We start from the raw sequence: 41995 nt of genomic DNA on the forward strand, positions 1-41995 counted from the left end.
GGCTGCGCGGTCTGCGCCAGTTCGTGCAGGTGGTCGTGCAGTTCCGTCACGAAACCGCGCATGTCGGCGGCGATGCGTTTGTCGTCCCAGCCCATGTCCTTGTCGATGCGTTCTTTCTTGACCTTTTGCAGCAGATCGGCGGCGATTTTCTCGCGCACGGAACCTTCATCCTGGCCCACCCAGGCGTGCAGCAGGTCGTGGATTTCGTTCAGCACCAGATGCAGGCCGGCGGGGGCAAAGGGCGGCGTCTGGTGGGTGACGACCACGGCGCGGCCGCGGCGCTTGGTTTGCAGGGCTTCGCCAATGTTATCGACGATGTAGGGGTACACCACCGGCACGTCGCCAATGGCGGCAAACGGGTAATCCGTTACCGGCAGGCCGCGTTCCTTGCCGGGCAGCCATTCCTGCGAGCCGTGCGTGCCGTAGTGCACGATGGCGTCGGCCTTGAACTGCTCGCGCAGCCACAGGTAGTGCGCCATGTAGTAGTGCGAGGGAGCGGCCACCGAGGAATGGTAGAGCGCCTTTTCCTTGTCCTCCCAGCGCTCGCCGCGCGGGGCTTGCGGACTCAGGATGAGCTTGCCGATGCGGTAGCGCGGAATGACGAAATAGGCTTCGCCGCCGTCTTTCACCACCATGGTCGATTTTTCCGGATCGCCCCAGCGTTCTTTCATTTCGGCCTGTGCCACGGCCGGTTGTTTGGCCAGCCAGGCACGGTAGGCCTTGACCGGCAGGCGCTCGGCCAGGCCGTCGCGCAAGAGGCCGGCAAGTTCGCCGTCGCGGTAGTGGGCGGCGAGCAGGCGTTGCAGGTTGGCGATGAGGGTTGGCTCGGTTTCCGGCGTGGTGTCGTAGCCCGCTTCGCGCAAGGTTTTCAGGGTGGCTTCCAGGCTGCGCGGCACATTCAAGTAAGAGGCGGAAAAATTCTTTTCGCCCGCCGGGTAGTTCCAGAACAGTACCGCCACCTTCTTTTCGGCGTTGGGCAGACGTTGCAGGCGGATCAGCTTGAGCGCCTTGTTGACCACGGCGGCGCTTTGCTCGGCGAGTACGGCGACATCGCCATTTTTGCTGACGACGTTACTCATCATCGGGTCGAAGATGCCGGCGTATTCGGCCTGCGCCAGGTAAAACGGCACGTCCATCAAGGGCATGCCCTGGGCGTCGGCGCGCCAGGCGGCTTCATCGCCACGCCGGTAGGCGAGCGCCTGGGTGACCGGGATGCCGAGTTTTTCCAGTTCCTTGCGCCAGCCTTCCGGGTTGAGGATGATCTGCGTGTTGATGAGCGCGTCGGCCACCGGCTTGCCATTGATCGTCAGCATCGGCGCGTGCGGCGTCATCACCCCGGCGTAGTAGGGCAGGGCCAGCCCGCCGCCAGCTTCGATGCGGGTAATCAGGTCGTCGATGAAGGTGGTCTGTTCCGCGCCGATGCTGATCTGGTGAAAGGCAATGGCGACCGTCGGCGGGCGTTTGGCCGGATCGATGCCGCGCCAGCGGAAATACTCGGCGGGCGTGGCGAAGACCTGGTTTGGCGCTTGCGGGTGGTAGATGGCGTCGTCCGGGAAAATGAAGGGGTCGGCGACTTTCGGCACCGGCTCGCCGCGCAGTTCAGCGGCCAGGGTGGCGAAAAAGCCCTCGAAATTGCCCCGTCCGCCATTGACGTAATAAGCGTGCAGGCGCTTGGCGAGCGCTGCGTTGAACCCTTCGGCCTGTGGCCCATCGTCGTTCATCCAGATATGGCGGCCCTTGAAACTGGCAAGCGGTTTTTCCAGCCGGCGCTTAACGGCGTCGCGCATATGGGCGCGCCCGGCGTCGAAGATCACCGCATCGCGTTTATCCAGCAAGCTATCGGCCAGATTCGGCGGAATCCGCTCGGCAAAATGCGCCTCCACCGTCAGACCGTACTTGGCGGCGACTTCCTTCACCATCTTGAACTTGCCGGGCGGAACCGGAGAAACGGCGACGAAAAGGATGTTCTGGGCGCTGGCCGGGGCGGTGCAGAACAAGATGAAAGCGGCGAGAAAGATACGGAATCGAGTCATGGTGATCAAAGCGTGGCTGGCGGTGGGCTGGCGGAAAAAGGCGGTTTAGCGCTTGGGAAAATTTAGGCAGGGGTCTTGGCGTTCGGCCGGGGCGGTGTACCAGACGACATCGAAACGGGTTTTCAAGACATCGAGTGGCGGATTGTCCGGCTTGCCGGTTTCCAGCCAGGCAATAGCCAGGGTTTTGCGCGCTGGCGAGAGCTTTTCCAGCAGCACCGGCACGCCGTAATCGCGCCGGACATGGCCGTTGCCGGCAAACAAAATCACTGGCTGGCCGCTTTGTGCCGTTTGCGCGGCGCGCGTGATGGCAAGCGCCATGGCCGCATCGCGGGCGCGCTGGGCGAGGGTGAGGCCAGGCACCAGGCTTTGCGGTATCTGGCCGCAGTGGTTGTCGAGTAGATCCTGATGCAAATTGCTTTGCGCGCTTTCATTCAGCGGTGCTTCTTGCAGCGCTTGCGCAATGTCTTGCGGCAGCGCTGCGCCACCTTGCTGGACGACGGCGCGCGCTTGCGTGCGTGTGATGTTGCCGCCGTAGAGCGCCAAGCTGAGTTGGCGCGCCGTAGCAAATAACGGCGCGTGTAACGGCCAGCGCCAGTTTTTTGCATCAAAGCCAGCAGCCTCCAGCGCGGTCAGCAAGTCACCGTCGGCCGTGGCACGCTGGCCGCGTTCCAAATGCTCCGCAACAATGATCGGGTCCTGACTGCGCAAAGCCTGTAAAAGCTCAGCCCGGCGGTCGTGATGGTGCGAGTTGTCGTGCAGCTCGCCCAGGAGAATCACGTCGGTTTTTTTCAAGGATTCGAGCAGATCGGCGCGAGAAATTTCTCTTTGCTGGCCCAGGTCGAAAATCTGTTCTTCGGCCAAAAGTGTTAGCGAAGAGAAGGCGAGCCCCGCGGCAAGCAAGGCGTTGTTGAGAAAGCGCTTTCTGTTTTCCACGGGGTTTTCCTGAAAATTTAAAAACATTTGGCTGGCTGCCTGGGAAAATTCCACGGGTGGCTTGCGTTCATCGAGAGTTTTTTGAGAATGCAAAAGGCAGGCACTGGTGTGCCTGCCGGTGGACATCAGAAATCGGCCTGGAATACGACACGCAGGTTACGGCCGGGTTGCGAGTAGTAATCAAGGCCCTGGGTGTTGTCGAGTACGCTCATGTGGCGAATGTCGCTCCACACCCAGTATTTTTTGTCGAACAGGTTATTGATCGACACCGTCACGCGGGTGTCGCGTGTTGGTTTGATCCAGGCGGACAGGTCGGTAATGCCATAGCCGGGGGTGCGGTAGTAGGCGGCGTCGCTGTCGTCGGTGCGCGATTTGCTCTTGGCGGCGCGCAGGCGGCTCTCGGCACCCCAGGTGCCGGTGGCGTAGCTGATACCGAAGCTGGCGCGCAGCGGATCGACACTGTTCAGCGGCTCCTTGGTTTTTTCATCGCTGCCGTGCGCATAAGCAATCGCGCCATCGACCTGCCAGCCCGGTGCGAAATCCCAGCTGCCGCGCACTTCCATGCCGTAGATGCGCACCTTGGAGAGGTTGCGGTACTGCGTGGTGCCCTGGGCGAGGCCGGGGATGCAGTCGGGGTCGCTCGGGCAGTTGAGCGAGACGTCGGTGATGAAGTCCTTGTAGCGGTTGTCGAACACCGCCACCTGGCCGCGTGTTTTCTCGCCCCGGGCACGCAGGCCGAGTTCGAGGCCGATGCTGGTTTCCGGCTTGAGATCGGGGTTGGGCGCGACGCCGTAGCCGATGTTGATGTTGCGCAGCGAGCTGTTGACTTCGCTGTAGCTCGGCGCGCGGAAACCGCTGGCGATCTGGCCGTAGGTGGCCAGAGACGGGTTGAACTTCCATTGCCAGCCGAGTTTGGGCGAAATGCGATCGTGTGTCTGAGCCGAGGCTTGGCGTCCGTTGGCATTGAGGGATTTGGCGGCCAAGGCGTCGACATCCGGTTTCAGGCGGGTCCAGTCGTAGCGGATGCCGGGCGTCAAGCTCAGGCGCTCATTGAGCAGCGTGATTTCATCTTGCAGGAAAATGCCGAAGGTGTCGGTCTTGCCGTTCGGGAAGTAGCGTAGCGGGTACAGCTCACCGTTGAGATTCTTGCTGACGGTGCCGGCGGGCGGCGGGGCCATGGTGTTGACGCCGACTGGCGGGGGCCTCATGGGGAGGCCGGTGAATACGGCGGGGTTGATGCCGGCCAGGGTGTTGGTCAGAGTCGTTGTCGTGTCGCTCTTGGTTGTCACTTCCTGGCGCATCAAGTCGGCACCGTAGGTGAGCAGGTGCGAAACGCCGGCCAGCGTGAAGGCCGATTCAAATTGCAGATTGAGCGCGGTCTGCGTCTGTTCCATCTCGAATTTTTGCGTCACGTCGCAATTGGCATTGGCCCAGCCGCGCGGGTCGAAGGGCATGAGGGCTGGCATGTACACCGGGCTGAACTGACCGGTTCCCCGTGCTGAACAGCCTGTTCCATTGAAGTAGTAGACCGTTCTTTCGCGCTTTTGGAAGTTGTTGTTGTCGGTTTTGGTGCTTTGGTGCGACAGACGCGCTGTCAGGCGGTCGTAAAAGGCCGCGGCCGGTTTGTGTTCCCATTCGAGACTGCCGCGCAGGCGCGAGGTTTCATCGTCGCCCTTCTGTGATCTGACCCGGTTGTAATCGGCTTGCGACAGACGCAGGTTGTCCGATTCTGTTTCCTGCAAACGGCCATCGAGGGTGGCCGTCAGACGGTGGCCGGCGGCCGGTTTGAGAATCAGCTTGGCGATGCCGCCGCGGTCGTCGATGTCCAGCGCGTTCGGTTTGCTGCGGTTTCCGGTGATGCGATTGCCCGGAAGAGGGGGATTTCTAGCGTCCGTGGTATCAAGGCTGCCATTGCTGTTGCCCTTGTTTTTGAATTCATCGCTGCGGCTTTGCGAATAGCCCAGCAGCAGTTCCCAGGCTTCGCCTCGGGCGGCACCGATCACCGTGCCGGTGAAGCCATTGTTGGCCCCCGTCCAGCCTCCTTTGAGGCGTACGCCGCTGCGGGCATCGCCGCGCAGGATGTCGGCGGGGTTCAAGGTCAGATAACCGACGACACCGCCGAGCGCGTCCGAACCGTAGAGGCTGGAAGCCGGGCCGCGTACGATTTCGACTTGGCGCAGAAAATCCGGCATGACGCCGAGCGGGTTGTTAACCTGGAAATTGGTCGGGCCGTAGGTGTAGGGGTCGGACATGCGCACGCCGTCGACGGTCTGTACGATGCGCTTGTCTTCGATGCCGCGAATGTTGACCGAGGCCGCGCCGTGCCGGCGCGTATCGCGGTTCATCACGATGTCCGGATCGTCGCGGAAAAGGTCTGTTTCGTCCGCGATGGGGCGGCGATCCATTTTCTCGCGCGTCACGGCGGTTACGGTGACCGGGAGATTATCCACGGCGGCTTGATTGCGTGTGGCAGTCACCACGGTTTCAGCCAGGCTGGCGTCGGTGGTCTGGGCGAAAGCTTGAGTGAAGGCGCTAAGTAGAGCCAGGGGAACGGCGCGTAGGCCGAACCGGAACGGGGGGGGCATTGAATCTTCTCCAGTCAGTGTGAGCGGGTGTGTGCGCTGCTGGCTGGCTGGCGATTTTTATTGGCTAGCTGGCTAAATGCGAATCGTTATTGTTACCTATTCTGTTCAATTTGTAAATAGATGTGCACGCTGTCGGGTGTCGTGCATGGCAAAGAGGGGATTGAAAATACGGATTCGTGTGGGGGTTTTCTGAAATTGCGGGCGACAAAAAACCCCGCCGGAGCGGGGTTTTTTATCGAAAACTGACGGCTTACTTATTGGTGCCGATCAGCTCGATGTCAACGCGGCGATCCGGCTGCAGGCAGTCGATCAGCGCCTTGGTCTTCTTGTTGCCCTTGCAGGTGTCACCCGTGACCGGCTGGGCCTTGCCCTTGCCTTCGGTGTAGACGCGATTGGCTTCGATGCCCTTGGCAACCAGATATTCCTTAACAGCGGCGGCGCGCTTTTCGGACAGTTTCTGGTTGTAGGCAGCGCCACCGATGCGGTCGGTGTGGCCGACGGCGAGGATGACTTCGAGGTTCAGTTGGCCGGCCTTGCTGGCCAGTTCGTCGAGCTTGGCTTTGCCTTCCGGACGCAGCACGGCTTTGTTGAAGTCGAACAGGGCGTCAGCGGCGATGGTGATCTTTTCGCCCGCCGGTTTCGGGCCAGCAGCAGCCGGAGCAGCAGCGGCCGGAGCAGCTTGGCCGCCAGCGCAGACGTTGGCCGGGATCAGGTCTTTGTCGCACTCGCAACCGGCCTTGTCGGCAGCAGCAGCGGCCGGGGTCCAGTAGCCGGTGCGCCAGCACAGGCCGAAACCAGACTTGGCGACGACGTCGCGCTGGTCGATGACATAGACACGCTCTTGAGCGACGGCGGCAAAGCCGACGCTGGCGAGCAGGGCGGCAGCCAGGGTTTTCTTGGCGATGTTCTTCAGCATAATCTCTTCCCTCGTTGAGAAATTGATGGTTGTGACGGTTAGCAGCAGGTGATTATGACGTTTCATGACCCCTTGCGCAAACTTGCGCTCTATTCTGCCACAGGGCTAAGCTGGCTTCCAAGCTTATTGCATGGGGGGCTTGCAGGGTTTTGTTGTAGATACGACACATTCCGTCTATCCAGACGTGCGTCACCTGTTCGCGTCCGGCAACGTAGATCAGGTGTGACAAGGGATCGTAGCAGGGCTGGCATTCCAGGCCGCCCAGGTGCACGGCGACGATGTCGGCGGCTTTGCCGGGGGCGAGCGAGCCGGTAATCTGTTCCAAACCCAGGGCGCGCGCGCCGTTGAGGGTGGCCATGCGCAGAATTTGTGCCGCTGGCAGGAGGCTGGCGTTTTCGCCGTGACCTTTGGCGAGCAGGGCGGCCAGGCGCATTTCCTGAAAGAGGTCGAGCCGGTTGTTGCTCGCCGCGCCGTCAGTTCCCAGGCCGACATTGACGCCGGCGGCGAGGAGGTCGGCGATGCGGGCGATGCCGCTGCCCAATTTGAGATTCGAGGTCGGGCAGTGGGCGATGTTGGCGTTTTGCTCGGCGAGCAGTGCAATTTCTTCGTCGCTTAGGTGCACGGCATGCACGCCGATGAAATCCGGATCGATCAAGCCAAGGCGATGCAGGCGTTCGAGCGGGCGCACGCCGTGTTCGCTGATCGATTGTTCGATTTCTGCCCGTGTTTCGTGAATGTGGCAATGAATGGGCAGGTTTAATTGCTCGGCGAGCGTGGCGATACGCGTAAATGTGCGATCGCTCACGGTGTAGGGCGCATGTGGGGCGAGGGCGAAATTTAGCCGTGGGTTGCTGTTGCTGTCGCGTGCGGCAAGCCCTTGGCGCAGGTAATCGTCGGCGTCGTTGGCGTAGCGGGTGGGGAATTCCAGTGTCGTCATGCCCAGGGTGGCGCGCAGACCAAATTCGCTGGCCGCCTGGGCGGCGGCTTCCGGGAAGAAATACATGTCGTTGAAGCAGGTAATTCCGCCGTGCAGCATTTCGTGGCAGGCAAGGCGCGTGCCGTCGCGTACGAAATCGTGTGCGACGAGCGCCCCTTCGGCGGGCCAGATGTGATTTTGCAGCCAGTCCATCAAGGGCAGGTCATCGGCGATGCCGCGCAGCAGATTCATCGCCGCGTGGCTGTGCAGATTGATCAAACCAGGGATGAGCAGGTGTTCATCGAGCTGGATTTTTTCGCGCGCCTGAAAAGCTTCGCGGGCTTCGCTGATTGGCAAAATGGCAAGAATTTTTCCGGCGTCGACGGCAATGGCATGGTTTTTCAGGACGTCGTCTTGTTCGGCGGTGGCGATCCAGCGGGCTTCAAGTAAAAAATCGATGTTTTGGGGTGTCGGTGTCATGGTGCGGCGAGCGAGGTAAGGGCTTGGCGTGGTAAAATAGCAGATTCTCCAAGTTTCGATGCGGGCGCTGTGTTTTCGCTGGCATCGGACTTGCGCCATAACAGCGCCGCGTATGCGCAACGGATAGCACACCATGGATCAATTCGCCAAAGAAACCCTGCCGATCAGCCTCGAAGAGGAAATGCGGCGCTCCTATCTCGATTACGCGATGAGCGTCATCGTGGGCCGGGCCTTGCCGGACGCGCGCGATGGCCTGAAGCCGGTGCACCGCCGCGTGTTGTACGCCATGCACGAAACCAATAATGTATGGAACCGCCCCTTCGTCAAATGCGCCCGTGTCGTCGGCGAGGTCATGGGTAAGTATCACCCGCACGGCGATTCGGCGATTTACGACACTTTGGTGCGCATGGCGCAGGATTTTTCGCTGCGCTATACCCTGGTCGATGGCCAGGGCAACTTTGGCTCGATCGACGGCGACAACGCCGCCGCCATGCGCTACACCGAATGCCGCCTGGATCGCATCGCCTCCGACCTGACCGCTGACATCGATAAAGAAACCGTCGATTTCGTGCCCAATTACGATGGTAAAGAGTTGGAGCCTTCGGTTTTGCCGGCGCGCATTCCCAACCTGCTGATCAATGGTTCGGCCGGTATCGCGGTGGGCATGGCGACCAACATTCCGCCGCACAACCTGCGCGAAGTCATCGCCGGTTGTCTGGCGCTTTTGGAAAACCCGGCGCTGACGATCGACGATTTGATCGACCTCATTCCCGCCCCGGATTTCCCCACGGCCGGCCTGATTTACGGCGTGATGGGGGTGCGCGAAGGCTATAAAACCGGGCGTGGACGCATCATCATGCGGGCGCGCACCCATTTCGAGGACATCGGCAAGGGCGACCGGCAGGCGCTGATCGTCGATGAAATTCCCTATCAGGTGAACAAAAAAACCCTGATCGAAAAAATTGCTGAGTTGGTCAACGAAAAGAAGATCGAGGGTATTTCCGACATCCGCGACGAGTCCGACAAGTCCGGTATGCGCATCGTCATCGAATTGAAGCGCGGCGAGGTCGGCGAAGTCATCCTCAACAATCTGTATAAGCAAACCCAGCTGCAAGACACTTTTGGCATGAACATGGTGGCGCTGGTCGATGGCCAGCCGCGCCTGCTCAATTTGAAGCAGATGCTGGAATGTTTCCTCTCGCATCGGCGCGAGGTGGTGACGCGGCGCACGGTGTATGAACTGCGCAAAGCGCGCGAGCGCGGCCACATTCTCGAAGGTCTGGCGGTGGCGCTCTCCAACGTCGATGAAATCATCGCGCTCATCAAAGCCGCGCCGACGCCGGCGGATGCCAAGCAGAGCCTGATGGCCCGCCAATGGCGCAGCCCGGTGGTCGAGGAGATGTTGCAACGCGCCGCCTCCGACGCCTCCCGCCCGGAAGGGCTGGCCCCGGAATTCGGCCTTTCGGCGCAGGGTTATCGCCTGTCGGATGCCCAGGCTCAGGCCATTCTCGAACTGCGCCTGCAACGCCTGACCGGCCTGGAGCAGGACAAAATCGTCGGTGAATACAAGGAAGTCATGGACAAGATCGTCGATCTGCTCGACATCCTGGCCAAGCCGGCGCGCATCACCGCCATCATCGCCGATGAACTCGCTGCCGTACGCGAGCAGTACGGCGACGAGCGCAAATCGGAAATCGTGCTGCACACGCAGGAACTGGGCATCGAAGACTTGATCACGCCGCAGGATATGGTGGTGACCTTGTCGCACGGCGGTTATGTCAAGGCGCAGCCGCTCGCCGACTACCGCGCCCAGCGGCGCGGCGGGCGCGGCAAGCAGGCGGCGGCGATCAAGGATGAGGATTTCATTGATCATCTATTTGTCGCCAACACGCACGACTACATTTTGTGTTTCTCCAACCGGGGCCGCTGTTATTGGCTGAAAGTTTATGAAGCGCCGCAGGGCAGCCGGGCGAGCCGGGGTAAGCCCATCGTCAATCTCTTCCCGCTGGAAGAGGGCGAGAAGATCAACGCCGTTTTGCCGGTCAAGGAATTCGCCGACGACAAATACGTGTTCATGGCCACCCGCAGCGGCACGGTCAAGAAAACGCCGTTGTCCGATTTCTCCAACCCGCGCAAGGCCGGCATCATCGCCGTAGACCTGCTCGATGACGATTACCTGATCGGTGTCGAACTGACCACCGGCCAGAGCGACATCGTGTTGGTGTCGGACGCCGGCAAGGCAGTCTGGTTCGACGAGGAAGATGTGCGCCCGATGGGTCGCGGCGCGCGCGGCGTGCGCGGCATGAAGCTGCAGGACGGCCAGACGGTGATTTCGCTGCTGGTCGCCGAGGACGACCAGCAGACGGTGCTGGTTGCCACCGAAAACGGGTTTGGCAAGCGCACCGTGCTCGCCGACTTCCGCCATTCCGGGCGCGGCACGCAAGGCGTCAAGGCGATTGCCGATTCCGAGCGCAATGGCGTGGTGATCGCCGCCAAACTGGTCAATGACGACGACGAGGTGATGCTCATCACCACCGGCGGCGTGCTGATCCGCACCCGCGTTTCCGAGATTCGCGGCATGGGCCGGGCGACGCAGGGTGTAACGTTGATTGCGCTGGATGACGGCGAAAAGCTGGCCGGGCTGGAAAAAGTGGCGGAATCGGTGATCGAAGCCGAAGGGAATGCCGACAATGCGGCCGAAAGCGATGTTGAAAACGCCGCTGAAAATGTTGAAAGCAGCCCGCAAGCCCCCGAGGCGCTGCCACCTTCTGACGCCAGCCCCGAGGAGAACTGACATGGCGCGTCTGCATAATTTCAGCGCCGGGCCGGCTGCCCTGCCGGAAGAGGTCTTGCGCCAGGCGCAGGAAGAATTGCTCGACTGGCGCGGCAGCGGCTGCAGCGTGATGGAGATGAGTCACCGTGGCAAGGAATTCATGGCGATTCTTGCCGAGGCTGAGGCCGACCTACGCGCGCTGATGGGGATTCCCGCGCAATACAAGGTGTTGTTTTTGCAGGGCGGCGCGACGCAGCAGTTCGCGCAGATTCCGCTGAACCTGCTGGCCGGGCGCTCGGCCGATTACATCGTGACCGGCAGCTGGTCGGAAAAAGCCTTCAAGGAAGCGCAGAAAATCGCCCCCTCGCTCGCCCAGGGCAGCAGTGTGCGTCTCGCGGCGACGACGAAAGCCAGCCACTACACCCGCCTGCCGGTGGCCGAGGAAATCAAGCTCGACCCCTTCGCCGCCTACCTGCACGTGTGCACCAACGAAACCATCCACGGCGTCGAAATTCCTGCCGAGCGCATTGCCGATACCGGCGTGCCGCTGGTGGCGGACATGTCCTCGCACATCCTGTCGCGCCCGGTAAACGTCGAGAAATTCGGCCTGATCTACGCTGGCGCGCAGAAAAACATCGGCCCTTCCGGGCTGACGCTGGTCATCATTCATCAGGATTTGCTCGGCATGGCGCCGCTTTGCGCGCCGACCCTGCTCGATTACGCGGTGCAGGCGGAAAACGGCTCCATGCTCAACACGCCGCCGACTTTCGGTATTTATATGGCCGGTCTGGTGTTTCAATGGCTGCAAAAAGAAGGCGGCCTGGCCGGCATCGAAGCGGTGAATCGTGAGAAGGCGGCACTGATTTACGCTGCGATCGATGATTCGCAAGGGTTTTATACCAATCCGGTCGATCCGGATTGCCGTTCGCGCATGAATATTCCCTTCGTGCTGGCGCGTCCTGAGCTCGATGCTGAATTTCTTGCCGAGGCAAAGACTGCCGGCCTGCTGGGTTTGAAAGGCCACAAGTCGGTCGGCGGCATGCGTGCCTCGATTTACAATGCCGTGCCGCTCTTTTCTGTGCGCGTGCTGGCGGATTTCATGAATGATTTTGCCCGCCGCAAGGGCTGAACCTGCCTCGCTGACCATGAGCAACGATATCCAACACGCTTTAGCCGGGGTGCGCGCCGAGATCGATCGCATCGACGGTGAATTACTGCAGCTGCTCAACCAGCGCGCGCGCTGTGCGCAGCAGGTGGGCGAGATCAAGGCAGCCTTCGGCGATGCCGGTTTCATTTATCGCCCGGAGCGCGAAGCGCAGGTTTTACGCCGTTTGCAGGATGAAAACCCCGGGCCTTTGTTGAACGAAAACATCAGCTTTTTTTTCCGCGAAGTGATGTCGGCCTGCTTGTCGCTGGAGCAGCCGCTGTCGATTGCTTTTCTCGGCCCCTGGGGGACTTTTTCCGAGTCGGCGGCGAGCAAGCATTTCGGTCACGCGGCCCGGCTTCTGCCGCAAGCTTCGATCGACGAAGTATTTCAGGAAGTTGAAGCGGGGCGCGCGCATTACGCCGTGGTGCCAGTAGAAAACTCCACTGAAGGCGCCATTGGGCGCACCATGGATTTGCTCTTGGCGACTCCTTTGCAGATTTGTGGCGAGGTGGTGTTACGCATCCACCAGAATCTGTTATCGCAAGAAAGTGCGCTGGAATCCATCAAGAAAGTGTATTCGCACGCGCAGTCGCTCGCCCAGTGCCACACCTGGCTGAACCGCATGTTGCCGGGCGCGCAGCGCATTTCGGTGGCGAGTAACGCGCAGGCCGCGCAACTGGCGGCCAGTGAAGCCGGCGCTGCCGCCATTGCCGGCGAGGCCGCCGCAGCGCGCTATGGTCTGCCGAAACAGGCAGAAAATATCGAGGATGAGCCCAACAACACCACGCGTTTTCTCGTCCTCGGCCGCCAGGATGCCGGGGTTTCCGGGCGCGACAAAACTTCGCTCATCATGTCCACGCCGAACCGTACCGGCGCTTTGCACGCGCTGCTCTCGCCGCTCACTGCCGCCGGGGTGTCGATGTGCCGTCTGGAATCGCGCCCGGCGCGTAACGCCCTGTGGGAATATGTGTTTTACGTTGATATCGAAGGTCACCGCGAAACGCCTGAGGTCAAGGCGGCGCTGGAGAAACTCGCGGCCAATGCGGCCTTTTTGAAAATTCTCGGTTCCTACCCTTTTGCCGTGTTCTGAGGAAAGTCCATGTCCCTGTCCGCCCAAGCCTTGCCGTATGTACGCGCCATTTCGCCCTACCAGCCGGGTAAGCCAATTACGGAATTGGCGCGCGAAATGGGTTTGCCGGTGGAGCGCATCGTCAAACTTGCTTCCAACGAAAATCCTTTGGGCATGAGCCCTTCGGCGCAGGCGGCGGTAGCAAAGGCCCTGTCTGGCGTGGCGCGCTATCCGGATCAATTCGAACTGATTGAAAAGCTCGCCGCGCATACCGGGCTGACGCGTCAGCAAATCGTGCTGGGCAATGGCTCCAACGATGTACTGGAAATGCTGGCGCGGGTTTTTCTCGCGCCGGGGCGCTCGGCTGTATTTTCGCAATATGCTTTTGCCGTGTATCCCCTGGCCACCCAGGCCAGCGGTGCCGAAGGGATCATGGTGCGCGCGCTCGATTACGGTCATGATCTGGCAGAAATGCTTGCTGCCATTCGTCCGGATACGCGCCTGGTGTGGATTGCCAACCCGAATAATCCGACGGGTAATTTCCTGCCTTACGACGAGGTCCGCGCTTTCCTCGAAAATGTGCCGCCCGATGTGGTCGTAGTGCTCGATGAGGCGTACAACGAGTATCTGCCGCCGGCGGCGCGCATCGATACTGCCGCCTGGATCGCACAATTTCCGCAACTGGTGGTGTGCCGCAGTTTTTCAAAAATTTACGGACTGGCCGGTTTGCGCCTGGGCTACGCCATGGCCAGCCCGGAAGTGGCCGATTTGCTCAATCGCGTGCGCCAGCCCTTCAATGTGAATAATCTCGCGCTCGTTGCGGCGCAGGCGGCGCTCGACGATACGCCATTTTTGCAGGCCAGTTATGAATTGAATCAAGCCGGCCTGGCCATGCTGGTCAATGCCTTGTCCCGTATGGGGTTGTCGCATATTCCTTCGGGCGGCAATTTTTTGACTTTCCGGGTGGGCGATGCGGCGCGGGTGAATCAGCTTTTGCTGGCTGAAGGCGTCATCGTGCGCCCGCTGGCCGCTTATGGTTTGCACCAGCATTTGCGCGTCAGCATCGGCACGCTGGAAGAAAACGCCCGTTTCATTGCGGCGCTGGAAAAAGTGCTGGAAAAAACTGCGGAGAAGGGGGCCTAAATGGCTGCCGATGCTGCGCGGCCTGAATTCGGCAAGGTCGTCGTTTTTGGCACCGGCCTGATCGGTGGCTCTTTTGCGCTGGCCTTGAAAGCGGCAGGCGCGGTGGAAGAGGTGGTGGGTTTTGGCCGCGCCCCCGGCACTCTGCGCGTGGCGCAGGAACTCGGCGTGATCGACCGGGCGGGGATCAATCCGGCGCATGAAATCGGTGATGCCGATATTGTTCTGGTGGCCACGCCGGTGGCGCAAATGCCGGAAATTTTTTCCCGCATTGCCCCCTATCTTGGGCCGCAAACCCTGGTCACTGACGGTGGTTCGACCAAAAGCGATGTGGTGGCGGCGGCGCGTTACGCCTTCAAAGGCCATATCGGCAAATTTGTTCCGGCGCATCCTATTGCCGGGGCGGAAAACAGTGGTCCGGCCGCGGCGCGTTGGGATTTGTACCGGGGCAAGAAAGTCGTCGTCACCCCCTTGGCGGAAAACAACGACGAGCGCCTGGATCGCATCAAACGGGCCTGGGCCCTGTGCGGCGCGGATATTTACGAATTGAGCCCGGAGCAGCACGACCGCGTATTTGCCGCCGTCAGCCACCTGCCGCATCTTTTGTCCTACGCTCTCGTGCATGATTTGGCGACGCGCGAAGATGCCGATCTGTTCTTTACCTTCGCCGCCTCCGGCTTTCGCGATTTCACGCGTATTGCCGCCAGTCACCCGGAAATGTGGCGCGACATCTGTCTGGCCAACCGGCAGGCCTTATTAGAGGAAGTCGAACGTTATCAGGCGCAGTTGGCCGAATTGCATACGGCGCTGGCGGCAGGTGACGGTGAGCGTCTGGAAGATGTTTTTGGTATTGCCCGTCAAGCCCGCCGGGAATGGGCCGGCGGCTGATTTTCTACAACGTATAGAAAGGGATTTCGATGATTTTGGTTACCGGCGGTGCGGGTTTTATCGGCAGTAATTTCGTTCTCGACTGGCTGGCGCAAAGCGACGAGCCCGTCGTTAATCTCGATGCCCTGACTTACGCGGGCAATCTGGAAAACCTCGCCAGCCTCGCGGGCGATGCGCGCCATGTTTTTGTGCACGGCAGTTTGATCGACGGCGATTTGCTGACGCGTTTGTTCGCCGAACATCAGCCGCGCGCGGTGGTCAATTTTGCGGCGGAATCACACGTTGACCGCTCCATCCATGGCCCGGAAGATTTCATTCAGACCAACATCGTCGGTACTTTCCGTTTGCTCGAAACGGCGCGCGCTCATTACGGCAAGCTCGATGCCGCACGCCAGGCGGCCTTTCGTTTTCTGCACGTATCGACCGACGAGGTGTACGGCTCGCTGGATAAAAGCGCGCCCGCCTTCACGGAAAACCACCGCTACGAACCCAACAGCCCGTATTCCGCGAGCAAGGCCGCTTCCGACCATCTGGTACGCGCCTATCATCACACCTATGGCCTGCCGGTGCTGACCACCAATTGCTCGAACAATTACGGTCCTTATCATTTTCCGGAAAAGCTGATTCCTCTTGTCATCCACAATGCGCTTTCCGGCAAAGCGCTGCCGATTTACGGCGACGGCCAGCAGATTCGCGACTGGCTCTATGTCAAAGACCATTGCAGCGCGATTCGCCGGGTGCTCGAAGGCGGACGCTTGGGTGAGGTGTATAACGTCGGCGGCTGGAATGAAAAAGCCAACCTGGAGGTGGTGCACAGCCTGTGCGATTTGCTCGATGAACTCAGCCCGCGTGCCGATCAGCGCTCTTACCGTGAACAAATCACCTTCGTGACGGATCGCCCCGGACACGACCGCCGCTACGCCATCGATGCGCGCAAATTGGAGCGCGAACTGGGCTGGAAGCCGGCAGAAACCTTTGCCAGCGGTCTGCGCAAAACCGTGCGTTGGTATCTCGATAACGCCCAGTGGGTCGAGAACGTCACGAACGGCAGCTACCGCGACTGGGTGGGCCAGCACTATGGAGATCAATCATGACTGTGCAGCGTAAAGGCATCATCCTTGCCGGCGGTGCCGGCACCCGCCTGCACCCGGCGACGCTTGCCGTATCCAAGCAGCTCTTGCCGGTGTACGACAAACCGATGATTTACTACCCGCTCAGCACCTTGTTGCTGGCCGGCATTCGCGACATTCTGGTGATTTCGACACCGCAGGACACGCCGCGCTTTCAGCAGCTTTTGGGCGATGGCAGCCAGTGGGGCATCCGCTTGCAATACGCTGTACAGCCCAGCCCGGACGGCCTGGCGCAAGCCTTCATCATCGGTGCCGACTTCATCGGGGAGGCTCCGTCGGCGCTGGTTTTGGGAGACAACATTTTCTACGGCCACGATTTTCACCAGCTGCTCGCCAGCGCCGATCAGCGCACCAACGGGGCGAGTGTGTTTGCCTACCATGTGACCGATCCCGAGCGTTATGGCGTGGCGCAGTTCGCTGCCGATGGGCGGGTTTTGAGCCTGGAAGAAAAACCGGCGCAGCCGAAATCGAATTACGCCGTGACCGGCTTGTATTTTTACGATCAGCAGGTCGTTGAACTGGCCCGCCAACTGAAACCCTCGCCGCGCGGGGAGCTGGAAATTACCGACCTCAACCGCTGTTATCTGGAGCGCGGCGCCTTGAACGTCGAAATCATGGGGCGCGGTTATGCCTGGCTCGACACCGGCACCCACGACAGCCTGCTCGATGCCAGCCAGTTCATCGCCACCCTGGAAAAACGTCAGGGTCTGAAAGTGGCTTGTCCGGAAGAGCTGGCCTACCGCCAAGGCTGGATCGATGCCGCACAACTCACCCGCCTGGCGCAGCCGCTGGCAAAAAATGCCTATGGTCAATATCTGCTCAATCTTCTGCAAGATCAGGTGATTGGGTGAACAGCGGATAAAAATTTATGAACATCACCGCCACCCGCATCCCTGATGTGCTTTTGATCGAACCGCGTGTTTTTGGCGATGCGCGCGGTTTTTTCTTCGAAAGCTTTAATCAGCAACAATTTAGCCAAGCTGTGCCAGAAGCGCACTTCGTGCAAGATAACCACTCCAAATCGGCGCGCGGCGTATTGCGCGGTCTGCACTATCAACTCGCCCCCAAGGCCCAGGGCAAGCTGGTGCGCGTCGTGGCGGGTGAGGTGTTCGACGTGGCGGTGGATATCCGTGCCGCTTCGCCGACCTACGGGCAGTGGGTAGGTGCGCTTCTTTCGGGCGAAAACAAGCGGCAACTGTGGATTCCCCCGGGTTTTGCGCACGGCTTCGTCACTTTGAGCGACACGGCGGAATTCCTCTACAAAACCACCGACTACTACGCTCCGGAATATGAGCGTTGCATCCGCTGGGACGACCCGGATCTGGCCATCGACTGGCCTCTGCGCACCCCGCTGTTGTCCACCAAGGATGCGCAAGGCGCAGCGTTTGCCAGTTTGCGCAAGGCTGAGTAAGCGCCTGCCGCGCTATTTTTTCCCTTTTCAAGGGAAGGGTGCGCCAGTGCGAGCAAAGCTCAATCCGCCCCAGGAATCCGCGGTAGGAAAATTTTTTGCGCGCGCCTATCGCCTGAACTAAAAACATGAAATGATAACGGCATGATTTATGCCGTTATCTCCTTTGCTGCGGGTGTGGTTTTCGTGCAGAACCAAGCACTGCTGCCGCCGTTCTGGTGGGCCTTGGGCGGGGTGGTTTTGCTGCTGTTTCTGTCATTTTTCAGCCGGAAGAGGGCGGCGAATAGGTTGTGTGCGCGGCCGGCCAACGGCGCGCGCCGTGTCTGGTCAGGTGTGCGTTTTTTGACATTGGGTGCGGCCTGTTTTCTGATCGGGGTGGCGTGGACCAGCTGGCGGGCGGAAGAACGTTTGCAAGATGCCTTGGCGACGCCGTGGGAAGGGCGCGATGTTGCCGTACAAGGGGTGATCGCTGGTTTGCCGCAGGCAACGGCGCGCGGCTTGCGTTTCGAATTACGGGTGGAAAATATATTAACCCCGGAGGTATTGACCCCGGAGGCGCGCCTGCCGCAGCGTCTGCAGCTCAACTGGTACGCCCCGCGCGGCGCAGGGGCGGCGCTGCCGGAAATCATGCCGGGGCAGCGCTGGCGGTTTGTCGTGCGCCTGAAAAAGCCGCACGGTAGCGCCAACCCGGGAGGCTTTGATTATGAAATGTGGCTGTTCGAGCGTGCCATTCGGGCTACCGGTTATGTGCGTGGGACGAAAGGGGAAAAGCTGGCGGCCTTCGTGCCTTCTGGCGAAAGCCTGGTGGATCGTTTGCGCCACGGCGTGCGGGCGCGTTTTGAAACGGTTTTACCCGCGCAAGAATGGCCCTGGGTGGGTATTTTGGTGGCCCTGGCGGTAGGCGATCAGAAAGCGGTGGAAGGTGAATGGTGGACCGTATTCAACCGCACTGGGACGACGCACCTGATGTCGATCAGCGGCCTGCATGTGACTATGGTGGCCGGCATGCTGGGCGGTTTGGTGAGTTTTTTCTGGCGGCGTCTGCCGGGGCTTGCCTTGCGCTATCCGGCGCAGCACGCGGGGGTTTGGGCGGCGGCGCTGGGGGCGTTTCTCTATGCTTTGCTGGCCGGTTTCGGTGTGCCGGCGCAGCGCACGTTTTACATGCTGTTGGTGGTGGCCTTGGCCATGCTCTCCGGGCGTTTGCCGGGGCCGCGTCAGGTGCTGGCCCTGGCGGTTTTGCTGGTGTTGCTGCTGGATCCCTGGGCGGTCTTGGCGGTGGGCTTCTGGTTGTCGTTTGGCGCAGTGGCCGCCTTGCTGTTCATCGCCAGCGCCCGTGTCGAGCAGATCAGGGGCTGGCGCGCGCGGCTCGGAGAATGGGGGAGTGTGCAGTGGGCGGCAACACTGGCAACCCTGCCGGTGTTGATGGCCGTGTTTCAGCAATTCTCCCTGGTTTCGCCGCTCGCCAATGCCTTTGCCATTCCCGTCATCAGCTTCATCGTCACGCCTTTGGCCTTGCTGGCAGCACTCTTGCCCTGGCCGCCGCTTTTATTGCTGGCGCACGGTGTGCTCGGCGGGTTGATGCAGTTTCTTGTTTGGTGTTCGGAATGGCCGGTGTGGCAGGCGGCGGCACCGCCTTTTTGGGCTGTGCCGCTGGGCCTCGTGGGTGTGGCGCTGGTCCTTTTGCCGCGCGGTGTGCCGGGGCGCGCGCTGGGTTTCGTCTGCATCCTGCCTTGTTTGCACTGGCCGGCCCCGGCGCTGCCGCCGGGTGTGGCGCAAATCGATGTGCTGGACGTGGGGCAGGGGCAGGCCGTTCTGGTGCGCACCCAATCGCACACGCTGCTCTACGATGCTGGGCCGCGCTATAGCGCTGAGGCCGATGCCGGGCAGCGCGTGGTTTTGCCCTATCTGCGCTGGCTGGGGGTGCAGCGTATCGATCGGGTCGTGCTTTCGCATGGCGATGCGGACCATATCGGCGGATTTTCTTCCCTGCTTGCCGGGGTGGCGGTGGGCGATGTGTTGTCGTCGATCAGTGATTTATCGACCCAACTGCCCGCCAATTTATGTGTTGCCGGCCAGCACTGGCAGTGGGACGGCGTGGATTTTCGCCTGCTGCATCCCTTAGCCGATGCTTATGATGCGCCGCAAAAGCGTAATGCTTTGTCCTGTGTGTTGCAGATTTCGGCCGGCGGGCGGCAGCTTTTGCTGACCGGCGATATCGAAGCGGCGGATGAGCTTGCCTTGCTGCAGCGTGCAGGTAAAGCGCTGGCCAGCGAGGTGATTTTAGTACCGCACCACGGCGCGGCAGGCTCTTCTTCAGCGGCCTTCGTGGCCGCCGTGGGCGCGCAAGAAGCGATTTTTTCGGCGGGTTATCGCAACCGTTTTCAGCACCCACGCCCAGAGATTGTGCAGCGTTACGCCGAACAGGGCGCGCGCACCTGGCGTACCGATACCGACGGGGCGATTGCGCTGCGTCTGGGGGAAAGTCAGGGAGAAAAAGACTTGGCGATTGACAGTTGGCGGGCACGCCATGCGCGTTATTGGCAGGGGAGGTGAGGCGGGGAGTGATACATTCGGGCCTGGGTAAAAAACAGGGAGCCTTGGCCGATGAAGGAAAGTTTTCAATCGCAGCGGGTGCAATGCCTGAGTCCTTCGGGCCTGCACCACATGCATTACTACCAGTGGGGGGCAGCGGATAATCCGCGTGTACTCATTTGCGTGCATGGCCTGACGCGTAATGGCCGTGATTTTGACGATCTGGCGCGCACTTTGGCGGCGCATTACCGGGTGATTTGTCCGGACGTGGTCGGGCGCGGCCTGAGCGAGCATCTGCGCGATGCGACAAATTATGCCATCACGCAATACGTGGCCGATATGGTCACGCTGATTGCCCGTCTGGACGTGGAATCCGTCGATTGGCTGGGAACCTCCATGGGGGGCTTGATCGGCATGGCTTTGGCCGCGCAGCCACAAACGCCGATTCGCCGCCTGATTCTGAACGATGTGGGCCCCTATCTCGATGCGAGCGCCTTGCAGCGTATTGCCGCTTACGTCGGGGAAGATCCTTGCTGGCCCAGTTTTGCCGCGGCCCATGCGACCATTCAAGCGGTCAGTGCTTCCTTTGGAAATTTGAGCCCGGCGCAATGGCAGGCCTTGAGCGCCAGCAGTGTCTATGAAGACGCCGCCGGGCACTACCGCTTTCGTTATGATCCGCGCATTGCCGAACCCTTCAAGGCGCAGCTGGCGGCGCTCGCCCCGGGTGAAGGCATCGATCTATGGCCGTTGTACGCGGCGATTGCCTGTCCGACCTTGGCCATACGCGGGGTCAATTCTGATTTGTTAAGCCGGGAAAACTGGCGGCGTATGGCCGAGTGCGGCCCGCGCGCGCAACTCGTCGAATTGCCGGAGGTCGGTCACGCCCCCATGTTCCATGACGCGGCACAAATCGCCGTGGTCGAGAATTTTTTGTGCGCCAAGTATTGAGTTTTTTGCCGGTCTAAGAAAAATTAATTTATAAATCAGTAGGTTATTTTATGAACAGCCTGTCTATCCCCTATAACAAACGCACTTACGCGATTGAATATGTCGATTTTCCCGCCACCGTCGCAGATCGCCCGCCGCTCGTGCTCTTGCATGAAGGTTTGGGTTGCGTGGCGATGTGGCGCGATTTCCCGGAGAAACTTGCCGCCGCCACGGGCTGCCGGGTGGTGGCCTATTCCCGTCCCGGTTACGGTGCCTCAGACCCCTATCCGGATGCCCGTCAGGCAGATTACATGCACCGCGAAGGGCAGGATATTTTGCCTGCCGTGCTCGCCGCGCTGGGCCTCGAGCAGCCCGTGTTGATTGGCCACAGCGACGGCGGCAGCATTGCCCTGATCTTTGCCGGCACCACGCCGCAAGCCTTGCGCGCCGCTGTCGTCATGGCACCGCATGAATTCGTCGAAGAAGAAACTCTGGCCGGCATCCGTGCGGCGCGTGACTTGTGGGAAAGTAGCGATTGGCCGAAAAAACTCGCCCGCTATCACAAATATGCGCCGCGTGTTTTTGCCGACTGGAATGATTGTTGGCTCTCGCCGCCGTTTCGCCACTGGAATATCGAGGATTTCCTCCCGGCCATTAGCTGCCCTTTGCTTGCCATTCAGGGGTGCGACGACGAATACGCGACCTTGCGCCAGATTGAGGTTATCGCCGAAAAAGCCGGCCAGGGCGCGCAGTTGCTCAAACTGGAAAACTGTGGCCACAGCCCGCAGCGCGATCAGGAAGCTGCCGTGCTGGCAGCCATTACTGAATTTGTCGCAGCGCAGGCGAGCCGCAGCGCAGGTGAGTAGAAGTAAAGCAAACTGCTAGTACGCCTTTTTTCGCGGCAAACCCCGGGCTGAAGGCCTGTGGCTAATCCGCCGTCGTGCACTTCAGCTCGCGCGCATAGCGCTGTGCGTTGTCGACATAGTGTGCGGCTGAATAGTGCAGGCGGGCGATTTCTTCGGGGCTGAGGGGGCGCACGACTTTGGCGGGGGAGCCGAGAATCAGGCTGCCGGCCGGGTAGGTTTTGCCTTCCGGGACCAGGCTGTTGGCACCGACGATGCTGTTGGCACCAACGACTGCCCGGTTGAGGATGACCGAGCCGATGCCGATCAGACTGTTGTCGCCGATCTGGCAGCCATGCAGCATCACGAGGTGGCCGACGGTGACGTTGTTGCCGACGGTCAGCGGCACCCCTTCGTCGGTATGCAGCACGCTGCCGTCCTGGATGTTGCTGTTTTCACCAATGCGAATGGGGTCGTTGTCGCCGCGCAGGGTGGCGTTCCACCAGATCGAAGCGCCACGGGCGAGGTGCACGTCGCCGATGAGGCAGGCGTTGGGAGCAATCCAGGTGTTTTCGGCAAGTTGCGGTGTTTTTCCGGGCAGGGTGTAGACGGGCATGACAGTCCTTTCAGGCAAAAAAGCGAGAAAAATGAGGATGAATCGCGCCAGTTTACGAGTTTTTGTCAGGTAAAAACGTAAATCCTGATGTTGCGATGCAGCACGGGTGTTAAAATCCTGCCTCCCCAAATTTTCTGAATGCTCTTCATGTCCGCCCGCGCCATTCGTAACATCGCCATCATCGCCCACGTCGACCACGGTAAAACCACCTTGGTCGATCAGCTGCTTCGCCAATCCGGTACCTTCGCCTCGCACCAGCAGGTGGATGAGCGCGTCATGGATTCGGGCGATATCGAAAAAGAGCGCGGCATCACTATTCTTGCCAAAAATACCGCGGTTGATTACAACGGTATTCACATCAACATCGTCGACACCCCAGGCCACGCCGATTTTGGCGGCGAAGTCGAGCGCGTGCTCGGCATGGTCGATGGCGTGGTGTTGCTGGTCGATGCCGTTGAAGGCCCGATGCCGCAAACCCGTTTTGTGACCAAAAAAGCTTTGGCGCTCGGTTTGCGCCCGATCGTGCTGGTCAACAAGGTGGATCGTGACGGCGCTGATCCGGACAACGCCGTCAATCTGACGTTTGACCTGTTTGACAAGCTCGGTGCGACCGACGAGCAGCTCGATTTTCCCATCGTCTATGCCTCCGGCCTCAATGGCTGGGCGGCGCTCTCGCTGGATGCCCCGCGCACCGACATGAAGCCCTTGTTCGAGACGATTCTCTCGCACGTGCCGGCTCCCGACACCGACCTCGATGCGCCGCTGCAGTTGCAAATTTCGGCGCTCGATTATTCCACCTACGTCGGGCGCATCGGCGTCGGCCGCATTACGCGTGGCCGCGTCAAAACCGGTATGCCGGTCTTGGTCATGTTCGGCACCGAAGAAGAGGCCGCCGAGCATGACCGTCAGCCGGTCAAGGCCAAAATCGGTCAGGTGTTTGGCTACAAGGGCTTGAACAAGATCGAGCTCGATGAAGGTGTGGCCGGCGACATCGTGCAGATCACCGGTATCGAGGATCTCGTCCTCGGCTGTACCGTGACCGACCCGGATAATCCGGAAACCCTGCCCTTGCTGAAAATCGACGAGCCGACCTTGTCCATGCAGTTTATGGTCAATTCCAGCCCACTCGCCGGCACCGAAGGCAAGTTCGTCACCAGCCGCCAGATTCGCGACCGCCTGCACAAAGAGTTGCTGACCAATATGGCGCTGCGCGTCCATGACACCGAAATCAGCGATGTTTTCGATGTGGCCGGGCGCGGTGAACTGCATCTGGGTATCCTTCTGGAAAACATGCGCCGCGAAGGCTACGAGCTGGCGGTCGGCCGCCCGCGCGTGGTGAAAAAAGTGGTCGATGGCGTCGAATGCGAACCCTACGAAATGCTCACCGTCGATGTCGAAGAAAACCATCAGGGTGGCGTCATGGAAAGCCTCGGCCTGCGCCGTGGCGAAATGCTCGACATGGTGCCGGATGGCCGTGGGCGCGTGCGCATCGAATACCGCATTCCGGCGCGCGGCCTGATCGGCTTCCAGGGGGAATTCATGAACCTGACGCGCGGCACCGGCCTGATCAGCCACGTTTTCGACGAATACGCGCCGGTCAAGGAAGGGCAGGTGGCGGAACGCCGTAACGGCGTGCTGATCTCGCAAGATAACGGTGAAGCCGTCGCCTACGCCTTGTGGAAATTGCAGGATCGCGGCCGCATGTTCGTCAATCCCGGCGAAAAACTCTACGAAGGCATGATCATCGGCATCCACAACCGCGATAACGACCTGGTGGTGAACCCGATCAAGGGCAAGCAACTGACCAACGTGCGCGCTTCCGGCACCGACGAAGCGGTGCGCCTGGTGCCGCCGATTCTGCTGAGTCTGGAAGCTGCCGTCGAATTCATTGCCGACGACGAACTGGTGGAACTGACGCCCAAATCCATCCGCCTGCGCAAGCGTCATCTGACTGAAAACGACCGCAAGCGCGCCCAGCGCGCCACGGCGCAGTAAAAAGGCAGGGCGGACATGCTCGAGCAGCTGTGCCCGCCTTGCGCGGCCTGGGTGGCGCGCCACCCAGTAGCCGCCCGCCGCCTTCTCTGGCTGGCCGCCTGGAGTTTGTTTTTCAGTTTTCTCGGCTGGATCAGCGATCCGATCTACGGCCCGGGCTTTTGCAAAATCTACCCCTAGACTTTGTCTCAGGAAGCCATTTTGTGACGTAGGCCCGGGGTAAGCATGCCCTGGCTGCCGATATTGCCCCTTCGAATTGACAAAGCCCTAGGCTTCACCTAGCGTGCCTGCTTTTCGCGTTTTTAGGCGTTCTGACATGGATTTCTTGGATCTTCCGCAACTTGTTTCAGCTGCTGGTACGGTGCGTTTGCCAGGTTCGAAGAGCATTTCCAACCGCGTCTTGTTGCTGGCGGCGCTGGCCCAGGGGGCGACGGAAGTGCGCGATTTGCTCGCTTCCGACGACACCGAGCGCATGTTGCAGGCCCTGCAGTCGCTGGGCGTGGCGGTGACGGCGCTGGGTGGAGAATCCTGGCGCATCGTCGGTTGCGGCGGGGTGTTTCCGGTGAAATCGGCGGAATTGTTTCTGGGGAACGCCGGTACCGCCTTTCGCCCGCTCACCGCAGCGCTGGCTTTGGCCGGCGGCGATTATGTGCTGAAGGGGGTGCCGCGCATGCACGAGCGCCCCATCGGTGATTTGGTCGATGCCTTGCGCCAACTCGGCGCGCAGGTGGATTACCTGGGTGAAGCAGGTTTTCCGCCACTTCAGCTGGCGGCTTGCGACACGAGCCTGGCCCCGGCGCAAATTTGCGTGCGCGGCGATGTCTCCAGCCAGTTTCTGACCGGCCTTCTGATGGCTTTGCCGCTTTTGCAGCGAACGGTGACGGTGGCGGTCGTCGGTGAATTGATTTCCAAGCCCTACATCGAAATTACGCTGGCCACCATGGCGCGCTTTGGTGTGCAGGTGGAACGTGCCGGCTGGCAGAGTTTTACGGTGTCGGCGGGCAGTCGCTATGTGTCGCCGGGGACGGTGTATGTCGAGGGCGATGCTTCGTCGGCCTCTTATTTTCTGGCCCTGGGGGCGATTGGTGCAGCGGCGGGCGATAAGGTGGTGCGGGTGGAGGGCGTGGGCAGTGAATCGATTCAAGGCGATGTGAAATTTGCCGAGGCGCTGCGTGCCATGGGGGCGCAGATCGCCATGGGGCCGAACTGGATGGCAGCGCGCGCGCCAGCCGAGGGGCTGCGCGGTGTCGATCTGGATTGCAACCACATTCCCGATGCGGCGATGACGCTCGCCACCGCCGCGCTGTACGCCCAGGGGCCGACCACGCTGCGCAATATCGCCAGCTGGCGGGTGAAGGAAACCGATCGCATTGCCGCCATGGCGACTGAATTGCGCAAATTGGGTGCGCAGGTGGATGAGGGGGCGGACTACATTCGCGTGACACCGGCCGCCCGCGTGCAGCCGGCGGCGATCGATACCTACGACGATCACCGCATGGCCATGTGTTTTTCTCTGGCCGCTTTTGCCACCCCTTTGCGGATCAACGATCCGGCGTGCGTGGCCAAAACTTTTCCCGATTACTTCAGGCGTTTTGCTGGCGTGACCGAGGCCGCGCCGGTGATTGCCATCGATGGACCGTCGGCCTCCGGCAAGGGGACGGTGGCAGCGCGGGTGGCGGCGGCGCTGGGCTTCGCCTATCTCGATTCGGGCGCGCTATACCGCCTGAGCGCGCTGGCGGCGCAGCAAGCGGGCATCGATTGGGCGGATGAAGCGGGCGTGGCAGCGGTGGCGGCCCGTCTGGACGTGGCGTTCAGCGAAAGCGAGGTGCTGCTCGCCGGTGTGCCGGTGGGGGATGCCATTCGCAGTGAGGAAATTTCCGCCGCTGCATCGCAGGTGGCAGCGCTGCCGGCGGTGCGCGAGGCGCTGTTGTTTCGCCAGCGCGCTTTCAATACTGCGCCCGGCCTGGTGGGCGATGGGCGTGACATGGGCTCGGTCATTTTCCCGCAAGCCCGGCTCAAGGTGTTTCTGACGGCAAGCGCTGAAGTGCGGGCGCAGCGGCGCTATAAGCAGTTGATCGAAAAAGGTTTCTCTGCTAATCTTCCCGACCTTCTGGCGGACTTGCAGGCCCGCGATGCGCGCGATCAAGCGCGTAGCGTTGCGCCGCTACGCCAGGAAGCCGATGCCCACCTGCTCGATACCGATGCGCTCAGTATCGAACAGGCGGTGGATCAGGTGCTTGCCTGGTTCGCCGCAGCAGCGCGCAAGTAGTTTGTTTTTTGTTTGTAAGTTGTTGTTGTAAAAAGGAATTGCCGGTCAGTCATCTGCCGGCAATGCTGTTTTTAACCTCTAACCCGCTGTGCGGCCCAGGCTGTGCGGCATGAAAGTCAGTCCGTAATGGAATCTTTTGCTCAACTATTTGAAGAATCCCTGGCCCGCCAGGAAATGCGTCAAGGCGAAGTCATCACCGCTGAGGTGGTGGGCATCGACCACAATTTTGTAGTGGTCAACGCCGGCCTGAAATCCGAATCCTACGTTCCCGTAGAAGAATTTTTGAACGATCAGGGTGAAGTCGAAGTCGCCATCGGCGATTTCGTGCAAGTTGCCATCGAGATGCTGGAAGACGGCTACGGTTCGACCCGTCTGTCGCGCGACCGCGCCAAGCGCATCGCCTCGTGGAACTTCCTAGAGCAGGCGCTCAACGACGGCGCACTGGTTTCCGGCACCATCACCGGCAAGGTCAAGGGCGGCCTGACAGTCATGTCCAACGGCGTGCGCGCCTTCCTGCCGGGTTCCCTGGTCGATATGCGTCCGGTCAAGGACACCACGCCCTACGAGGGCAAGACCATGGAATTCAAGGTCATCAAGCTCGACCGCAAGCGCAATAACGTCGTTCTGTCGCGTCGCGCCGTGCTCGAAGCCACCGCCGACAAAGACCGCGAAAAGCTGATGGAAAACCTCAAGGAAGGTTCCGTCATCAAGGGTATCGTCAAGAACATCACCGACTACGGCGCATTCGTCGATCTGGGCGGCATCGATGGTCTCTTGCACATCACCGATCTGGCCTGGCGTCGTGTGCGTCACCCGAGCGAAGTGCTCAATGTGGGCGACGAAGTCACGGCCAAGATTCTCAAGTTCGATTCCGACAAGAACCGCGTCTCCCTGGGCATGAAGCAATTGGGTGACGATCCCTGGGTGGGCATCGCCCGCCGCTATCCGGCCGGCACCCGCCTGTTCGGCAAGGTCACCAACCTGACCGACTACGGTGCCTTCGTCGAGATCGAGCAGGGCATCGAAGGCCTGGTGCACGTTTCCGAAATGGACTGGACCAACAAGAACGTGCATCCGTCCAAGGTGGTGTCCTTGGGCGACGAAACCGAAGTCATGATCCTGGAAATCGACGAAGATCGTCGCCGCATTTCGCTTGGCATGAAACAGTGCCAGGCCAATCCGTGGGACGATTTCGCCATGAACCAGAAGAAGGGCGACAAGGTTCGCGGTGCCATCAAGTCGATCACCGATTTTGGTATCTTCATCGGTCTGCCCGGCGGTATCGACGGTCTGGTGCACCTGTCCGACCTCTCCTGGTCGGCGACCGGCGAAGAAGCGATCCGCAACTTCAAGAAGGGTGACGAAGTCGAAGCCGTGGTGCTCGCCATCGATGTCGAGAAAGAGCGTATCTCGCTCGGTATCAAACAGCTCGACGGCGATCCTTACGCCAACTTCATCGCCACCCACGAGAAGAACAGCATCGTGCGCGGCACGGTGAAGACCGTGGATGCCCGTGGTGCCGTGATTGCCCTGGACGGCGAAAACGAAGCCTATCTGCGCGCCTCCGAGTTCTCGCGTGAGCGCACCGAAGACCTGTCGCAACATCTCAAGGTGGGTGACGAGGTCGAAGCCATGATCATCAACGTTGACCGCAAAACGCGCGGTATCAGCCTGTCGATCAAGGCCAAGGACCAAGCCGAGCAGCACGAAGCCATGCAGAAGTTCTCGGCGGATGCCTCCTCGGCAGCTTCCGGTACGACCAACCTCGGCGCGCTCTTGAAAGCCAAGCTGAACCAGCAAGGCTGAGCGGATTCGACACGATGACCAAATCTGAGCTCATCGCCCAGCTGGCGGAACGTTTTCCCCAGCTGGTGACGAAAGATGCCGACCTTGCCGTTAAGATGATTCTTGATGCCATGAGCGAAGCGCTGGTGCGCGGCGATCGTATCGAGATTCGCGGCTTCGGCAGCTTTGCGCTCAATTACCGCCCGCCGCGCCTTGGCCGTAATCCCAAATCGGGAGAAAAGGTCGATGTGCCGGCGAAGTGGGTTCCCCACTTCAAAGCGGGCAAGGAATTGCGCGAACGGGTCGATCAAGCGGTTTGAATGCGCTGCTTGACCTGCATTGCATTCAATCCAGGTCGGTCCATTGTGTTAAATTCAGGGGCAGTCAATGACTGCCCCTTTTTCTTTCTGACCTTATTTTCATGACCGCCATAATCTGGATTCTGCGCTTTGTCGTCTTTGCCGTATTGATTCTGTTCGCCATTCAGAATACGGCGCTCGTCAATTTGAAATTGGCCGCCGATTACCAGTGGGAAGCCCCTCTGGTGGTGATTTTGCTGGTGTTTTTTGCCGCCGGCACCTTGCTTGGCATGCTCGCTCTGGCCGGTAAGGTTTTTCAGCAAGGCCGGGAAATCAGTCGCTTGAAACGCGAAGTCGAGCGGGCTGAAATGGCACGGGTGGAAAATCTGCTGCAGGCCCCGAGCCCGGATAGGGATAAAACGCTGGATGGCGCGGTATAAGCATGAATGATTTGCTTGAACACTGGCAACTGATTCTGGTGCCGGTTTTTTTTGCCCTGGGCTGGCTTGCTGCGCGTATCGACATGCGTCAGGTGGTGCACGAATCGCGCGCCTTGCCGCGCTCTTATTTCGCCGGCTTGAATTTTTTGTTGAACGAACAGCCGGACCGGGCGATCGATTCCTTCCTCGAAGTGGCGCGCGTCGATTCGCAGACGGTGGAATTGCACTTTGCGTTGGGTAATCTCTTTCGCCGGCGCGGCGAAACCGAGCGGGCGATTCGCATGCACCAGAACCTGCTCGATCTGCCCGATGTCGAGGAAAAACATCGCCTGCATGCGATGGTCGAGTTGGGCCAGGATTTTTTGAAGGCCGGCTTGCTCGATCGCGCCGAGGAAATTTTCAATCAGTTGCAGGGAAGCTCGCAGGCAGGCGAGGCCAAGCGTTATTTGCTGGAAATTTACCAGCTGGGTAAGGAGTGGCAAAAAGCTATCGATCTGGCGCGTGAAATGCCGGAAATCGCTACGCCGCAAGAAGTTGCCGAGTATTACTGCGAATTGGCGGCCAGCGAGATCATGCGCTCGCAGGGTGAATTGGCGCGTTCGCACCTGACGGCGGCGCTGCAGGAAAACCGTAAATGCGTGCGCGCCAATGTCTTGCTGGGTGACGTGCAAGCCCAGGAAGGGCAGACGGAGAGCGCGATTGCCACCTGGCAGCGGGTGGAACAGCAGGACCCAGCCTATCTTTCCCTGCTCGCCCAGCGCCTGATGACGGCTTACCGCAAGCTCGACCGGCGCGCCGAAGGGGTGGCCTTGCTGCGTGGCTATCTCGAACACTATCCCTCGCTCGATTTGATCGAGGTGGTGTATCAACTGGTGCTGGAAAGCGAAGGCAGCGAGGCGGCGTATCGTCTGGTGCAAGCCGAGTTGCAGCGCAACCCCGGCCTGGTCGGTCTGGAAAAATTATTGAGTGCCCGCCTGCCGCTGGCTTCGCCGGAGAGCCAGGGCGACCTGGAATTGGCTCGCAGCATCATCCAGAACTACACCCGCCGTTTATCGCGCTATCGCTGCACCCATTGCGGTTTCAAGGCGCGGCAATACTACTGGCGCTGTCCGGCCTGCGGCGATTGGGAAAGCACTCCGCCGCGACGTAACGAAGAGTTTGATCAGGATTTATAAGCATGATGCTGGAAAAAATAGCGCAGGTGCGCCTGCTCGTGGTGGGCGATGTCATGCTCGACCGTTACTGGTTTGGCGAAGTCAGCCGCATTTCGCCGGAAGCGCCAGTGCCGGTGGTGAAGGTGGAACGCATGGAAGAGCGTCCGGGCGGCGCGGCCAACGTAGCGCGTAACGCCGCCGCCCTGGGCGCGCGGACGGCGCTGATTTCGGTGGTGGGTGAAGATGACGCCGGGCGCGCCTTGCAAAACCTGCTGCAAGAGGCCGCGATTACGGCGCATTTGCAGCGCGATCCGGCGATCGACACGACAGTGAAACTGCGTGTGATCGGTCGGCAGCAGCAGTTGTTGCGCATCGATTTTGAAACCGCTCCGTCGCAAGCGGTGCTGCGTGCCAAATTGGCCGAGTTTGAGCGGCAGTTGGCGCATTGTGATATCGTCGTGCTCTCCGATTACGGCAAGGGTGGACTCACGCACATCGGTGAAATGATCCGCCTGGCGCGGTCTGCCGCCAAGCCGGTGCTGGTCGATCCCAAGGGCGACGACTGGGCGAAATACGCCGGAGCCACGGTGATGACGCCGAATCGCGCCGAATTGGCCGGCGTCGTCGGGCGCTGGCATTCGGAAGCAGAGATGTTGCAGAAGGCGGAAAAGCTACGCGGCGACCTCGGCCTGGAGGCTTTGTTGATTACCCGCAGCGAGGAGGGCATGAGCCTGCTGGCGGACGGCCATACCTACCATCAGGCAGCGCTGGCACGCGAGGTCTATGATGTTTCCGGGGCGGGCGACACCGTCATTGCCACACTGGCCGTGATGCTTGCCGCGGGCGCGGAATGGGCGGAAGCGATCCGCGTCGCCAACGTGGCGGCGGGCATCGTGGTCGGCAAGCTGGGTACGGCGGTGGTCAGCCGTGACGAAATCGCTGGCGCTTTGTAAGGAGAAACCATGTACACCATCGTTACCGGCGCGGCAGGCTTCATCGGCGCCAATCTCGTCAAGGCGCTGAACGAACGCGGGGTGAGCAAGATCATCGCGGTCGACAATCTCACCCAGGCGGAGAAATTCAGGAATCTCGTCGACTGCGAAATTGCCGATTACATCGACAAGCAGGATTTCATCGCCCGCATCCAAAGCGGCTGTTTCGATGGCGAGGTCGAGGCGGTTTTCCATGAAGGGGCCTGCTCCGACACCATGGAAAGCGATGGCCGCTACATGATGGAGAACAACTACCGTTACTCCACCATCCTGCTCGACTGGTGCCTGGATCAAGATGTGCAGTTTCTCTACGCCTCGTCCGCCGCCACCTATGGCGCATCCAGCGTGTTCAAGGAGGAACGCCAGAATGAAGCGCCGCTCAATGTTTATGGCTATTCGAAATTCCTGTTCGACCAGATCGTGCGCCAGCGGCTGGCGAAGGCGCCTTCTTCGCAGGTCGTCGGTTTCCGTTATTTCAACGTCTATGGCCCGCGCGAGCAGCACAAGGGGCGCATGGCCTCGGTGGCCTTCCACAATTTCAAGCAGTACCGCGCTGAGGGTAAGGTGAAGCTGTTCGAAGGCTCGCATGGTTACGACAATGGCGGCCAGATGCGCGATTTCGTCTATGTCGGGGACGTTGCCAAGGTCAATTTATTCTTTCTCGAGCACCCGGAAAAATCCGGCATCTTCAATCTCGGTTCCGGGCGGGCACAGAGTTTCAACGAGGTGGCGACGGCGGCGGTCAACGGCTGCCGCAGGATCAATGGCGAAGCGCCGCTCGCTCTGGCGCAACTGCAAGAAGCTGGCCTGATCGAATACCAGGCTTTCCCCGAGGCACTCAAGGGCAAATATCAGGCCTATACCCAGGCCGATCTGGGCCACCTGCGCGCCGCCGGCTACACGGCCCCAATGGCCAGCGTCGAGGAAGGCGTTGCCCGCTACATCGACTGGTTGCACGCCCATGCTTAAAACACTACAGAATTTCGTCGGCAACACGCCGCTCGTCGCCTTGCAGCGCCTGCCCGGCGCGGCGGGAGAGGCGCGCGGCAATCGTATCCTGCTCAAGCTCGAAGGCAACAATCCCGCCGGGTCGGTCAAAGACAGGCCGGCGCTGTCCATGATCCAGCGCGCCGCCGAACGGGGCACGATCCGCCCCGGCGATACGCTGATCGAAGCGACTTCCGGCAACACCGGCATCGCGCTCGCCATGGCCTGCGCCATCATGGGCTACCGCCTGATTCTGGTGATGCCGGAAAACCAGAGCGTCGAACGCCGCCAGAGCATGCGCGCCTATGGTGCCGAGCTGGTGCTGACGCCGAAAGACGGCGGCATGGAACTGGCACGCGATCTCGCCCAGCGCATGCAGGCCGAAGGGCGCGGCGTGCTGCTCGACCAGTTTTCCAACCCGGATAACCCGGCGGCGCATTACGCCGGCACCGGCCCGGAAATCTGGCGTGACACGGCGGGGGCAATCACCCATTTCGTCTCCAGCATGGGCACCACCGGCACCATCGTCGGCACGGCGCGCTATCTGAAAGAGCAAAACCCGGCGATTCAGATCATCGGCTGCCAACCGGAAGAAGGCAGCCAGATCGCCGGTATCCGCAAATGGCCAGCAGAATATCTGCCGAAAATCTACCGACCGGAGCTCGTTGACCGCATCGAGTACGTCAGTCAGGCGGCGGCAGAAGCCATGACCCGGCGTCTGGCGGCGGAAGAGGGCATCTTTGCCGGTGTTTCCTCGGGCGGCGCGCTGGCGGTGGCCTTGCGGCTGGCGGAACAGCTCGAGAATGCCAGCATCGTCAGCATCGTCTGCGACCGGGGCGACCGCTATCTGTCGACGGGGATTTTCCCGGCATGAAGCCCGTGCTTGTTTTCGACATCGAAACCATTCCCGACGTGGCGGGGCTGCGCCGCATCCACGATTGGGCAGCAGATGTTTCCGATGCCGAAGTGGCCGAGCGGGCGTTTGCCGCGCGGCGCGCCAAAACGGGGAGCGATTTTCTGCCGCTGCACGTGCAGCGCGTGGCCTGTATTTCCTGCGTATTGCGTACCCGTGAAGGCTTCAAGGTGTGGTCGCTGGCCGCACCAGAACTCGACGAGGCGGCCATTCTTCAGCGCTTTTTCGACGGCATCGAGAAATTCACCCCGCAGCTCGTTTCCTGGAACGGCGGCGGCTTCGATCTGCCGGTGCTGCACTACCGCGCCATGCTGCACGGCGTCGCTGCCCCGCGTTACTGGGAAATGGGCGAGGGCGATTACGCCGATGCGCGCGACTTCAAGTGGAACAACTACATCAGCCGCTATCACATGCGCCACCTCGATCTGATGGACCTGCTCGCACTCTACAATGGCCGTGCCAACGCGCCGCTCGACGAGCTGGCCAAGCTGTTCGGCTTTCCCGGCAAGCTTGGCATGGACGGCAGCAAGGTGTGGGACGCCTGGCAGGCTGGGCAAGCAGCAGAAATTCGTGATTACTGCGAAACCGACGTGCTCAATACCTATCTCGTCTATACCCGTTTCCGCCGCCTGCGTGGTGAGTTGAGCGCGGCAGAAGAAGCCGCCGAACACGCCTTCATCAAGCAACAGCTCGGCAGTCTCGCCACCCCGCCTTGGCCCGAATTTCTCGCAGCCTGGGCGTGAGCGACAGGTCTTGTGTTTATAATCTAGAGTTTCCAACCCAACCCTTGAGAGTCCAAAGATGTCCCTGAATCTGGTTTCCGCCGGCAAGTCGCTGCCCGACGATTTCAACGTCATCATCGAGATCAGCGCACACTCCGATCCGATCAAATACGAAGCCGACGACGGCTCCGGCGTGCTTTTTGTCGATCGTTTCATGGGGACGTCGATGCACTATCCCTGCAACTACGGCTACATCAACCACACCATCGCTGGCGACGGTGACCCGGTCGACGTGCTGGTCGTCACCCCCTTCTCCTTGCCCCCAGGTGTGGTCATCCGCTGCCGCCCGCTCGGCATGCTGGCCATGGAAGACGAGGGCGGCCAGGATGCCAAGCTGCTCGCCGTGCCGGTCTCCAAGCTGACCACCTTGTACGACAACATCAAAACCATCAATGACATGCCGGAACTGCTGTTGAAGCAGATCGCCCACTTCTTCGAGCACTACAAGGATCTGGAGCCGGGCAAATGGGTCAAGGTGCTGGGCTGGCGCGGTCTGGAAGAGGCCCGCAAGGAAATCATGGATGGCGTGACCCGTTTTCACGCCTCGCACAGCAAGTAAAGCATGATGCGTATCGCCGTTGCCCAGCTCGATCCGGTTCTGGGTGATTTTCCGGGTAACGTCGAGCGCATTCTGGCCGCCGCACAAGCGGCTCAGGTGCAGGGGGCGCAGCTTTTGATCACCCCGGAACTCGCCCTGTGCGGCAACCCGCCCCTGGATTACCTGCGGCGGCTTGATTTTTTGCAGGCCAGCGAGAACGCACTCGCGGATTTGACTGCGCGCGCCGCCCAGCGGGTGCCTGGCTTGCGCATTCTCGTCGGACACCCGGAAAAATCGACCGCCGGGCTGTATAACGCGGCATCGCTTTTGCAGTCCGGGAAGATGCAGCGGGTGGCGCGCAAAACCCGCCTGAACACGGCCTCCGGTTACGATGAAAGCCGTTATTTCAGCGCCGGTCTGCCGGCGCAGCCCTTTATCATGGACGGCTTGCGCTGCGTGGTCAGCGTCGGCGAAGAGGCCATTGATCCGAGCCAGGTCGATTTGCAGCTCGTTTTGAATGCCGCGCCTTTCGTGATGGATCAAGCGGCACCGCCCTTGCCGGCCGGTGCGCGCATCGTGTGCAATTTGGCCGGCGCTCAGGACGAGTGGGCGTTTTCCGGCGCTTCTTTGGCGCACGATGCCCACGGGCAAATGGCGCTGCGCCTGCCGGAATTTTGTGAAGCGCTGGGTTTTATCGATCTGACGCAGGAGCCTTTGCAGCCTCCGGGAGAATTCCCGCGCTTGCGTTTGTCGAGTACGCAAAAAAGCCCGGTGTTAGATGCTGACGTGGCGCTCTATCAGGCCTTGGTCGCCGGTTTAGCGGGCTATGTGCGCAAAAACAATTTCCCGGGCGTGTTGCTTGGGCTTTCCGGTGGCATGGATTCGGCGCTGGTTTTGTGCATCGCGGTCGATGCCCTGGGCGCGGAGCGGGTGCAAACGGTGATGATGCCTTCGCCCTACACCGCGCAGATGAGCCTGGACGATGCGCGCGCCATGGCGCGGCATTTTGGCTGCCGCTACGACGAAATCCCCATTGTCCCGGCCATGCAGACCTTCAAGGACATGCTCGACCCGCTGCTCTCTGGCCTGCCGCTGGGCTTGACCGAAGAAAACCTGCAGTCGCGTTTTCGCGGTAATTTGCTCATGGCGCTCTCCAATCAAAGCGGCAAGTTGGTGCTGACCACCGGTAATAAATCGGAAACCGCGGTGGGGTACTGCACGCTTTACGGTGATACGGCAGGGGGGTTTGCGGTGTTGAAAGACGTCTACAAAACCCGTGTCTATCAACTCGGGCGCTACCGCAACAGCCAGCCGGGTGGCGCACCGATTCCGGAAAACATCCTCACGCGCGCCCCCTCTGCCGAATTGCGCCCGGACCAGACGGACCAGGATTCGCTCCCCGATTACGCTGTGCTCGATGCCATTGCCTATGCCTACCTCGAAAAAGGACGCAGTGCGCGCCAAATTATCGCCGACGGTCAGCCGCAAGAGGCCGTACGGCGCATCGTGCAACTTTTGCGCGGTGCACAATACAAACGCGCGCAGGGGCCGCTCGGCCTACGCCTGAGCGCCCAAAGTTTTGGCAGTGACTGGCACTATCCGCTGACCCAGCGTTATGCCGAAGCTTTTTGAGAACCGACGGAGAAAATCATGAAAAAAATCGAAGCCATCATCAAACCCTTCAAGCTCGACGAAGTGCGCGAAGCCTTGTCTGAACTCGGTATCACCGGTCTGACGGTGACCGAAGTGAAGGGGTTTGGCCGACAAAAAGGCCACACCGAACTGTATCGCGGCGCAGAGTATGTCGTTGATTTTTTGCCCAAAATAAAGCTGGAAGTGGTCGTTTCCAGCGAACGTCTGGAAGCGGCGATCGACGCCATCGTCAAGGCTGCACATTCCGGCAAAATCGGCGACGGTAAAATTTTCGTCTTGCCGGTGGAGCAGGTGGTGCGCATCCGCACTGGCGAGCTGAACGAAGCCGCCATCTGAGCGCTGCGTCTTGAAGGGGCGTTCCGGTGAAAAATCGCCTGCAAGATCGCTTGCCGGAGCGCCTGAAAGCGCAGTTAAAGCAGACGCCGAAGGCGGCGCTGAAAAAGAGTGCGTTGCCGCCGCTCGGGGCCAGGGCAGAAATAGAGAAAAATGCACCCGAGCCAGAGTCGGCAGCAGCCGAGCGCGCCGCCTTGCAAGCGGCTATAGTCGGCGCAGTCCCCTTGCCGCCGGATAATCGGGTCATTTTGCAGCAGCCCAAACCCCCGCCGCAGCCAAGATCTCGCCCGTTGCCGTCGGCTTCTGCCCTTACCGATGAAAGTATTTTGCCGGCGCATTGGCAGCAAGATGTGCCGCCGCGTTTTTCCGATGATCCGCAAGAAGCAGCCTTGCAGCGTGCCTTGCTCGGGGTGGTGCCACTTGCTCCGCGCAATCAAGCCGTTTTTGAGCGTCCACCGCCTGCGCCGCAAGCACGTCAACACGTCGCAGAGCAGGTCGCCGTGCTGCGCGACAGTCTGTTTACGCCCTTGAGCTTGCAAGATCGCCTGGAAGGTGGCGATGAGGCGGTTTATCTACGCGCCGGCCTGGCGCAAAGCGTATTGCGTGATTTGCGCCGAGGGCGCTGGGTGATTCAGGGCGAAATCGATCTGCACGGCTTGAACCGCGACGAAGCCCGCCACCAGGTTGCGGCTTTCCTGCAAACTGCCTTGCATCAGGGCAAACGCTGCCTGCGCATCGTGCACGGCAAGGGCCTGGGCTCGCCGCAGAAACTTTCCGTGCTGCGCCAGTTACTGCGCGGCTGGCTCGCTCAGCGCCGGGAGGTTTTGGCCTATTGTCAGGCAAAACCGCAAGACGGCGGCGAGGGCGCGCTCCTGGCGCTGCTGCGCGCTGCCCGGCAGTGAGGCTGTTGTAAAAGCCTAAAAACCTATTCGGCTAGATGAGCGAAGCCTTCGCCTGTCGACGGGCCGGGGCGGGGTGTTGTTGCGCCTTCGATCGAGAGAGCTCAATCTCTTTGTATCAGCTCCACCTTGTAGCCGTCCGGGTCTTCGACGAAGGCGATGATGGTGCTGCCGTGCTTCATCGGGCCAGCTTCGCGCACCACCTTGCCGCCCCGGGCTTTGATTTGCGCGCAGGCGGCGGCTGCGTCAGGGACGGCCAGCGCGATGTGGCCGTAGGCGGTACCCAGTTCATAGCGGCTCGTGTCCCAGTTGTGGGTGAGCTCGAGCACGGCTTCGTCGTCCTCGCTGCCGTAGCCGACGAAGGCCAGGGTGAAACGGCCTTCTGGGTAGTCTTGCCGGCGCAGCAGGCGCATGCCGAGAATCTCGGTGTAGAAGGCGAGCGAGCGGTCCAGCTCGCCGACGCGCAGCATGGTGTGCAGGATACGCATGGAAAATCCTTTCAGAAATCGGGGATGAGGCGCCCTTGCTGGCGTAATGTCGCACGCAGCGACTGCCAGTTTGGGCAAAGTTGTTCAACGATGGCCCAAAAACGCGGGCTGTGGTTCATTTCCTTGAGATGGGCGAGTTCGTGGCAAATCACGTAGTCGACGAGCTCAGGGGCTAACATGGCGAGCCGCCAGCTCAAAGAAATGCTGCCCCGCGAGCTGCAGCTCCCCCAGCGGGTGCGGGCGGATGAAATGCGTAAAGGCGGGGGAGAAAGCCCGAGCAAGGGGGCGTAATGCTCCAGGCGCTGGCGGAAAAAATTGCGCCCAGCGTCACTCAAGGCAGCTTTGAGTAGGGCAGGAATGTGCCCTGCATCGGCCAGGTGCAGTTCCAGCGTGTCGCCGTTAAAACGCCAAGCAGAGCGGCGCGCCGGGTGGTGGATGAGGGTGATCTCGCCGCCCAGGAGCGGCAGGCGCTCACCGTCACCGGGCAAACTCGGCATCGGGCGATTGGCACGCTGGGCAAGTTTTTCCACCACCCAGTCGGCGTGCTTGCGCAGGAGTTGCTCGATGTCTTTGAGCGACGTGCGCAGCGGGGCGCTGACGCGCAGTCCGTGGCGGTCGATGCTCAAGGCGATGCTGCGCCGCGCGCTATGGCGCAGGCGGTATTCGGTTTCCTGTCCGGCCAGAACGATGCGCCGGAGCTGCGGTTCAAGGGGGGCCAGCATCGGGATAACGGTGCGGCGAGAGGCGGCGCATTTCAGCTTCGATCCAGCTTTCCACGCGCTGGTTGATTTCGCTTTCGCTCAAACCTTCGGCCGAAAATGCCGGGCCGATGCTGATCGTGGCTACCCCGGGTTTTTTCAGGAAAGCCTGGCGCGGCCAGAGTTCGCCTGCGTTGTGCGCAATCGGCACGACCGGGCAGCCGACCTGGCTGGCGAGATAGGCACCGCCCGCCTTGTAACGACGTTTTTCGCCCGGTGCGACGCGCGTGCCTTCGGGGAAGATGATGACGTAAAACCCTTGCTGCAAGCGTTCTCGCCCCTGGTTTGCGACCTGTTCCAGGGCATTTTTACCGGCCTTGCGATCGATCGAAATCATTTTCATGGCAGCCAGCCCCCAGCCGATGAAAGGCACTTTGAGCAATTCCTGCTTCAAGACAAAAACACAGTAAGTGCCGTCGGGGACGCAGTCTTGCAGGGTCATGGTTTCCCAGGCCGACTGGTGTTTCGCCATGATGACGCTGGCGTGTTTGGGCATGTTTTCCTGCCCAATGATGCGGGTGCGGATGCCCAGGATGTGCGTTACACCCCATTGCGTTCCCAGACGCCACAGTTTGCCGCAACGATACGCCCAGAGGCCGCCCAGCACGGGGCCGGCAAGTACCACCAGGGGCGCGGAAATCACCGACCAGAGAATGGCGTAGGTCATGAACACAATCGAGCGCAGAAAATGCATGGGTTTTATTTTTTCCCTTTGATCGCTGGAGTTTCTTGCAACAGATGGTCGATGGCCGCCGCCAGATCGGCGAAGATCAAGGTATCGGGCGGCAGCGCCGGGTCAGCGCGGGTTTTTTCGCCCTTGCCGGTCAAGACTAAGATGGGTTGCGCCCCCACGGCAGCGCCGGCTTCCAGGTCGCGTAAAGAGTCACCGATGACGGGCACGCCGCTCAGGTCAGCGTTAAACGTTGCGGCGATGCGCTGCAGCATGCCGGGCTTGGGTTTGCGGCAGTCGCACTGCGCGTCCGCCGTGTGCGGGCAGTAGAAAATGGCATCCAGGCGCGCCCCCAGATCACTCAAAGCCTGCTGCATTTTGACGTGCATGCAGTTCAAGGTGTCCATGTCGAACAGGCCGCGGCCGATGCCGGATTGGTTGGTCGCCACCACCACCCGGTAGCCGTTTTGCTTGAGGCGGACGATGGCTTCCAGACTGCCCGGAATCGCCTTCCATTCTTGCGGGCTCTTGATGTACTGCGCGGAATCCTGGTTGATGACGCCGTCGCGATCGAGAATGACGAGTTTGCCGGCCATGATCGCTCAGGCAGACAGGCGCGACAGATCGGCCACCCGGTTCATCGCCGCGTGCAGCATGGCGAGCAGCCCCAGGCGGTTGGCCTTGAGCGCCGGGTCGTCGGCATTGACCATGACTTGATCGAAGAAGGCATCGACCGGCGCGCGCAGCCGCGCCAGCACTTGCAGGGATTCGGTGTAGTCGCCGGTGAGAAAGGCCGCGTCAGCCTGCGGCACGACGTCGACCAGCGCCGCGTGCAGGGCGCTTTCCGCCGCTTCGCGTAAGAGCGCGCTGTCGATGTGTGCATCGACCGGGCCGTCGGCTTTCTTCAGGATGTTGCCGACCCGCTTGTTGGCGGCGGCCAGCGCCGCTGCTTCCGGCAGGGCGGAGAAGGCGCGCACGGCGGCCAGGCGATCCACCAGATCGCCCAGGCGCTGCGGCCGCTGGCTGACCACGGCATCGACTTCCTGGGCGCTATAGCCTTGCTCGCGCAGGCTGCCGGCCAGGCGGTCGTAGATGAAATCGGCCAGTTCCTGCGGCTTCGGCTTGAAGCCGTCGACGCCGGTGAATTGCGCAAAAACTTCTGCCAGCAGGCGATCCAGCGGCAGGTTGAGCTTGCCTTCGACCAGCATGCGGATGACGCCGAGGGCGTGGCGGCGCAGGGCGAAAGGATCTTTGTCGCCGGTTGGCGTCTGGCCGATACCGAACATGCCAGCCAGGGTTTCCAGCTTGTCGGCCATGGCCACCGCCGTGCCGACCGGGCCGCGTGGCAGGCTGTCGCCGGCAAAACGCGGTTTGTAGTGGTCTTCGATGGCATCGGCGATGTCATTCAGGATGCCGCCGTGCAGGGCGTAGTAGCGGCCCATGATGCCTTGCAGTTCGGGGAATTCGCCGACCATGTCGGTGAGCAGGTCGGCCTTGGTGAGCAGCGCGGCGCGCTCGGCGCGTAGCGCCAGTTCGCTGCCGCCGATCTGTTCGGCGACGAGGCGGGCAATGGCAGTGACGCGTTGCAGGCGCTCGCTCTGGGTGCCCAGTTTGTTGTGATAGACCACCTTGGCCAGGCCGGGAACACGCGATTCGAGCGATTTCTTGCGGTCCTGGTCGAAGAAGAATTTGGCATCGGCGAGCCGTGGACGCACCACCCGCTCGTTGCCCTCGATGACGGCAGAGGCATCTTCCGGGCTAATGTTGCTGACGACCAGGAATTTGTTGCTCAACTTGTTTTCAGCATCGAGCAGCGGGAAATATTTCTGGTTGGCCTTCATGGTCAGGATCAGGCATTCCTGCGGCACGGCGAGGAATTCTTCTTCGAATGTGCCGATCAGTACATTGGGGCGCTCGACCAGGGCGGTGACTTCATCGAGGAGCGCATCGTCTTCGATCGGCTGCAGGCCGGCACCGGCGCGGGCGGCAGCGGCAGCCAGCTGGCGCACGATTTCGGCGCGGCGCTCGGCGAAGGAAGCGATCACCGCACCCTCGCGGCGCAGCGTTTCGGCGTAGGCGTCGGCATGGGCAATTCGCACCGGGTCGCACGGGGCTTCGAAACGGTGGCCGTGGGTGGTATTGCCGGCGTTCAGGCCGAGCACGGCAACCGGCACCACGCTGTCGCCGTGCAGGGCGACGATGCCATGGGCGGGGCGCACGAAATGCACCGTGTCCCAGCCGTCGGCAAGCTGGTAGCTCATCACCTTGGGAATCGGCAGCGCCGCCAGGGTGGCTTCAATGGCCTGCTGCAGGCCTTCGCTCAGGCGGGCACCCTTGGCCAGACTGTCGTAAAACAAAACCTCGGCCTTGCCGTCACTTTCGCGGCGCAGCTGCGGCACGCAAGAGGCATCAGCACCGAGCGCCGCCAGCTTCTTCAACAGTGCCGGCGTGGCGTTGCCGCTGGCATCGAGGCCGACTGCGACCGGCATCAGCTTTTGCCTGACCGGCTTGTCGGCGGCCACCGCCAACACCGCCGTGATGTGCGCGGCCAGCCGGCGCGGCGTGGCAAAGGCGGTGACCTGGGCGTCAGCCGCCGCCAGCCCTTCCTTTTGCAGCGCGGCGAGCAGGGAATTGGCGAAGGATTCGCCCAGTTTTTTCAGCGCCTTGGGCGGCAATTCTTCAACGAAGAGTTCGACGAGGAGATTTTG

Annotated in this window: 37 protein-coding genes; 26 read left to right on the forward strand and 11 right to left on the reverse strand. The window is 60.9% G+C overall.

The window, feature by feature from the left end:
• From ACM62Q_RS07625 to ACM62Q_RS07645, 5 genes are all read right to left on the reverse strand, one after another.
• A partial coding sequence (locus ACM62Q_RS07625) for a cobaltochelatase subunit CobN (RefSeq protein ID WP_415035202.1) occupies positions 1-2033 on the reverse strand: 2033 nt, incomplete at its 3' end.
• Between the two features lie 45 nt (positions 2034-2078).
• The gene (locus ACM62Q_RS07630; RefSeq protein WP_415035204.1) at positions 2079-2966 is read right to left on the reverse strand and encodes a ChaN family lipoprotein; all 888 of its coding nucleotides are present in this window, start codon (positions 2964-2966) and stop codon (positions 2079-2081) included.
• 125 nt (positions 2967-3091) lie between these two features.
• Complete coding sequence (locus ACM62Q_RS07635; RefSeq protein ID WP_415035206.1) at positions 3092-5551, reverse strand: TonB-dependent hemoglobin/transferrin/lactoferrin family receptor; 2460 nt, start codon at positions 5549-5551, stop codon at positions 3092-3094.
• A gap of 250 nt (positions 5552-5801) precedes the next feature.
• Positions 5802-6467 (reverse strand): OmpA family protein, encoded by a 666-nt coding sequence (locus ACM62Q_RS07640; protein WP_415035208.1) that lies wholly within the window; start codon positions 6465-6467, stop codon positions 5802-5804.
• A 52-nt stretch (positions 6468-6519) separates the two neighbouring features.
• Complete coding sequence (locus ACM62Q_RS07645; RefSeq protein ID WP_415035210.1) at positions 6520-7863, reverse strand: TRZ/ATZ family hydrolase; 1344 nt, start codon at positions 7861-7863, stop codon at positions 6520-6522.
• Between the two features lie 133 nt (positions 7864-7996).
• On the opposite strand from ACM62Q_RS07645, the gene gyrA reads away from it, so the two are divergent.
• The 11 genes from gyrA (at position 7997) to ACM62Q_RS07700 (ending at position 21743) form a co-directional block, all read left to right on the forward strand.
• Positions 7997-10657 (forward strand): DNA gyrase subunit A, encoded by a 2661-nt coding sequence (gene gyrA, locus ACM62Q_RS07650; RefSeq protein ID WP_415035212.1) that lies wholly within the window; start codon positions 7997-7999, stop codon positions 10655-10657.
• A 1-nt stretch (position 10658) separates the two neighbouring features.
• On the forward strand, positions 10659-11765 hold the full coding sequence (serC, locus tag ACM62Q_RS07655; RefSeq protein WP_415035214.1) for a 3-phosphoserine/phosphohydroxythreonine transaminase: 1107 nt from the start codon (positions 10659-10661) through the stop codon (positions 11763-11765).
• 16 nt (positions 11766-11781) lie between these two features.
• Positions 11782-12873 (forward strand): prephenate dehydratase, encoded by a 1092-nt coding sequence (gene pheA, locus ACM62Q_RS07660; RefSeq protein ID WP_415035216.1) that lies wholly within the window; start codon positions 11782-11784, stop codon positions 12871-12873.
• A 9-nt stretch (positions 12874-12882) separates the two neighbouring features.
• Positions 12883-13995 carry a histidinol-phosphate transaminase gene (hisC, locus tag ACM62Q_RS07665; protein ID WP_415035218.1) on the forward strand — a complete coding sequence of 371 codons (1113 nt, stop codon included), beginning with the start codon at positions 12883-12885 and terminating at the stop codon, positions 13993-13995.
• Positions 13996-14880, forward strand: a complete 885-nt coding sequence (locus ACM62Q_RS07670) for a prephenate dehydrogenase (protein WP_415035220.1) — start codon at positions 13996-13998, stop codon at positions 14878-14880. It begins immediately after the preceding gene.
• 29 nt (positions 14881-14909) lie between these two features.
• Entirely contained in the window at positions 14910-15974 is a 1065-nt protein-coding gene (gene rfbB, locus ACM62Q_RS07675; protein ID WP_415035222.1) for a dTDP-glucose 4,6-dehydratase, read from the forward strand.
• On the forward strand, positions 15971-16861 hold the full coding sequence (rfbA, locus tag ACM62Q_RS07680) for a glucose-1-phosphate thymidylyltransferase RfbA (RefSeq protein WP_415035224.1): 891 nt from the start codon (positions 15971-15973) through the stop codon (positions 16859-16861). The genes rfbB and rfbA overlap by 4 nt, the downstream gene beginning before the upstream one ends.
• A gap of 17 nt (positions 16862-16878) precedes the next feature.
• Positions 16879-17421 carry a dTDP-4-dehydrorhamnose 3,5-epimerase gene (gene rfbC, locus ACM62Q_RS07685; protein ID WP_415035226.1) on the forward strand — a complete coding sequence of 181 codons (543 nt, stop codon included), beginning with the start codon at positions 16879-16881 and terminating at the stop codon, positions 17419-17421.
• A 141-nt stretch (positions 17422-17562) separates the two neighbouring features.
• Positions 17563-19971 (forward strand): DNA internalization-related competence protein ComEC/Rec2, encoded by a 2409-nt coding sequence (locus tag ACM62Q_RS07690; RefSeq protein ID WP_415035228.1) that lies wholly within the window; start codon positions 17563-17565, stop codon positions 19969-19971.
• A 51-nt stretch (positions 19972-20022) separates the two neighbouring features.
• The gene (locus ACM62Q_RS07695; protein WP_415035230.1) at positions 20023-20898 is read left to right on the forward strand and encodes an alpha/beta fold hydrolase; all 876 of its coding nucleotides are present in this window, start codon (positions 20023-20025) and stop codon (positions 20896-20898) included.
• Positions 20899-20948: 50 nt separating this feature from the next.
• A complete protein-coding gene (locus ACM62Q_RS07700) occupies positions 20949-21743 on the forward strand; it encodes an alpha/beta fold hydrolase (RefSeq protein WP_415035232.1) in 795 nt (264 codons plus the stop codon).
• Positions 21744-21804: 61 nt separating this feature from the next.
• On the opposite strand, the gene ACM62Q_RS07705 is transcribed toward ACM62Q_RS07700, so the two are convergent.
• A complete protein-coding gene (locus tag ACM62Q_RS07705) occupies positions 21805-22335 on the reverse strand; it encodes a gamma carbonic anhydrase family protein (protein ID WP_415035234.1) in 531 nt (176 codons plus the stop codon).
• Positions 22336-22482: 147 nt separating this feature from the next.
• Between ACM62Q_RS07705 and typA the strand changes: the two genes are divergently transcribed.
• The 15 genes from typA to ACM62Q_RS07780 all read left to right on the forward strand — a co-directional run bounded on the left by typA (position 22483) and on the right by ACM62Q_RS07780 (position 37374).
• Positions 22483-24330 (forward strand): translational GTPase TypA, encoded by a 1848-nt coding sequence (gene typA / locus ACM62Q_RS07710; RefSeq protein WP_415035236.1) that lies wholly within the window; start codon positions 22483-22485, stop codon positions 24328-24330.
• Positions 24331-24345: 15 nt separating this feature from the next.
• A complete protein-coding gene (locus ACM62Q_RS07715; RefSeq protein WP_415035238.1) occupies positions 24346-24507 on the forward strand; it encodes a hypothetical protein in 162 nt (53 codons plus the stop codon).
• A 136-nt stretch (positions 24508-24643) separates the two neighbouring features.
• Complete coding sequence (locus ACM62Q_RS07720) at positions 24644-26596, forward strand: bifunctional 3-phosphoshikimate 1-carboxyvinyltransferase/cytidylate kinase (RefSeq protein ID WP_415035240.1); 1953 nt, start codon at positions 24644-24646, stop codon at positions 26594-26596.
• Between the two features lie 102 nt (positions 26597-26698).
• A complete protein-coding gene (rpsA, locus tag ACM62Q_RS07725; RefSeq protein WP_415035242.1) occupies positions 26699-28402 on the forward strand; it encodes a 30S ribosomal protein S1 in 1704 nt (567 codons plus the stop codon).
• 14 nt (positions 28403-28416) lie between these two features.
• Positions 28417-28701, forward strand: a complete 285-nt coding sequence (locus ACM62Q_RS07730; RefSeq protein WP_415035244.1) for an integration host factor subunit beta — start codon at positions 28417-28419, stop codon at positions 28699-28701.
• Between the two features lie 101 nt (positions 28702-28802).
• Positions 28803-29120, forward strand: coding sequence for a LapA family protein (locus ACM62Q_RS07735; RefSeq protein WP_415035246.1), 318 nt, complete (start codon positions 28803-28805; stop codon positions 29118-29120).
• Between the two features lie 2 nt (positions 29121-29122).
• Entirely contained in the window at positions 29123-30295 is a 1173-nt protein-coding gene (gene lapB, locus ACM62Q_RS07740) for a lipopolysaccharide assembly protein LapB (protein ID WP_415035248.1), read from the forward strand.
• A 2-nt stretch (positions 30296-30297) separates the two neighbouring features.
• On the forward strand, positions 30298-31227 hold the full coding sequence (gene rfaE1 / locus ACM62Q_RS07745; RefSeq protein ID WP_415035250.1) for a D-glycero-beta-D-manno-heptose-7-phosphate kinase: 930 nt from the start codon (positions 30298-30300) through the stop codon (positions 31225-31227).
• 9 nt (positions 31228-31236) lie between these two features.
• Positions 31237-32235 (forward strand): ADP-glyceromanno-heptose 6-epimerase, encoded by a 999-nt coding sequence (rfaD, locus tag ACM62Q_RS07750; RefSeq protein ID WP_415035252.1) that lies wholly within the window; start codon positions 31237-31239, stop codon positions 32233-32235.
• Positions 32228-33127, forward strand: coding sequence for a cysteine synthase CysM (gene cysM, locus ACM62Q_RS07755; RefSeq protein WP_415035254.1), 900 nt, complete (start codon positions 32228-32230; stop codon positions 33125-33127). The genes rfaD and cysM overlap by 8 nt, the downstream gene beginning before the upstream one ends.
• Complete coding sequence (locus tag ACM62Q_RS07760) at positions 33124-33909, forward strand: 3'-5' exonuclease (RefSeq protein WP_415035256.1); 786 nt, start codon at positions 33124-33126, stop codon at positions 33907-33909. Before cysM ends, ACM62Q_RS07760 begins: the two co-directional genes overlap by 4 nt.
• 58 nt (positions 33910-33967) lie before the next feature.
• Positions 33968-34507: an inorganic diphosphatase gene (ppa, locus tag ACM62Q_RS07765; RefSeq protein WP_415035258.1), complete on the forward strand. Its 540-nt coding sequence runs from the start codon at positions 33968-33970 to the stop codon at positions 34505-34507.
• Positions 34508-34510: 3 nt separating this feature from the next.
• Positions 34511-36118 (forward strand): NAD+ synthase, encoded by a 1608-nt coding sequence (locus tag ACM62Q_RS07770; protein WP_415035260.1) that lies wholly within the window; start codon positions 34511-34513, stop codon positions 36116-36118.
• 18 nt (positions 36119-36136) lie between these two features.
• Positions 36137-36475 (forward strand): P-II family nitrogen regulator, encoded by a 339-nt coding sequence (locus tag ACM62Q_RS07775; protein WP_415035262.1) that lies wholly within the window; start codon positions 36137-36139, stop codon positions 36473-36475.
• A gap of 26 nt (positions 36476-36501) precedes the next feature.
• A complete protein-coding gene (locus ACM62Q_RS07780; protein WP_415035264.1) occupies positions 36502-37374 on the forward strand; it encodes a Smr/MutS family protein in 873 nt (290 codons plus the stop codon).
• 101 nt (positions 37375-37475) lie between these two features.
• Here ACM62Q_RS07780 and gloA read toward each other — a convergent pair whose 3' ends face one another.
• The 5 genes from gloA to glyS all read right to left on the reverse strand — a co-directional run.
• Positions 37476-37859 carry a lactoylglutathione lyase gene (gene gloA, locus ACM62Q_RS07785; RefSeq protein WP_415035266.1) on the reverse strand — a complete coding sequence of 128 codons (384 nt, stop codon included), beginning with the start codon at positions 37857-37859 and terminating at the stop codon, positions 37476-37478.
• A gap of 11 nt (positions 37860-37870) precedes the next feature.
• On the reverse strand, positions 37871-38581 hold the full coding sequence (locus tag ACM62Q_RS07790) for a M48 family metallopeptidase (protein WP_415035268.1): 711 nt from the start codon (positions 38579-38581) through the stop codon (positions 37871-37873).
• Positions 38565-39311, reverse strand: coding sequence for a lysophospholipid acyltransferase family protein (locus ACM62Q_RS07795; RefSeq protein WP_415035270.1), 747 nt, complete (start codon positions 39309-39311; stop codon positions 38565-38567). The genes ACM62Q_RS07790 and ACM62Q_RS07795 overlap by 17 nt, the downstream gene beginning before the upstream one ends.
• A 5-nt stretch (positions 39312-39316) precedes the next feature.
• Entirely contained in the window at positions 39317-39883 is a 567-nt protein-coding gene (gmhB, locus tag ACM62Q_RS07800) for a D-glycero-beta-D-manno-heptose 1,7-bisphosphate 7-phosphatase (protein ID WP_415035272.1), read from the reverse strand.
• A 6-nt stretch (positions 39884-39889) separates the two neighbouring features.
• Positions 39890-41995, reverse strand: a 2106-nt coding sequence (gene glyS / locus ACM62Q_RS07805) for a glycine--tRNA ligase subunit beta (RefSeq protein WP_415035274.1), incomplete at its 5' end; no start/stop codon positions are given.

Source organism: Azonexus sp., from assembly GCF_047638095.1.
Lineage (GTDB): Bacteria > Pseudomonadota > Gammaproteobacteria > Burkholderiales > Rhodocyclaceae > Azonexus.

Bases quoted from the DNA above. Each gene is read 5' to 3' on its own strand.
- ACM62Q_RS07635 (WP_415035206.1), bottom strand. From the start codon at position 5,551: ATGCCCCCCCCGTTCCGGTTCGGCCTACGCGCCGTTCCCCTGGCTCTA.
- ACM62Q_RS07640 (WP_415035208.1), bottom strand. From the start codon at position 6,467: ATGCTGAAGAACATCGCCAAGAAAACCCTGGCTGCCGCCCTGCTCGCC.
- ACM62Q_RS07645 (WP_415035210.1), bottom strand. From the start codon at position 7,863: ATGACACCGACACCCCAAAACATCGATTTTTTACTTGAAGCCCGCTGG.
- gyrA (WP_415035212.1), top strand. From the start codon at position 7,997: ATGGATCAATTCGCCAAAGAAACCCTGCCGATCAGCCTCGAAGAGGAA.
- serC (WP_415035214.1), top strand. From the start codon at position 10,659: ATGGCGCGTCTGCATAATTTCAGCGCCGGGCCGGCTGCCCTGCCGGAA.
- pheA (WP_415035216.1), top strand. From the start codon at position 11,782: ATGAGCAACGATATCCAACACGCTTTAGCCGGGGTGCGCGCCGAGATC.
- hisC (WP_415035218.1), top strand. From the start codon at position 12,883: ATGTCCCTGTCCGCCCAAGCCTTGCCGTATGTACGCGCCATTTCGCCC.
- ACM62Q_RS07670 (WP_415035220.1), top strand. From the start codon at position 13,996: ATGGCTGCCGATGCTGCGCGGCCTGAATTCGGCAAGGTCGTCGTTTTT.
- rfbB (WP_415035222.1), top strand. From the start codon at position 14,910: ATGATTTTGGTTACCGGCGGTGCGGGTTTTATCGGCAGTAATTTCGTT.
- rfbA (WP_415035224.1), top strand. From the start codon at position 15,971: ATGACTGTGCAGCGTAAAGGCATCATCCTTGCCGGCGGTGCCGGCACC.
- rfbC (WP_415035226.1), top strand. From the start codon at position 16,879: ATGAACATCACCGCCACCCGCATCCCTGATGTGCTTTTGATCGAACCG.
- ACM62Q_RS07690 (WP_415035228.1), top strand. From the start codon at position 17,563: ATGATTTATGCCGTTATCTCCTTTGCTGCGGGTGTGGTTTTCGTGCAG.
- ACM62Q_RS07695 (WP_415035230.1), top strand. From the start codon at position 20,023: ATGAAGGAAAGTTTTCAATCGCAGCGGGTGCAATGCCTGAGTCCTTCG.
- ACM62Q_RS07700 (WP_415035232.1), top strand. From the start codon at position 20,949: ATGAACAGCCTGTCTATCCCCTATAACAAACGCACTTACGCGATTGAA.
- ACM62Q_RS07705 (WP_415035234.1), bottom strand. From the start codon at position 22,335: ATGCCCGTCTACACCCTGCCCGGAAAAACACCGCAACTTGCCGAAAAC.
- typA (WP_415035236.1), top strand. From the start codon at position 22,483: ATGTCCGCCCGCGCCATTCGTAACATCGCCATCATCGCCCACGTCGAC.
- ACM62Q_RS07715 (WP_415035238.1), top strand. From the start codon at position 24,346: ATGCTCGAGCAGCTGTGCCCGCCTTGCGCGGCCTGGGTGGCGCGCCAC.
- ACM62Q_RS07720 (WP_415035240.1), top strand. From the start codon at position 24,644: ATGGATTTCTTGGATCTTCCGCAACTTGTTTCAGCTGCTGGTACGGTG.
- ACM62Q_RS07730 (WP_415035244.1), top strand. From the start codon at position 28,417: ATGACCAAATCTGAGCTCATCGCCCAGCTGGCGGAACGTTTTCCCCAG.
- ACM62Q_RS07735 (WP_415035246.1), top strand. From the start codon at position 28,803: ATGACCGCCATAATCTGGATTCTGCGCTTTGTCGTCTTTGCCGTATTG.
- lapB (WP_415035248.1), top strand. From the start codon at position 29,123: ATGAATGATTTGCTTGAACACTGGCAACTGATTCTGGTGCCGGTTTTT.
- rfaE1 (WP_415035250.1), top strand. From the start codon at position 30,298: ATGATGCTGGAAAAAATAGCGCAGGTGCGCCTGCTCGTGGTGGGCGAT.
- rfaD (WP_415035252.1), top strand. From the start codon at position 31,237: ATGTACACCATCGTTACCGGCGCGGCAGGCTTCATCGGCGCCAATCTC.
- cysM (WP_415035254.1), top strand. From the start codon at position 32,228: ATGCTTAAAACACTACAGAATTTCGTCGGCAACACGCCGCTCGTCGCC.
- ACM62Q_RS07760 (WP_415035256.1), top strand. From the start codon at position 33,124: ATGAAGCCCGTGCTTGTTTTCGACATCGAAACCATTCCCGACGTGGCG.
- ppa (WP_415035258.1), top strand. From the start codon at position 33,968: ATGTCCCTGAATCTGGTTTCCGCCGGCAAGTCGCTGCCCGACGATTTC.
- ACM62Q_RS07770 (WP_415035260.1), top strand. From the start codon at position 34,511: ATGATGCGTATCGCCGTTGCCCAGCTCGATCCGGTTCTGGGTGATTTT.
- ACM62Q_RS07775 (WP_415035262.1), top strand. From the start codon at position 36,137: ATGAAAAAAATCGAAGCCATCATCAAACCCTTCAAGCTCGACGAAGTG.
- gloA (WP_415035266.1), bottom strand. From the start codon at position 37,859: ATGCGTATCCTGCACACCATGCTGCGCGTCGGCGAGCTGGACCGCTCG.
- ACM62Q_RS07790 (WP_415035268.1), bottom strand. From the start codon at position 38,581: ATGCTGGCCCCCCTTGAACCGCAGCTCCGGCGCATCGTTCTGGCCGGA.
- ACM62Q_RS07795 (WP_415035270.1), bottom strand. From the start codon at position 39,311: ATGCATTTTCTGCGCTCGATTGTGTTCATGACCTACGCCATTCTCTGG.
- gmhB (WP_415035272.1), bottom strand. From the start codon at position 39,883: ATGGCCGGCAAACTCGTCATTCTCGATCGCGACGGCGTCATCAACCAG.